The sequence below is a fragment of the Enterobacter sp. PTB genome, assembly GCF_051130085.1.
Classification (GTDB): domain Bacteria; phylum Pseudomonadota; class Gammaproteobacteria; order Enterobacterales; family Enterobacteriaceae; genus Enterobacter; species Enterobacter ludwigii.
On sequence record NZ_JBDKEE010000031.1, the window covers coordinates 1 to 43,157 of the forward strand.

The window sequence follows — 43,157 nt, forward strand, 5'->3', positions numbered from 1 at the left end:
GGCGCGGTGGCAACAGTAACGATCACCAGCACCATCCTTGAGCGCAGCAAACATAACCGCGTGGTCGACACCGTTCTGTTTCTGACGCCGGAAGTTATCAGTGAGTACCGGGGATGCATTTTTATGAAGACCGTTATTTCCGGCAAGACAAAGCACGTACTGAGCGCCTACAAAACAGCGCAGCGGGAGGAGAAGCGATGAGCACCGAAAAATGTCGTGTTGAAGGCAACAAAATTGTGACCCGCTGCGGGCTGCTGTTGCGCTCTCTTGAATATGGCAATCCTACGCCGCGCAGTAAAGGCTTGTTTATTCCCATGCGGGTCAATACTGAAACCGGCGACCCAGGAACCGATCTCGCACAGATGCACTCTGGGGCGTTTGTTGGTGGTGGCGTTGTACTGAATTTCTGCCCATTCTGCGGCGAGAGCCTGAATACATGGGAGGAAACGCTATGAGCCGTCGTTTCTGGTTTGCATTTCTCATGGTGTGTGGCGCAGGTGTCTTTACCTTTTTCGCCAGCGGCATGCAGTGGGGTACTGCTAACTGTGGTTTTTTAGCAGGACTGACTCTGTCTCTCGCGCTGTCCCTTGGATTTGCAGCTGCTCATGATGAAGGGGTGGCCAAATGAACACAGTAGCGCCGGTAGCAATACCGGCCTATACGGTAGAACCCCGCATGAGTCTCTCGGGCTCAGTCTACTATCGCCACTACCGGATCACCACCCACGCCATAGAGCGTTACATCGAGCGCATTGGTGGTGATGCGGGGAACCTGATTGCCGATCTGGGCAGCGCGGGTTTGTTCGATATCAACCGCAAGGGGTTATCGCGAAAAGTCTGTGCCTGTGTTGCCAAATGTGGTCGTGAAGGCGGATGGGCGCTGACGAATGGTAAGGCGGTCTTCCTCGTTAAGCCATCAGTACACCGTCAGGCCATCGTGACTACCATACCAATGGAAGAACACCCGCAGTCTGACGGTAAAGCTGCCAACAGAAAAACCAGAGTTCAGGGGTAGTGATGAAAAGAACACCAGTGCAGTTATCTTTCGAGAAATTTATGCGTCAGCAATACGGCGACCGCTACGATCTGACGATAGACGACTACGGGTATTATGCCCGTGAAGTGGTAAAACGCATGTTTGAAGTCTGGCGCCACTGTCATGGCCTGAGCGTGGTGTGAGGTGTTTATGAATACAATGTTCTTGTTAATGGCTGAGTTCGAGACTTCTGACATTCCTCTGGAGAAGATTGCAGAGAAATACCTCGGAATCTCAACCGAGCTCGCCAACAAGCGGGCCAACGCCGGTAAGCTGCCCATCCCAAGCTTTCGGGCGGCAGACTCTAACAAAGCCCCACGCCTGGTGCATGTGAAGGATTTGGCAGATTATCTTGATCAGCGTAGGGCGGCAGCAAGGAAGGAGCTCAAACAGGTGAATTCGTAAGTTGGTGCGAGGGGTTAGGTCACCAATAGCACCCCACAAAAACATATGTCATTGATTGTAATGATATATCAATCCCATCGAGCATCGGCGCAATGGAGAAACGGTGTGCAGGGAAAGCAGTCTGTAATTCTGACGACATGGCGAAGTTTTAAGCATCTGGTGAAAAGGGGGCGCTACTATAGCACAAAGAAAAGCCGGAGGCGCAGCGCCTCCGGTGCACTTTAGAAGGTCATGCTCAGCTGGGCGCCTGCGCCCCAGGTCTCGTCTTCACCGTACAGGCCCATCAGGTCGACATGGACCGTGTTAAACGGTGCAAAACCGACACCGCCAGTAAAGACATTGCTGTCGTTACCTTTCATGTCAGCACGGAAACCCGCACGCACCGCCAGCCAGTTCAGCGGCGTCACTTCGGCGCCTATGCCAACATACTGAGAAGTGTCTTCGCTTTTGAAGCCTTTGGTTTCCGTCAGATCGCCATCGGCGGTTAACGTCACCAGATCGTTATGCCAGGCGGCACCCGCGGTAACCAGAGGGCGGATCTGGTAGGTATCTTTATAGCTCACCACCTCCCCCGTGCGCCCGTTACGGATGCGAATGTCTTTGGTGTCGATATCGCGTGACATCAGGTTTTGCCCGCTCACGCCGACCGTCCAGTGCTCACCAAAATCGGCCGCGATACCGGCATCAACGTTAAAGCCGGTGTCGTCAGTACGGTAGCGACTGTCGTTCCACTTGTTGCTGTCATAATCGTAAATGGAGGTGGTGTAGTTATAAACCCAGGTCTTTTGCAGTTTTGGAGTCACGCCAACAGACACCGGAACACCGCCAAGCTCGAACTGACGCGCCACCGCGATACCATAGTCGGAGACAATTGCCGCCCGGCCAGACGCCGTTGAGTTGAGGTTTTTCGTGATTTGATCGGTGCCGTTCAGCGCAGCGTCCAGTGCAACGCCGGCAGCCACCGCATCGCTGCGTTGAATACCGCGCAGGTAATCAATATCTTGCTGATCAATAGAAGAACTGACGCGTCCGTGGGCATAGCCTTTAGCCATAAAGGCCACGGAAAGGACATCGTTAGGAATACTGACGGCTATCCCCGCACCCGCCGTGGCGCGTGCCGTTTTGCCCTTGAGATAATCCAGCTCATCGGCGAGATCTTTCGCCGCGCCCTGGAACTGGTTGATGGAACCTAACGGGTTGGTAATGATCTCAATCGGTGTAAGGTTATCAACCACGTCTTTGTAATGGTTGATTTTATCGTTGATGGTATCAATCTCATCCTGAAGATTGTCTTCATCGGTCACCTGCACGCCAGCGGATGGTAAAATGACCGTCACATCGTCGTCCGGTTTCGCCTTCGCCAGTAGCGCAGGGTTGATTAACGCCCCGCTGCCATAGTTTCCGGCCGCGACACCCGTGCCCCCCATGGCGTCGCTACGTGATTCTGTCCAGGTATTGGCTGCTCCCGCCTGATTTGCCATAAACATGGAGACAGCGATGCTAACCACCGAAAATTTAAAATGTTTTTTCACAGTATGCTCGTCTTATAGTCTGTTATTAAATAACCCCTGTCTGTTATCTCCCAAACAGGAACGAACTATTGCTGTGAATAAGTGCAAAAAGACCCGCTATTTCCTTAAGTTAAATTCCCGCCAGGCCTGTAGTTATTTGTGACGGCCCTCAATATTTATAGAAGAGGAAATTATTTTTTCCCAGGTTTTCCATCGTGCGGTCCGAAAAACTGAGGAGGGTGGTCTACCCAGCGATCGTCGCGCGTGGCGGCGTACTCCGGATTAAGCGGGTAATAGATACGGTTATGCTTCTTGTTGGCCTCACCCACCACCAGGAGCCGTACCTCTTCGTCGGTGTTGTTGATGAAGGTATGACAGACCCCGGTTCCGGCGGGAAAGCCCACGCTGTCGCCAGGTTCAAGTTTCCATAAATATCCGTTAATCCAGGCTTCAGGGTAGCCTTCAAGCACGTAGATAAACTCTTCTTCGTCGCTTTCAGCATGAGGATAAGAGGTCCGTCGGCCTGGCGGTAAGCGCTCATGGTGTATACCAATGCGTCCAAGGCCGAGCTTACGCGCCAGCGGTGCGCCAATGGAAAAACGTTCACTACTGTCGGGATAGGTTGAGTCATCTGCGCCTTCTACGTCGCGCCAGTGTCGAATACAGTCAGGTCTTTTCATCGTTTATTCCCCGGATTGCGTTGCGTCAGGTATAGCACAGCCTGGCGGATCTCGGTGTTTTTAGCAGAACATGATAAAGTGGGGGTTTTCCAGCCTATAACATCCGGGGTGCTAAATGGATAAGTCCACAAAAGAGCTGTTAGCGCAGGCAGAAAAGCTGTGCGTGCAACGCAATGTGCGCCTGACTCCGCAGCGCCTTGAAGTATTACGTTTGATGAGTCTGCAGCAGGGCGCGATCAGCGCGTACGATCTGCTTGATCTGCTGCGCGAAAGCGAGCCACAGGCTAAACCGCCAACGGTGTACCGCGCGCTGGATTTCCTGCTGGAACAGGGCTTTGTGCATAAAGTTGAATCGACAAACAGCTATGTGCTGTGCCATCTGTTCGATCAGCCAACCCATACGTCGGCCATGTTTATCTGCGATCGCTGCGGCAGCGTGAAGGAAGAAGGTGCGGAAGGCGTTGAAGATATTATGCATACGCTGGCAGCCAAAATGGGCTTTGCGTTGCGTCATAACGTGATTGAAGCGCACGGCCTGTGCTCAGCCTGCGTAGAGGTAGAAGCCTGTCGACACCAGGATGAGTGCCAGCACGACCATTCGGTACTGGTGAAGAAAAAGCCGCGTTAACGGCAAAAGAAAAGGCGGCCCGAAGCCGCCCTCAGGGGGAGTAAAGGATTACCAGCGATAATCGTTACGGGTTTCCCAGTCTTTCACTTCGTTTTCAGCACGATCTTTCTCGTAGCCGTAACGTTCCTGAATTTTACCCACCAGCTGATCGCGTTTACCTTCGATGATGGTCATATCATCATCCGTCAGCTTACCCCACTGTTCTTTCGCTTTACCTTTGAACTGCTTCCAGTTGCCGCCGATTTCGTCTTTATTCATAATCGTGTCCTCGTGTTAAGCGTCTGTAAGTTTCGTCCGCTTCGTTCTTTTCTGCTGGACGTGATTATTATTGTAGTTAAGGATTCGGCAGTTGTTTTTATATTCGGAATCTTTAACCGTCACGATATATCGTGGCGGGAAGGCAGCCAGGTGTTATTTCGCCAGTGACGATGCCAGATAAAGGCCAGCGACAGGCCACGTAACGCGAGGAAAACCGCCAGAGCCAGCCACAAACCGTGGTTGCCCAGACACGGCAGCGTCAGCAACGTCAGACCAAATCCCGCCGCAGCGACCGCCATGCTATTGCGCATCTCCGCACCTCGCGTCGCGCCAATAAACATGCCGTCCAGCAGATAACACCACACACCCACCACCGGTAAGATTGCCTGCCAGAAGAGATAGTGACTCGCCAGTTCGCGCAGCGATGGGAGGGAGGTGAGTAAAGCAACGATCTGTTCACCCAGACAGGCGTAAATGAGTGCAAACGCCAGCGCCACAAGGCCTGACTGACGACAGGCGGCCCGCCACACCTCGCGGAGCTGGCCGCTTTCGCGTGCGCCATACGCTTGCCCGGAATGGGCTTCAACGGCATAGGCAAAGCCATCCAGCGCATACGCGGTGAAGGTGAGCAGCGTCATCAGGACCGCATTAACCGCGACGATCTCCGGCCCAAGTCGCGCCCCAAAGACCGTCAGCGCGCCAAAGCAGAGCTGAAGCAGTAACGAGCGCAGCATAATGTCGCGGTTGAGCGCCAGCAGCGTGCGGATATTGCCGCGCCACGCGGTTTTGAGCATCGCAAGCGAGATACCGCGCAGGGCCAGCACGCGCCAGACCATCCACAGGCCGATGAAAAAGGTACCGTATTCTGCAATTGCCGTCGCCAGCGCGGCGCCCTGCACGTTCATATGCAGACCCATCACCAGCCAGACATCAAGCACGATGTTGAGAAGATTGCCTGCCACCAGCAGAATGACTGGCGCACGGGCATACTGCACGCCGAGTAACCAGCCAAGCAGAACCAGGTTCGCCAGTGATGCAGGCGCGCTGAGCCAGCGAATTTCAAGGAAGCGCCGCGCCTGCTCAAGTACCGCCTCGCTACCGCCAACGACATGCAGCGCCAGATCAATCAGTGGCGTGCGCAACACCACGATCAGCGCACCCGCGCCCAGGGCAAGGATCAAGGGTTGTACCAGCGCTCGCGCCAGACGCAACGGATCTTTTGCGCCGTACGCCTGAGCCGTAAGCCCGGTGGTACTCATACGCAAAAAGAGCAGCAGCATAAAAAGGAAGCTGGTTGCCGTCGCGCCGATCGCGACGCCGCCCAGATAAACGGGGGAATCCAGATGACCAATAACAGCCGTGTCTACCAGTCCCAGCAGAGGGACGGTGATATTGGAAAAAATCATTGGCAGTGCAAGACGCCACAATGCCTTATCTGATGTCGTCAGCAGTGACATGAAAAATACCGGCAGTGGAGATTGAATCAGGCTACGGCAGGTCCGTAGCCTGTTATGACATGATTACAGCCATTCACCGTTGCGGATAACCCCAACAGCCAGCCCTTCAATAGAGAAGTTATGTTCGCGGAGATCCACCACAATCGGGGAGAACTCGTTGTTTTCAGGCAGTAACTGGACGGTGTTACCCTGCTTTTTCAGACGCTTAACGGTAACTTCATCGTCAATACGCGCGACCACAACTTGCCCGTTGCGCACGTCCTGGGTTTTATGAACTGCGAGCAGATCGCCGTCCAGAATACCGATATCTTTCATCGACATGCCGCTGACGCGCAGCAGGAAATCTGCGCTCGGTTTAAACATGCCCGGGTCAACCTGGTAGTGACCTTCAATATGCTGTTGTGCCAGCAAAGGTTCACCTGCCGCGACACGGCCCACCAGCGGAATGCCTGTCTCTTCTTCCACCAGCAGACGGATGCCACGCGAAGCGCCCGATACAATCTCAATGACGCCTTTACGCGCCAGCGCTTTCAGGTGTTCTTCGGCAGCATTCGGAGAACGGAAACCCAGACGCTGAGCGATCTCCGCACGCGTGGGTGGCATACCCGTCTGGCCGATATGATCCCGGATGAGATCAAACACCTCTTGCTGCCTGGTCGTTAACGCTTTCATTCCGCCCCCTGGGTGTATATACAGTTATGCTGTGAGTATATACAGTCAAAGGCGATTTTGGAACCAAAAACTGCACAAAAAACCAGGGACTTAATTATTTCTCGAGGCTTATCGGAAATGTGACCAAAGCAGCGTGACCCAGGTGATGACCGCAGTGATAATCGCCAGCAATACGGCAGCAGACCCCATGTCTTTCGCCCGGCCGGAGAGCTCATGGAAATCAGAGCCGATACGGTCCACCACGGCCTCAATAGCGCTATTGAGAATTTCCACTATCATCACCAACAGCACGGAGCCGATCAACAAAACGCGGGTAATCGCATCAACATCAAGGAAACAGGCGATAATCACCGCGATGATAGCGGCGACGCCCTCCTGGCGAAACGCGGCTTCATTGACCCACGCTGCACGGAAACCTTTCCATGAATAGCCGGCGGCTTTGATGATTCGGGTTAACCCAGTGGTATTATTGGCCATTAAAAGAACCTTTTAATTAAAATAGCGTCAGTAACAGTAGGCGCAGCGTGTTTCGCTGCTGCCTGAAGTATGACGGGTAACAACAGAAATTTTGCGCGCTTTCTGTTATCCTTGCGCCGCAATTGCATTATTAACCAGAGGCTTTACATCGTTTATGTCCGGCTGGCCACGAATTTACTACAAATTACTTAATTTACCATTAAGCGTCCTGGTAAAAAGCAAGTCTATCCCAGCGGAACCCGCGCTGGAATTGGGGCTCGATACGTCACGCCCAATTATGTACGTTTTGCCTTATAACTCGAAGGCAGACCTACTGACGCTTCGCGCCCAGTGTCTGGCGCATGATTTACCTGACCCGCTTGAACCCCTCGAAGTCGACGGCACTCTGCTGCCGCGCTATGTGTTCATTCACGGCGGGCCGCGCGTGTTTACCTATTACACGCCAAAGGAAGAGTCCATCAAGCTTTTCCACGACTATCTCGACCTGCACCGCAGCAATCCGGGTCTGGATGTGCAGATGGTGCCGGTATCGGTGATGTTTGGTCGTCGCCCGGGCAGAGAGAAAGGTGAAGAGAACCCACCGCTGCGCATGCTTAACGGCATTCAGAAATTCTTCGCGGTCTCCTGGCTGGGACGTGACAGCTTCGTGCGTTTCTCCCCGTCCGTTTCGCTGCGCCGTATGGCGGACGAACACGGCACCGACAAGATTATCGCGCAGAAACTGGCGCGCGTGGCGCGTATGCACTTCGCCCGTCAGCGTCTGGCTGCCGTCGGCCCGCGTCTTCCTGCACGTCAGGACCTCTTCAACAAGCTGCTGGCCTCCAAAGCGATTGCCAGGGCCGTTGAAGACGAAGCGCGCAGCAAAAAGATTTCCCATGAGAAAGCACAGCAGAACGCTATTGCGCTGATGGAAGAGATTGCCGCGAACTTCTCTTACGAGATGATTCGTCTTTCCGATCGTATCCTGGGCTTTACGTGGAACCGCCTCTATCAGGGCATCAACGTTCATAACGCCGAGCGCGTACGCCAGCTGGCCCATGATGGCCATGAGATTGTCTATGTCCCCTGCCACCGCAGCCACATGGACTATCTGCTCCTCTCCTATGTGCTCTATCACCAGGGTCTGGTACCGCCGCACATCGCTGCCGGCATTAACCTGAACTTCTGGCCAGCCGGCCCGATTTTCCGTCGCCTGGGGGCGTTCTTTATCCGTCGTACCTTTAAGGGCAACAAGCTCTACTCCACCGTATTCCGTGAATATCTTGGCGAGCTGTTCAGCCGCGGTTATTCCGTTGAATACTTCGTGGAAGGGGGTCGCTCCCGTACCGGTCGTCTGCTCGATCCTAAAACCGGCACGCTGTCGATGACCATTCAGGCGATGCTGCGCGGGGGAACCCGCCCGATCACGCTGGTACCCATCTACATTGGCTACGAGCACGTGATGGAAGTGGGCACCTACGCCAAAGAGCTGCGCGGTGCGACCAAAGAGAAAGAGAGCCTGCCGCAGATGCTGCGCGGCTTGAGCAAGTTACGCAACCTTGGCCAGGGCTACGTCAACTTTGGCGAGCCGATGCCGCTGATGACCTACCTGAACAACCATGTTCCGGAGTGGCGCGAGTCTATCGATCCTATCGAAGCAATACGCCCGGCCTGGCTGACGCCTACGGTCAACAGCATCGCCTCTGAACTGATGGTGCGCATTAACAACGCCGGTGCGGCAAACGCCATGAACCTGTGCTGTACGGCACTTCTGGCCTCTCGTCAGCGTTCACTGACCCGTGAACAGCTTACGGAGCAGCTGGATTGCTATCTGGATATGATGCGCAACGTGCCGTACTCGGTGGATTCGACCGTACCGGTAAGCACGGCAAGCGAGCTTATCGAGCATGCCCTGCAGATGAACAAGTTTGAAGTCGAAAAGGACACCATCGGCGACATCATCATTCTCCCGCGCGAGCAGGCGGTGCTGATGACTTACTATCGTAACAACATCGCGCATATGCTGATGCTGCCCTCGCTCATGGCGGCCATCATCACCCAGCATCGTCGCATCTCGCGTCAGGAGCTGTTGCGTCATGTTGAAACGCTCTATCCAATGCTGAAAGCGGAGCTGTTCCTGCGCTGGGACAAGGACGAACTGGCGACTGAGCTGGATAAACTGACCGAAGAGCTGCGTCGTCAGGGGCTGATTACCGTCACGAACGACGAGCTGCATATCAATCCGTCACGGTCCCGTACCCTGCAACTGCTGGCGGCGGGCGCGCGTGAAACGCTGCAGCGCTACGCTATCACCTTCTGGTTGCTGAGCGCGAATCCGTCCATTAACCGCGGTACGCTCGAGAAAGAGAGCCGGACGCTGGCACAGCGCCTGTCTGTTCTGCACGGGATTAACGCCCCGGAATTCTTCGACAAAGCGGTCTTCAGCTCTCTGGTGCTGACGTTGCGTGATGAAGGGTTTATCAGTGATACGGGCGATGCCGAGCCGGAAGAGACGCTGAAGGTGTACCAGATGCTGGCCGAACTGATCACGTCTGATGTGCGTTTAACGATTGAAAGTGCGACGCAAGGCGAGTGAAGCGTGCAGCGGTCTGATGACCTGCGATGAAAACAAAAACGGCAGCCTTCTGGCTGCCGTTTTTTTACGAAAAGTAGCTCATCGCCAGCCCTAAAAACAGCACCAGACCGACATAGTTGTTATTCATAAACGCCTTGAAGCAAGCTTCACGCTCACGTTTCGCAATCAGCTTCTGCTGGTAGACAAACAGCATTCCCGCCACCAGCACGGCCCAGTAAAACGCCCAGTTGAGCCCGTTCAGGTAACCCATCGTCACCATTAACGCCAGCACCGCAACCTGCAGGATACCGATGATCAGCTTGTCATGACGTCCGAAGAGGATCGCCGTCGATTTAATGCCAATCTTCAGGTCATCGTCGCGGTCTACCATCGCGTATTGCGTGTCGTATGCCACGGCCCAGAGAATGTTCGCCAGGAACATCAGCCAGCAGCTTAACGGGACGGACTCACTCACCGCCGCAAACGCCATCGGGATCGACCAGCCAAACGCCGCGCCCAGCACCACCTGAGGCAGGTGGGTGTAGCGCTTCATGAACGGATAAACCCAGGCCAGAGCCAGGGCCGCAACTGAAAGCAGAATGGTCATGGTGTTCAGGGTTAACACCAGCAGGAAAGAGAGCAGCACCAGTACGATAAACAGCGTACGGGCCTCTTTCTCGGTCACTTGCCCGCTGGGCAACGGACGATGGGCCGTACGTTTTACGTGCCCGTCGAATTTACGATCCGCATAGTCATTGACCACGCAGCCCGCCGCACGCATCAGCCAGACGCCTGCAATGAACACCCCCAGGATCCACAGCGGCGGTACCCCTGGTGTTGCTACCCATAGCGCCCAAAGGGTCGGCCACAGCAGCAGCAGCGCGCCGATGGGTTTATCTGTACGCATCAAGCGGTGATAAGCCAACAGCTTATTCTGCGTCAGGCTCCACTCCATTTTTTCTTCCTCTTAGTACAACGGCGATGCCGGTAAAAAAAGCTCCGTCAGTATTAACGGCTTACCGCTCAGGCGAAGGCGGGAACGACGCCCCCACAGTTCGGCATCGCGACCAATCTCAATAAAATCCCGGGTAAGCTCGGACGACGTGAAAAGATAGCGCCCCAGCGGCGTATTCCCCAGCCGTTGTAGCGCCAGCTCTGGCCCGGAAAGGGTGGACTCGGGAACAACCGTTCGTCCGGCAAGCCATGGCTCACCGTCTGCACAGAGTAATATTTCGCGCAGCCAGTAGCGTTCTTCCTGCGGCAACAGGGGCAGCTCAGAGGCGATCTCAGCGCAAGAGACAAACCCTTCTTGAACCAGGGTCACCGTAACGGTTTTGCCCTGCTGCTCGAAACGTTTAGTCATGGAATCTTCCAGCAGCAGCCAGTCCAGTTGCTCCGGGTCAAGCGCAGGTATTTGGTCGAAATAGCGCAGCGCACGCAGTTGCGTTAGCGCGGGGTGTGACATGCCAGACTCTCCGATACATAACGTAATGGCATTGTATCGCAGAAAAGCGGATTGAGGGGGGCCAAACGTTATTTAACGATCACGATCGCAACAAGAGCGCAACAGCCCGTGTGACACCAAAAAAAGTGCGCCCACTCAGGCGCACTAAACTACTAACAAATCAGCACTGTGGGGAAACGGTTACCCCTTGCCTTTTACACTGCTGATAAAGGTGGAACGGGCAGTGGTTGAACCTAAACGTTCGGCTTCATCAAGCAGTTTCAGCGCTTTGTCGACATCGCCGCGCTTCACCGCCTGCTTAATGGCGTTATTGAAGTATTCTTCGGTGTCGTTCAGTACCGGCTCGGCTTTCTTCGCCGGAGCCGGGGCTGCGGTTGCAGCTGGAGCCGCCGCCGTAGCAACGGGTGCGGCATACACAGGCGCAGCAGTGTTCCCCACCGTGACCGGGCCTGTACCGGATGAACCAAACAGAGGGCCAACCAGTACGCTGGAAGCACTGTTTGTTGAGACTTTCAGCTTCAGCAACCCGTCGGTGACATGACGCGCTAACGGATCCGGGATATCCGGAACAGAGTTACCGGTTCCTTTGGCATAGGCTTTTGCCGGGTCGGTGAGCTTAGTGGTCTGCTGCAAATCTTTGTCCGTGGTGAAGACCAGGACATAAATCTTCTGCTGTCCCAGAGCAGGCGTCAGGCGCATTTTGCCTTCGAGGCGGTCAGCACTCATGACGCCAGGTTCCTGGTAGCCAAAATAGTCGCTCGGGAAGAAGGCAGATGGCGTCAGGTTTTGGTCCAGAATCAGTACGTTAGGCGCAAATACGCTGGTCTGCTTGCTTACTTCGCTGGTCAGCGTCAGGGTCAGCTCACCAATATTGGCCGGGACGCTGAAAGCGGCAACCGGACCGGCAATCCCCGGCACGTTAAGCTGTTGGCCTGCCGCAGAAAGTTGGGTTGACTGGGTTTTGGATTGGTCAACCGGCGTCCAGGTCAGTTGCTGGAGCGCCGCCGCCGGGATGGCAGGCGCAGCGCTGGTATTTTGTGGCACGAAATTGACATCTGCGAAGGTGATCGCCGGAACACAGGCCAGCAGCCCCGCAGAGAGGCACAGCGCGACGAGACTTTTCTTCATTTTCATTGTTATTACCTCTGATAGCGTGAGCACTGCGGTGGCCAGGCAATAGCGCGCAGCACCCTAAGGATAGAGGGGCTTACGCCCCTCTTTTTAGGTCATTACGTCAGGTCTACCGAATTACCACCAGATTTCCATCTGGGCACCGAAGGTCCACTCGTCGGAGTCGCCACGGCTGAAGGTTTTCGCGGAAGTGTCGCTATACGCTACGCCAGAGGTGTAACCTGCGCCTGAGTCGTTGTTCGCATAGCCCCATTTCTCATCCCACTTCGCGTAGGTTGCGAAGACACGGATAGCCGGGCGAGACCAGATGCTGTCGCCTGCCTGCCATTGCTGTGCCAGGGTGATTTTGTATTGGCTGTTTTTCTCGTCAGTTTTCTGAGACTTAACGTTGTCGTAGCCCACTTCAAGCAGGGTGCTCATGATTGGCGTCCATTTGAACATTGGACGAACGCCGACAGTCCACCACTCTGTACCATTGTTGTTGTCACGATCGATATTCTGGTACATACCGACGTACATCAGGTCCCAACGGTCTGCCAGGGTGATTGCACCGTGGTCCAGCACACGCCACATGGAACCGTCGTTATCAATGCTACCGCCCTGCGGAATACCTTTGCCGTTAGAGGTCATGGAGTCCGTACCGTACTGCAGCACGAACTTGTTGAAGCCTTTCAACATGCTCTGGGTGTGCTCAGCGGTGAACAGCCAGCCATCTTTAGAGGCGCCAGGCTGCAGATAGTAGTCGTCAGGAATGTTGGTGTGACCATAGTCAACACCCAGTTCCAGTGTACCACCCGGGTTGGTTTCCAGGCCGGCCAGACGGACGTCGAAGACATCGTTTGGTACTACGTTGTCATAAATACGGTCGCCGTTCGCATCACGATCGGCGAAGGTTGCAGAACCGCCGGACTCAGAAGAACGGGTCGCGGCCAAAGACAGTTTACCGAAGCCCAGATCGATGTTTTCGATACCCGCACCAGGACCAGAGATATCCCAGTAGTAGAAGTCGATCATGTGGACGTCATGACGCTGATAGAAACGCTTACCGGCCCAGATGGTGGAGCCTGGCAGCCATTCAATCAGGTTTTTACCCTGCACGTTTGCTTCACGGAAGGCCGGGCTGGTGGATTCCCAGTCATTCTGCTGAGAAACGGAATACGCAACGTTAGTGTCGAAATAGAAGCTCTTATCGCCCTCTTTCCACACTTCCTGACCCAGTTTCAGTTCGGCGTAGGTTTCACATTCGTTACCAAGACGGTATTTACTTTGTGCACCGGTTGCCTGGAAACATTGTTGTTCACCGCCACTCCCGGTCCAGCCAATGCCAGAACGAGCATAACCTTTAAAGTCCACGGCACCCGCGTGTGCAGACAAAATGCCTGCCGTCACGGCGATTGCCAGAGGAAGTTTGCGCAGAGTAATCATCATTCTATCTCCTGAGATCATTGCTTTTCTTTGTAATTGGAATGCTTAAACGCCTGGCTCTTTGTGCAACCGACGACATGCGGTGCCATCCTCACGGAACAGATGGCAACGCTCTGGCGGCAAACCGATAGCGAATGTGGCACCCTCTTCTACCAACACCACGTCATTCTGGCGGTAGACCAGGTTCTGACGGATGGCGGGGATCTGGATATGAATCTGTGTTTCGTGACCAAGTTGTTCGACGACCTGAACGTCACCTTCCAGCGTCACATCGGCGATGTGGCTCGGCAGTAAATGCTCAGGACGAATACCGAGGGACATATTGGCCCCCACCTGTACGTTGGCGCTGTCGACCGGCAGCCACACTTGCTGACGGTTTGGCAGCTCCACCTGTACCTGTTCAATGGCTGTCGCGGTCACTTTGACGGGCAGGAAGTTCATCTTTGGCGAGCCAATAAAGCCCGCAACAAAGCGGTCTGCCGGGTAGTGATAAAGCTCCAGCGGTTTACCCACCTGCGCCACGCGACCGGCGTCCAGCACCACAATTTTGTCGGCCAGCGTCATCGCTTCGACCTGATCGTGGGTGACGTAAATCATCGTGCGGCCAAGACGTTTGTGCAGACGGGAGATTTCGATACGCATCTGGACGCGCAGGGCGGCATCCAGGTTAGAAAGCGGTTCATCGAGCAGGAACACACGCGGTTCGGCGACCAGCGTACGGCCAATTGCCACACGCTGACGCTGACCACCGGAGAGGGCTTTTGGTTTACGCTCAAGCAGGTGTGCCAGCTGTAACACTTCCGCCACCTGCGTGACGCGCTGGTTAATCACCTCTTTTTTCGCGCCCGCCAGCTTCAGACCGAAGGACATGTTCTCGGCTACGGAAAGGTGGGGATAGAGTGCATAAGACTGGAAAACCATGCCGACGCCACGTTCGGCAGGCGGAATGTCATTCATTCGGGTATCACCAATCAGCAAATCGCCGCTGGTGATGGTTTCAAGACCGGCAATCATACGCAGCAGAGTTGATTTACCGCAGCCAGATGGGCCGACAAATACCACGAATTCACCTTCGTGGATGTCCAGATTGATGTCTTTCGACACCACAACGTCACCCCAGGCTTTCGTTACATTACGCAGCTGTACGCTCGCCATGCCCTTCTCCCTTCGTTACAACCTGTCACCGACAGAAACATTCAAGATAAGTTCACTATGGGGTATCCATTACTTTCGTGAATCCTCCACCCCCCGGCTTTTTTATGGGGGAGGAGGCGGGAGGATGAGAGAGCAGGCTCTGCGACCGCCGCTGGAGGGCTGAGGCGAAATTCGTGAAGCCACCTGCAAAATTCACTGTGTTTTTATGTGCGCCAGCACTCATAACTTAAATTTATGTAACGGAGATCACACAAACGGGGGGTGGGGCGTAGGGGTTGGGAGGATGGAAAGAGGATGTCAAATAAGGAGACTGAGTCACGTTGAACCACCTCAGTGTATCCACGAGCACATCACCAAAAAAGGATGGCAGATATGAAGATCAAGACTGGCGCACGCGTTTTCGCATTGTCCGCCCTTGCAGCAATGATGATTTCCGCACCGGCTCTCGCCAAAATTGAAGAAGGTAAGCTGGTTATCTGGATTAACGGCGATAAAGGCTATAACGGCCTGGCCGAAGTGGGCAAGAAATTCGAGAAAGACACCGGTATCAAAGTTACCATTGAACACCCGGACAAACTGGAAGAGAAATTCCCGCAGGTGGCTGCAACGGGTGACGGTCCGGACATCATCTTCTGGGCACATGACCGTTTCGGTGGCTACGCCCAGTCGGGTCTGCTGGCTGAAGTGACGCCGGACAAAGCTTTCCAGGACAAACTGTACCCGTTCACCTGGGATGCCGTTCGCTATAACGGCAAGATCATCGCTTACCCAATCGCGGTAGAAGCACTGTCTCTGATTTACAACAAAGACCTGGTACCCAACCCACCGAAAACCTGGGAAGAGATCCCGAAACTGGATAAAGAGCTGAAGGCGAAAGGTAAGAGCGCGCTGATGTTCAACCTGCAGGAACCGTACTTCACCTGGCCGCTGATTGCTGCCGACGGCGGTTACGCGTTCAAATTTGAAAACGGCAAATATGACGTGAAAGACGTGGGCGTGGACAACGCTGGCGCGAAAGCAGGCCTGACCTTCCTGGTTGACCTCATTAAGAACAAACACATGAACGCGGATACCGACTACTCCATCGCAGAAGCGGCGTTCAACAAAGGCGAAACCGCGATGACCATCAACGGTCCGTGGGCCTGGACCAACATCGACAAGAGCAAAATCAACTACGGCGTAACCCTGCTGCCAACCTTTAAAGGCAAGCCGTCTAAACCGTTTGTTGGCGTGCTGAGCGCAGGTATTAACGCTGCCAGCCCGAACAAAGAGCTGGCGAAAGAGTTCCTGGAAAACTACCTGCTGACCGATCAGGGTCTGGATGAAGTGAACAAGGACAAACCGCTGGGCGCGGTTGCGCTGAAATCCTTCCAGGATCAGCTGGCGAAAGACCCACGTATCGCGGCAACCATGGATAACGCCCAGAAAGGCGAAATCATGCCGAACATCCCACAAATGGCAGCGTTCTGGTACGCCACCCGTACCGCCGTCATCAACGCAGCAAGCGGTCGTCAGACGGTTGATGCTGCGCTGAAAGATGCTCAGGGTCGTATCACGAAGTAAGGCTTTTATCCCCTCTCTCCCCTGCGGAGAGAGGGAGAACAAAATGTGTTGTAGAGGAAGAACCCCATGGATGTCATTAAAAAGAAACACTGGTGGCAAAGCTCTGCCCTGAAGTGGTCTGTAATGGGTCTGCTGTGTCTGCTGGTGGGTTACCTTGTTGTTTTAATGTACGTACAAGGGGAATATCTGTTCGCCATCATGACGCTGATTTTAAGCTCTGCTGGCCTGTATATTTTCGCCAACCGTAAAGCCTATGCCTGGCGATATGTTTACCCGGGCGTGGCCGGGATGGGCCTGTTTGTCCTGTTCCCGCTGATTTGTACCATTGCTATCGCGTTCACCAACTACAGCAGCACCAACCAGCTTGCGCAGGAACGCGCCCAACAGGTGCTGATGGACCGCTCTTATCAGGCGGGCAAAACCTTTAACTTCGGCCTGTATCCTGCGGGCAGCGAGTGGAAGTTAGCACTCACTGACGAAGAAACCGGCAAAAATTATGTCTCCGACGCTTTCAAATTTGGCGGCGAGCAGAAGCTGGCCTTAAAAGAGGCTGCGGCCCTGCCGGAAGGCGAACGCGCTAACCTGCGCATCATTACGCAGAACCGTCAGGCACTGACGCAGCTTACCGCCCAACTGCCGGACGAAAGCAAAGTGACCATGAGTTCACTGCGCCAGTTCTCCGGAACACAACCGCTTTATACGCTGGCGGACGACGGCACGCTGACCAACAACCAGAGCGGCGTAAAGTACCGTCCAAACAACGACATTGGTTTCTACCAGTCCATTACGGCTGATGGCAAATGGGGTGATGACAAGCTCAGCCCGGGCTACACCGTGACGATAGGCTGGGACAACTTCACCCGCGTCTTCACCGATGAAGGGATCCAGAAACCGTTCTTCGCCATCTTTGTCTGGACCGTAGTGTTCTCCATACTGACGGTGATCCTGACCGTTGCCGTGGGCATGGTGCTGGCGTGTCTGGTGCAGTGGGAATCTCTGAAAGGGAAAGCCATTTACCGCGTGCTGCTTATTCTGCCGTATGCCGTCCCGTCGTTTATCTCGATTCTGATTTTCAAAGGGCTGTTTAACCAGAGCTTCGGTGAAATCAACATGATGCTGAGCGCGCTGTTCGGCATCAAACCGGCCTGGTTCAGCGACCCAATCACCGCCCGCTCGATGATTATCATCGTGAACACCTGGCTCGGTTATCCGTACATGATGATCCTGTGCATGGGCCTGCTGAAGGCGATTCCGGACGATTTGTACGAAGCCTCGGCAATGGATGGCGCGGGTCCGTTCCAGAATTTCTTTAAGATTACGCTGCCGCTGCTCATTAAGCCGTTGACGCCGCTGATGATTGCCAGCTTTGCCTTCAACTTTAACAACTTCGTGCTGATTCAGCTGTTGACCAACGGTGGGCCTGACCGTCTTGGCACCACCACGCCGGCAGGCTATACCGACCTGCTCGTCAGCTACACCTACCGTATCGCCTTCGAAGGCGGCGGCGGTCAGGACTTCGGTCTGGCGGCAGCGATTGCCACCCTGATCTTCCTGCTGGTTGGCGCTCTGGCGATTGTGAACCTGAAAGCAACACGCATGAAATTCGACTAAGGAGGGCACAGAATATGTCTATGGTCCAACCCAAATCTCAGAAACTGCGCCTCTTCGCGACGCATTTAGGGCTGCTGATTTTTATCGCGGCAATCATGTTCCCGCTGCTGATGGTCATCGCCATCTCCCTGCGTGCCGGTAACTTCGCGACCGGGAGCCTGATCCCGGATGAAATCTCCTGGGAGCACTGGAAGTTAGCGCTGGGCTTCAGCGTTGAACACGCGGATGGCCGCGTCACGCCACCGCCGTTCCCGGTGCTGTTATGGCTGTGGAACTCGGTGAAAATTGCCGGGATTACCGCGATTGGTATTGTCGCACTCTCCACGACCTGTGCTTACGCCTTTGCCCGTATGCGTTTCCCGGGTAAAGCCACGCTGCTGAAAGGGATGCTGATTTTCCAGATGTTCCCGGCGGTACTGTCACTGGTGGCGTTGTATGCCTTGTTTGACCGACTGGGCCAGTATGTGCCGTTTATCGGCCTGAACACCCACGGTGGCGTCATCTTCGCCTATCTTGGCGGTATCGCGCTGCATGTGTGGACCATCAAAGGGTATTTCGAAACCATTGACGGCTCGCTGGAAGAAGCGGCGGCGCTGGATGGCGCGACCCCGTGGCAGGCATTCCGTCTGGTGCTTCTGCCGCTGTCGGTGCCGATCCTGGCGGTGGTCTTTATCCTGTCGTTTATCGCAGCCATCACCGAAGTGCCGGTCGCTTCCCTGTTACTGCGTGATGTCAACAGCTATACGCTGGCCGTCGGTATGCAGCAATACCTCAATCCGCAGAACTATTTGTGGGGCGACTTTGCTGCGGCGGCTGTACTCTCCGCCATCCCTATCACCGTCGTGTTCCTGCTGGCGCAGCGCTGGCTGGTGAATGGCCTGACGGCGGGCGGTGTGAAAGGTTAAGTTTCATTTGTTATGCCACTGCAACCCTCAACTTTAGACGTATTGTATTGACCCAACTTGTGACTGTTGTTAGGCGGCCTCCGGGCCGCCATTTTTTTATTCCCGTTTCAGCCGTTTCGAATTGCACAGCCAGAGCGTGATCACCAGCAGCAGGATCGCCGCCGAATAGATCAGTACGTCGAGCGGGGAGGTATGATCCACGATGATCAGCCGCACAATCGCGGTGATCCCGATGTAAACAAAATAGCGTAGCGGGAAGTGAAAGCCTGACTGGAAATACTTCACAATCAGCGCGATAAATTCAAAGTAGAGAAAGTAGACCACCAGGCCTTCCACCAGCTCATATTTGCTGGTTTGTTCAGGGGCGAACAGCACATCCGCCAGATGCACCGTCTCTTTTCCCAAAAAGACGACCAGTATCAGGCCAAGGCTCAGCAGACCGAGGTTCAGCACGGTCTGGAGGATTGTTGAGATAAACTCAACGCGCGGGCGAGTCAGGGATGTCATAGAGCACCTCATTCTCCAGGGCGAGGTTCCTGTATAACGCAAAAATGTGACGGTGATCTATATTTTTTGTTTATATTATGTTCAGCGCTGTGGCATGTTGCACTGTGACACACTTATTTCGACGAAGGGATGATGAAAGTAACCATTCAACGCGCCACCGTGGATGATGCAAAACAGCTGAGTGAAATGGGGTATGCCAGCTACCGGCATCACTTTGGGCATCTATGGGAAAGCCAGACGGAGCTTGCCGCCTTTCTTGAGCAGGAATACGCGCCGCAGGCGATAGCAGACAGCCTGATGCAGCCGGGCACTTACTGGCTCATTGCCAGCGCACAGACACCAGTCGGTTTCGCAAAATTCTCAACCCAGCAGACCATCGAGCCCGAGGGGCTGACGGGTACGCTCCTGCATAAACTCTATTTATTGCCGGATGCCACGGGACACCGCTACGGCGAGCAACTCCTTGCGGAAGTGATTCGCCAGGCAAAAGCCTGTTCGGAAAATCTGCTGTGGCTGGAAGTCCTCGAAAAGAACCCTCGCGCACGCCGGTTTTACGAAGCGCAGGGGCTGAAACATGTCAAAGACACCCTCTTCGTCACTGCGGCGCAAACCAGCACCCTCCATATTATGTCGATGCCAGTCTAAGGAGATGTATGCCAGAGCAACGCCAGGTGGCTATTCGTCATGTTGTCTGCGGCGAAAACGTCGTCATTTACGAACCCGCGAATCTTTATGAATGTTCGCTGGGCGATAACGTCTTTATCGGCCCGTTTGTTGAAATCCAGGCTAACTCGCACATCGGTGCTGACAGCAAAATTCAGTCCCATACCTTCATCTGCGAGTACGTCACCGTCGGCGAGCGCTGTTTCATTGGCCATGGGGTGATGTTCGCCAACGATATGTTCCGCGACGGTAAACCCAATGCCGACCGGCGCAGCTGGGGACACATTCGTGTGGGCAACGACGTTTCAATCGGCAGCGGGGCCACCATTCTGGCTGTCTCAATTTGCGATGGGGCGGTGATTGGGGCGGGAAGCGTGGTGACAAAGTCCATCACCGAGAAAGGGGTTTACGCCGGGAACCCGGCGAGACTGTTGCGGCGTTTGTAAGGTGCCCGGCAGGCGTAACGCTACCGGTCACTCACGCATCATCTGAAGTTGATGTTCTTATCGCTGGTCATGTCGTACAGCTGGAATTTACGCCCCAGCTGCTGACCACCGTCACGCGTCAGCGGCGTCCAGCCAATTGCCGCACGGCTGCGGGTTGGGCCTGACGAGAACAGATCCAGCGGAATGGAGACGTACACGCCTTTGGTGAAGTCCCCTTCCCCGTACTCGTCCGGCGAGACGTTAGTGATCGTGGCATAGCCACCGACCACCACACCGCTGTCGAAGTGTTTAGAGATATCCAGCGTGCCGCCTTTATCCCCCGCCAGATACTGACCAACGCTGGCTTTCACCAGTACGTCGGGGGCAAACGACGGCGTCCAGTAGGCCGTCAGATGGCCGGTTTTAACGCTGTAGTCGGTGAACTTCATCATGTCCTGCGCGCTGCGCCAGTCACGCTGTTTCACGTAGTTGGCATCAAGACCAAACGCCCAGTTGCTGTCTACCGGACGGTAGAGCACTTCAGCCCCCGCGCCGCCAAACATCGTTTCCAGATAACCGCCGTAAACCTGGCCGTAGAAACCGTTACCAAAGTACTGGAAGTAGTTGGCCTGCAGGTTGTTTACGTAAGCGTCGTTCTGCACATATTCACGTACGCGAGTACGCACGCGCGGCAGCTTCGAGTCGTTCGGCGGGTTGGTATAGTTGAACTTGTCGTAGTTGTTGGCAAGGTTACCGAACAGGCTGCCGGTGGTCAGCAGGTGGTCGGTGACCCACAGATCCGCCGTCGCCATGACGCCCAACTGATACATGTAGAAGTTTTCTGGCCCACCAACAGACTGGTTCAGTACCGGATCGATATGGAAATCAAAGCGCGACTTATCGATATACCAGCCCTGCTCGGTGGTGTCTGGCACCACTGGCTCAACGCGTTTTTGCACCAGCTCGGTTTCATGCCCAAGCGGTTCGCCTTCCAGATGGCGCTTAAGGCTGGCGACATCCGTTTCCGTCGTGACCTGCGGCATGTTCAGACGGTTTTCGGTCACGCGGATCGTGCTGATCCCGTCCGGCAGATCGTTCATGATAATCCGGTTGGCGCGCTCGATCCCTTCCCGCGAGTCGCGGTATTTCACCTGCTCGCCGGTCACGTACAGCGTATCGCCTTTCACCTGAATCTTCGGATCCGCCAGGCCGGCGTTGTATTTCAGCAGGGTCAGTTGGTTCGCCACGACGGAGTGCTGCAGAATGGCATCCTGCGGCTCCGGCTGGTAGGCAGGCCGCGCGTTGTCGTTGTAGTGTGGCCGCATATCGTTAAAGTTGGTACGCAGCGTCACGCCAAACATCACGGTATTGCCACGCTCATAGCTGAGGTTAACGTCAGCCCAGTCAGCCACACGGTAAATGGCACCGACGTTAAATTTGCTCTTCTGCTCAATCTTGCCGGCGAAATCCTGTGAATAGTCATTCCCTTCGTATTCCAGCTTCAGGCGCAGCGGCTGCCAGGGCGTCTGGTACTCTACGCCACCAAACAGCGAGGCCGGGCCGTGGAACATCTGGTCGCCGTTGATGGAGCCCGCTTTCTGATAGCTGTTATCGCGATAGCAATATTTGTCGCTGTAGGAGCAGAACGGGTTTTTCACGTTGCCGCTGGTACCCAGATACCCCCAGCCGAGACCGAGTGAGAAATCAAACGGTCCCCAGGCTTTGCTGGCCACCACGTATTCCGCATCAAACAGACCGGTACCGCCGATATCCCGCGCGCCAACGGAGACCTGCGGCATCCAGTAACTCTCTTCCCACAGACGCAGCTTCACGTCGAACGCTTTATCTTTGTAGGTCTGATCGCCGGAGAAGGACTCGACGCTGCTGTACCGTTTGGTGCGCACGTCAGTGTAGCGCAGCGTGGTTTCGAGCCACGGAAACAGCTGTACAGCGGCGGAGTAGTAGCGGTACTGATCGTTATCACGGTAGTTGAGGCTGATTTCCCCTTCCCGCGCCATGCGCGCGGTAGGCGTTTGCAGTAAACCGACGCCGCCGAAATCTGACTGAGACGGGCCAATGGGTGCCGGATACGTTTCTGCATGGCAGGCGGCACTCACGCATAACGCCAGCATGCTATAGAGATAGGTTCTTTTCATTATTCCGGTATCCGCTGTTTCAGGGAGTGAAGGATATCGGCGTTCAGCCCGTCATATGCCTTCGTCCAGAAATGGTCGGCAAAACCGACAAAAATGACGCTGCCTGGCATCGGTTCGATATGGCGTTTATTCCAGTAGGCTACCGGTGCTTTTTGCGTTTGGCCGTCCGGGTACACCACCCATGCGTAGCTCTTATCCGCACCGCTCAACAGATGTTGTTCATCGAGATAGCTCGCCACATCGCGACCCGGCATAAACGGCTTGTCACCCGGACTGCTGACAAGCCCGAACACGGTAATGGTAGAAGGCTGAACAGGTAGCCAGAGCGTATACTCGCCTTCCAGTGACGGGTTAGCCGTTTCCGCGACGCGAACGTGGTCCGGATCGAGATTGACCGGCAACCGTCCGGTGACCTTCAGCGCCTTAAGCTGCTGGCGAAGGCTGTTAATGGCCGCCGCGTCGTCACCCTCTTCCTGCTCCGCCAGCCCTGTTAGCCTGGCGAGCAGCGCGTTATGTTGTTGCTCCGCCACCACCGTCGCCTGTCGTTCACTGATGACCGCACCCGGCCACCAGCTGTTCGCCAGCCTTGGCTGGCCGACGAGATCGATCAAGTGTCCGGCGTTGGTCAATGTTTTAGGCTTCGTATTGTCCTGCGTATAGACTTTCACCGTCCCGGCAGACCATGCGAGCGGCGTAGCAAAGCTTGCGATCAGCGCAACGCGAATAAGTGTTTTCATGATTTCGCGGCCTTGATCAGCGTGGTTTTGACCGGGAAGAATCCGGCACCCAGATACTGTAACGACTGGCGTATCTGGCCGTCATCGTCCACCCAGAAGCGGTTATGCCAGGTTGCCTGATCGGTAGTGACCTCTTCATCCAGCACGCGAACCCGGGTTTCGTCGCTGCCCACATTGACGCTGTCCGTGCCATCCCAGCGGAAGGTGGAGCGGGCGGTGGCATAGCGAACCTGCTTGTGTTCGGTCCAGCCCATCGTGCGGGTCCAGCTTGCCCCGTCGGTTATCTGGTTCGGCTTGTTCAGCGGATCGGCGGCGAGATTGTTGACTTCAAGCAGGTTGTCGCCCCCGAGCAGGGTTTTCACGATACGGCTATGCTGCGTTACGATGGTGGCCTGATCCTGCGTCACCCATTTCTGCTGCCCGTTTTCATCGAAAGCGAGCACCACAAACAGCTGCGGGCCATCGTTGAGCTGCATGTACTGACTGGCATAGGGCATGTTCTGAAGTTCGTCATCGGTCAGATGCACGCCCGGCGTACCGAACATGCTTTCCCACAGTGAATGGCCCAGCCCTTTGGTGGTGGCCGAGCACGCCTGCAAAAGCAGACAAATCAGGATGATCCCAGGTCGCTTCACGACTCTTCTCCGCATTATTGCCGGGTGATGCTGCGCTTACCCGGTCTACAGGTCCCGAAGGCTACTGAAAAGCCAGAATAACCACACCGAAGTGTGGTTATGATTAAAACACCCGTTATTACTGGGTGCTGGTGGTCGTGGTGGTCGTGGTTCCGGTATTGGAGCCATCACCGCCACCGGTTGCCGCCAGGGCGACACCCACGGCTGAACTTACGGTGCTGGCGCTGGACGCGGTAGAAATCCCCGCAGACGCAGACGTCGCAGCCGAACCTGCCGCTTCTCCGACCTGAACCGGAGCCGCATTAACAGATGTCGCCGCAAGCGCAGATATGGCGAAAATGCCATACAGTACTTTCTTCATAAGAATTTCCCTTCATTTAATGAATGGAGATTTGCCCAAAAAGAATTTCAGGCGGATTCGAGTATACACAACTAAAGGTGAGGGTTTGCCGTAGGGATAAATAGAAGAAGGGTTTTCGGACAATTGGATAAAATGGAAACAAAAGGACGATTAGATAATAATATAACTTATATAAATCAATGAAATAGAATTAGATCCCGTGACGGTAATTATCCGTATTTTCCTAAAATAAACCGCAGCAATTAACAGGTTAAAGACTATTTTCAGATTAAACTCACTACAGGAATTTGAGTTTAATAACAGACATCAGGGATTATCCGATAAAAAAATGCCGGCATTTCGCCGGCACTTTTTCATGACACTTTAATTACGCGCGCCATGCTTTATAACGGTTGATCAGACCATTTGTGGAGCTGTCGTGGCTGTTAATCGCGTTATCGTCACCCAGTTCAGGCAGGATACGGTTTGCCAGCTGTTTACCCAGCTCAACGCCCCACTGGTCAAAGGTGAAGATGTTCAGGATAGCGCCCTGAGTGAAGATCTTATGCTCGTACAGGGCAATCAGCGCACCCAGGCTGAACGGCGTAATTTCGCGCAGCAGGATGGAGTTGGTTGGACGGTTGCCTTCGAACACTTTGAACGGCACAACGTGGTCCAGCGTGGCCGGATCTTTACCCTGGTCGCGGTATTCCTGCTCAACCACGTCACGAGACTTACCGAACGCCAGCGCTTCAGTCTGTGCGAAGAAGTTAGACAGCAGCTTCGGATGGTGGTCTGAGAGCGGGTTATGGGTAATGGCCGGGGCGATGAAATCACACGGGACCATTTTGGTGCCCTGGTGGATCAGCTGATAGAACGCATGCTGGCCGTTAGTGCCTGGCTCGCCCCAGATGATTGGGCCAGTCTGGTAATCCACAGCGTTACCGTTACGGTCAACGTATTTACCGTTGGATTCCATGTTGCCCTGCTGGAAGTAGGCCGCAAAACGGTGCATGTACTGGTCGTATGGCAGAATCGCTTCGGTTTCAGCCCCGAAGAAGTTGTTGTACCAGATACCAATCAGCGCCAGCAGCACAGGCAGATTTTTCTCAGGTGCGGTGGTGGAGAAGTGTTTATCCATCGCATGCGCGCCGGAGAGCAGCTCAACGAAATTGTCGAAGCCGACGGAGAGGATGATCGACAGGCCGATAGCGGACCACAGAGAGTAACGACCCCCCACCCAGTCCCAGAACTCGAACATGTTCGCAGTGTCGATACCGAACTCGCTAACGGCTTTCCCGTTGGTCGACAGCGCGGCGAAGTGTTTCGCCACGTGCTTGTTGTCGCCTGCGGTTTTCAGGAACCAGTCGCGCGCGCTGTGGGCGTTGGTCATGGTTTCCTGAGTGGTGAAGGTTTTAGACGCGACCAGGAACAGGGTCGTTTCCGGATTCACGTTCTTCAGCACCTCGGCGATGTGGGTACCATCGACGTTAGAAACAAAGTGCATGTTGAGGTGGTTTTTGTATGGGCGCAGCGCTTCGGTGACCATGAATGGGCCAAGGTCAGACCCGCCGATACCGATGTTAACCACATCTGTAATCGGTTTGCCGGTGTAGCCTTTCCAGCTTCCGGAGATGATCGCTTCAGAGAAAGCTTTCATCTTTTCCAGCACTGCGTTCACTTCCGGCATCACATCTTTGCCGTCAACGACAATCGGAGTATTGCTACGGTTACGCAGCGCCACGTGCAGCACGGCACGGTCTTCGGTGCGGTTGATCTTCTCACCGGAGAACATGGATTTGATGGCGTCGGCCAGCTCAGTCTCTTTCGCCAGATCCTGCAGCTTCGCCAGCGTTTCTTCGGTAATGCGGTTTTTGGAGAAATCCACCAGCATCAGGTCATCGAAGGTCGCGGAGAACTTATTGAAACGATCGGCATCTTTCGCGAACAGGTCCGCGATGGTGACGTCTTTCATTTCATCATAATGTTTCTGTAGTGCCTGCCAGGCAGCGGTCTGCGTTGGGTTGATGTTTTTCATTAGCAATACTCTTCTGATTTGAGAATTGTGACTGCGGTCGATTGTAGCGCCTGCAAATAAAAATTGTGATGGTTTTTATGCCATTGCCCTGGCCTGCATCAAACACAGGTGAAAAGACCCGAAAAGTATAGCTGCTGAAACGCCCTTCAGGGGCGGCGAAATGTCGGTCAAAAGGCGGTAAAAAGGAGCATAAAATATGGCCCTGTTATAAGTCCTGTTACTGAGGGGTACCCCCCCATAAAAAATCCGCATAATCCCAGCATTGACAGGACCTCCCCCACATTTTATTTATAGGGCCGTATTTTGCGCCTGCACCTGTTCTCGTTTCATTCTTGTGCCAAGGTCGCTTTATTCATTCCCTGACACGAGGTTGTTATGACGAGTTTTGTGGTCGCCAAATTTGGCGGCACCAGTGTGGCCGATTACGATGCCATGAACCGCAGCGCCGATGTGGTGCTGGCCGATCCGAATACCCGCCTGGTGGTGCTTTCCGCCTCTGCTGGCGTGACGAACCTGCTGGTTTCTCTGTCTGAAGGACTGGAAGCAACCGAACGTTTCGTTAAGCTGGACGCACTGCGCAAAATTCAGTTCAACATCCTTGAACGTCTGCAGAATCCGAACGTGATCCGTGAGGAAGTGGAACGCCTGCTGGAAAATATCACTACCCTGGCTGAAGCCGCCTCTCTGGCGACCTCCACCGCGCTGACCGATGAACTGGTCAGCCACGGCGAGCTGATGTCCACGCTGCTGTTCGTGGAGATCCTCCGCGAGCGTAACGTCCATGCCCAATGGTTTGACGTGCGTAAAGTCATGCGCACCAGCGATCGCTTTGGCCGTGCCGAGCCGGATGTTGAAATGCTGGCCGAGCTGACCCAGCAGCAGCTGGCTCCGCGCCTGGCAGAAGGGATGGTGATCACTCAGGGCTTTATCGGTAGCGAAGCCAAAGGCCGTACAACAACGCTTGGCCGCGGCGGCAGTGACTATACGGCAGCCCTGCTCGGCGAAGCGCTGCATGCCACCCGTGTGGATATCTGGACTGACGTGCCGGGTATTTACACCACCGACCCGCGCGTGGTCTCTGCGGCGAAACGCATTGATGTGATCGCGTTTGAAGAGGCGGCAGAAATGGCCACCTTCGGCGCGAAAGTATTGCACCCGGCGACGCTGTTGCCGGCCGTGCGCAGCGATATCCCGGTCTTCGTTGGCTCCAGTAAGGATCCCAAAGCAGGCGGTACGCTGGTGTGCAAGAAAACCGAAAACCCGCCATTGTTCCGAGCGCTGGCCCTGCGCCGCCGCCAGACGCTGGTGACGCTGCACAGCCACAATATGCTGCATTCTCGCGGTTTCCTGGCGGAAGTGTTTGGCATCCTCGCGCGCCATAATATCTCCGTGGATTTGATCACCACATCCGAAGTGAGCATCGCGCTGACGCTGGACACCACTGGCTCCACGTCAACCGGCGACACCCTGCTGACGCAGTCGTTGCTGATCGAACTCTCTGAGTTGTGCCGCGTGGAAGTGGAAGAAGATCTGGCGCTGGTTGCCATCATCGGCAACAAGCTGTCGCGTGCCTGCGGCGTGGGCAAAGAGGTCTTCGGCGTACTCGACCCGTTCAGCATTCGTATGATTTGCTACGGCGCCTCCAGCTACAACCTCTGCTTCCTGGTGCCAGCCGATCAGGCCGAGCAGGTCGTGCAAAAACTTCATCAGAATTTGTTTGAATAAAATTCGTTAGCACGATAAACAATACCTATAAGCCGGGCACAGACCCGGCTTTTTTATAACTAAACAACACGACAATACTGCAAGGACTATCTATGTTATCCGCCATCACCCGGCTGTTCCCGTTGTGGGCACTGCTGCTTTCCGTACTCGCGTATTACACTCCCACCCACTTTACGGGCATTGGCCCGTGGGTCACGACGCTGCTGATGCTGATTATGCTCGGCATGGGCGTACACCTGAAAATTGACGACTTCAAACGCGTCCTGTCGCGCCCGGCCCCCGTAGCGGCAGGGATTTTCCTGCACTATCTGGTCATGCCGCTTGCGGCCTGGCTGCTGGCCATGGCCTTTAAAATGCCGCCAGATTTATCCGCCGGTATGGTGCTGGTTGGCAGCGTGGCCAGCGGCACGGCATCCAATGTGATGATTTACCTGGCAAAAGGTGATGTGGCGCTCTCGGTGACCATCTCTTCCGTTTCAACGCTGGTGGGCGTGATTGCCACGCCGCTGTTAACGCGTCTGTATGTGGATGCGCAGATTCAGGTAGACGTCATGGGGATGCTGCTCAGTATTCTGCAGATTGTGGTGATCCCGATTGCGCTGGGCCTGGTGATTCACCATCTGTTCCCGCGCGTGGTCAAAGCCGTTGAACCGTACCTGCCTGCCTTCTCGATGGTCTGCATTCTGGCTATCATCAGCGCTGTGGTTGCCGGCTCTGCATCGCACATTGCCTCAGTGGGCTTTGTGGTGATCATCGCGGTGGTGTTGCATAACACCCTTGGTCTTTTGGGCGGTTACTGGGGCGGGAAGCTGTTTGGTTTCGACGAATCTACCTGTCGTACGCTGGCAATCGAAGTGGGGATGCAAAACTCGGGGCTGGCCGCAGCACTGGGCAAGATCTACTTCTCGCCGCTGGCGGCCCTGCCGGGTGCGCTGTTCTCCGTCTGGCATAATCTGTCCGGCTCGCTGCTGGCAGGCTACTGGTCAGGCAAACCCATTAATGAGCCCGCGAAAAAAGATGCAGTGAAACAGGGTTAATTTCCTTCGCTTGCTTTACACTGGAGCCTCCCCTTCAGGAGGCTTCAGCAATGGCTACACCACGTTTGACCCAGAAAGACATGACGGAAGCTGAGCAGCGCGAACTGAAAACGCTCCTCGACCGCGCTCGTATCGCCCATGGCCGCACGCTGACTAACGCCGAAACCAATCAGGTTAAAAAAGAGTACATCGATAAATTGATGGCTCAGCGTGAAACTGAGGCGAAACAAGCCCGCAAGCTGAAAAAAGAGCAGGCTTATAAACCCGATAAAGAAGCGACCTTTTCCTGGTCAGCCAATACCTCACCCCGTGGAAGGCGCTAATTAGCGCCCTTTCTTTTTACGGCCCGGCTGGACGAAGCGTTTGCCCGCAGGCTTGCCGCGGCTTTTCTCTTCTGATGGCGGCGCTTTCACCACCGGGCGCTTAATGGCTTGGGTTTTCGGTTTGGCTTTCGTTTTTGGCTTCGCTTCAGACGATGAATTCTCGATGAGCCTGAACAGCTCGATCAGTTCGTCATCCGTTAAATCACGCCACTCGCCCAGTGGAATACCGGACAGACTCACGTTCATAATGCGCGTACGTTCGAGCTTCACCACGTCATAACCGAAGTGCTCGCACATCCGGCGGATCTGACGGTTTAAGCCCTGCACAAGGGTAATGCGGAAAGCAAATGGCGCCTCTTTCTTCACCTTGCACTTCTTCGTGACGGTCCCCAGAATCGGCACACCTGCGCCCATACCGCGGATAAAGTCGTCCGTGACCGGCTTATTGACCGTGACGATGTACTCTTTCTCGTGGTCGTTACCGGCACGCAGAATTTTGTTCACCAAATCGCCGTGGTTGGTCAGGAAAATCAGCCCCTGTGAGTCTTTATCAAGGCGGCCAATCGGGAAGATACGGCTGCTGTGATTAACGAAATCAACAATGTTGTCCCGCTCGCCGTCTTCCGTGGTACTGACGATGCCAACCGGCTTATTCAACGCGATAAATACCAGGTCTTCCGCATCACGCGGTTCAATGAGCTGACCATTCACTTTGACCACGTCACCGGGGACGACCTGATCACCGATGGTGGCGCGTTTGCCGTTGAGGAACACGTTACCCTGTTCAATGTAACGGTCCGCCTCGCGACGTGAGCAGATCCCGCTCTCGCTAATGTATTTGTTTAATCGTGTTGATTGAGTTGGCAGCATAGTTTCTCCTGTAAAGGCGAAATATACCTTAGGTTTGGGCTGGTAAAAAGATTAGCCGACGGTTACCGGGCATCATGCCCGGCGTAAACCTGCTGGTTTTGAGGTTAACCACCTTATCAAGGCGCTTTCAGAGATTAATATTCATCTCGATCGTCGTCTTCATCCGGCTGCTCCATGACGCTATAAGCGACCGCGCAGAATAACGAGTTGAGACGCTTCATGTCCCCCAGCAACCCCAGGTGCAGGGAGCTGGTTTCAATGCTCTGGACGTTCTGCTGGTGCAGTCGTTCAACGTGGGCGTGCGAGTAGCGCCGGTTGAGGATACGGAATCGATGTTTGTTACGACGCAAGCGGCGTGCGCTCGGTACGTCGCTGGAGAAGAAGACCAGCATCGCCAGCTTCAGGTTGCTCAGCAACTGCTCGTGCAGCGCCTCCAGCTCCTTCAGGCCTTCAACCGAGAAGGCGCGGCGCGCGGCAAGGGATTTGTCAGCAATTTCACTTCCCATACGCTCCACGATATCCGAGGCCTGTTCGAGGTTAAGCGACATTTCGATGATTTCCGCCCATCGGCGGGACTCTTCCTCTGCCAGTTCATCCTGCGGAATACGCGCCAGGTAGAGCTTGATGGCGGTATAGAGCACGTTGATATCGTCCGCCAGCCTGCGCAGCTCTTTCTCTTCTCGCGGCTCTCCGTGCATGACCTTTTGCAGCCCTTCAAGCATCGTTTCCATGGCATCGCCCATGCGCAGCGTCTCGCGCGCGGCATTAGCCAGCGCCAGTGCCGGGGTATCCAGCGCGGAGGTGTCCAGATGCTTAGGTTTCAGACGCGCATCCAGCTCCGGTTCATCCCGGATAAGCCGTTCGCAGAAGCGGGCCATGGGTTCAGCAAAAGGCACCATCGCCAGGCAACGCACCAGGTTGTAAAACACGTGGAAATAGATAACCAGCTCAGCCTTCGGTAACGGGAGATTGTCCATCAGGTTAGCCAGCGGATAGACAAACGGCAGAATAATCAGGCTGCCCACCAGCTTAAACAGCAGGCTTCCAAGCGCCACGCGCCGGGCTGCAGCGTTTGCGGCGCTGTTATTGAGCATCGCCAGCAGGCCAGAGCCAAGGTTGGCCCCGATCACCAGACACAGCGCGACCGGGAAAGAGATCGCCCCCGCGGCGGTTAACGTCGCCGTCAGCAGCACGGCGGCCAGGCTGGAGTAACTGACGATGGCAAATACCGCGCCGATCAACGCATCCAGCATGATGTCCCCGGTCAGCGAGGCAAAGATGACCTGAACGCCGTTGGCCTCGGTGATGGGGGTCACCGCCTGCACAATCAGCTCCAGCGCCAGCAGGATCAACCCAAGGCCAATCCCCACGCGGCCAAGCTGTCCGGCACGCGTCTGCTTACGGCCAAGGAAGAAGATGACACCGATAAAAATCAGCAGCGGCGACAGCCAGGAGAGATCGAAGGTCAGGATACGCGCCATCAGCGCGGTCCCCACGTCAGCGCCCAGCACAATGACCAGCGCGGGTGCCAGCGCCACCAGATCCTGCGCCACAAACGAGGTCACGAGCAGGGTCGTCGCATTACTGCTCTGCACCAGTGCCGTCACGCCGATGCCCGCGCAGAAGGCGAGCGGCTTCTTCTCAACGCTGCTGCTGAGAACGGTGCGTAAGCGCGCGCCAAAGACGCGCATAACGCCGGTACGGACAATATGCGTGCCCCATACCAGCAGTGCTACTGCGGAAAGCAAGTGTAACAGGGTCAGCACGGAAGGTTCTCCTCCTTATCGTTCTACGTTTTTATGATTCAGTATAAGGGTTTAAACGTAAGAAAGAGACAGGGCGCCCAATGAGCGCCCTGTTTGTTGTAAGGAAAAGTGACGTTAGTCAGCGTCGTAGCCTAAATTGGGAGCCAGCCAGCGTTCAACCTCTGAGACACTCATGCCTTTGCGCAGGGCGTAATCTTCAATCTGATCGCGCTGCAGCTGCGCGACGGCGAAGTATTTGCTGTCGGGATGGCTGAAATACCAGCCGGACACCGATGCCCCAGGCCACATGGCGAAAGACTCGGTGAGCTTCATGCCGGTATGGGCTTCTACATCCAGCAATGTCCAGATAGTGCCCTTTTCGGTGTGTTCCGGGCAGGCTGGATAGCCCGGAGCCGGACGAATCCCCTGGTAGTTTTCGCGGATCAGCTCCTCGTTGCTGAGGTTCTCATTGGCCGCGTAGCCCCAGTGTACCTTGCGCACGCGCTCGTGGAGATACTCAGCGAAGGCTTCAGCCAGACGATCGGCAATCGCTTTCACCATGATTTTATTGTAATCATCGTGCTGCGCGTCGAACGCCTCCGCCAGCGCATCTTCCTCAAGACCCCCGGTCACGGCAAACGCCCCGATATAATCCGCTTTCCCGGAAAGCTTCGGTGCAACGAAATCGGCCAGGCAGTAGTTAGCAAAGCCCACTTTCTCGGTTTGCTGGCGCAGATGGCGACTTACTGCCAGCACGTGCGTGCGGGTCTCGTCGCGATAAATTTCGATGTCGTCGCCCACACGGTTCGCCGGGAACAGGCCCACCACGCCGCGCGGGTTGAGGCTTTTTTGCGCACTCAACTGGTCAAGCATTTCGTTGGCGTCGTTGAACAGGCGTTTGGCTTCTTCCCCGACCACCTCATCTTCAAGGATGCGGGGATATTTACCCGCCAGTGACCAGGTCATGAAGAACGGTGTCCAGTCGATGTAGTTACGCAGCGTCTCGATGCTGGCAGTGACGTCCTGAACGCCCAGACGATGCGCCACAGGGGGCGTATAGCTGGCCCAGTCAAACGCCAGATCGTTATCGCGTGCGGCCTGGAGTGTCACCGGCGGCGTCCGCGGTTTCTTACGGCCATGCTGAATACGCACGGTCTCGTACTCTTTGCGGGTGCGCGCGACAAAATCATCACGCTGGGTGGCAGACAACAATGCCGACACGACGCCCACGGTACGCGAGGCGTTTTGCACATAAACCGTCGGACCACTGTAGTTCTGCTCGATTTTCACCGCCGTGTGCGCTTTGGACGTTGTCGCCCCGCCAATCAGCAGTGGAATGGTAAAGCCCTGACGCTCCATCTCTTTCGCCACGTTGACCATCTCGTCCAGCGACGGGGTAATCAGCCCGGAAAGTCCAATCAGGTCAGCATTCACTTCGCGCGCAGTTTTGAGGATTTTATCCGCCGGCACCATCACGCCAAGATCGATAATCTCGTAGTTATTACACTGCAGTACGACGCCCACAATGTTCTTACCGATGTCATGCACGTCGCCCTTCACGGTGGCGATCACCATTTTACCGTTGCTGGAGCCTTTCTCTTTGCTGGCTTCGATAAAGGGTTCGAGATAGGCCACCGCCTGCTTCATGACGCGTGCGGATTTCACCACCTGCGGCAGGAACATTTTGCCTTCGCCAAACAGATCGCCGACCACGTTCATGCCGTCCATCAGCGGCCCTTCGATCACTTCAATCGGGCGCGTCGATTGCTGTCGTGCTTCTTCGGTGTCCTGTTCAATAAACTCGGTAATTCCCTTAACGAGTGAGTATTCCAGACGTTTTTTCACGTCCCAGGCACGCCACTCCGCCTGCTGAATGTTTACCGATGCATCGGATTTACTGCCGCGGTATTTCTCGGCCAGATCCAGCATGCGCTCGGTGGCGTCATCACGCCGGTTGAGGATCACGTCTTCTACGGCGTCGCGCAGTTCCGCTGGCAGGTCGTCGTAAATGGCCAGCTGTCCGGCGTTAACGATCCCCATGTCCATACCGTTACGGATAGCGTAATAGAGGAACACGGCGTGGATAGCTTCACGCACCGGATCGTTACCGCGGAAGGAGAATGACACGTTCGATACGCCGCCGGAGATCAGCGCATGCGGCAGCTCGCGTTTGATGTCTTCACACGCGCCAATAAAGTCCTGCGCGTAGTTATTGTGCTCTTCAATACCGGTGGCAACCGCGAAGATGTTGGGGTCGAAGATGATGTCTTCCGGCGGGAAGCCCACCTCTTCGGTCAGAATTTTGTATGCGCGGCGGCAAATCTCGATTTTGCGCGCACGGGTATCGGCCTGGCCCATTTCATCGAAGGCCATCACCACCACGGCGGCACCATAACGGCGCACCATCTTCGCGTGGTGGATAAAGGTATCAATGCCTTCTTTCATCGAGATGGAGTTAACAATGCCTTTACCCTGAATACACTTCAGCCCTTTCTCGATGACTTCCCACTTAGAGGAGTCAATCATGATCGGCACCCGGGCAATGTCCGGCTCACCGGCTATCAGGTTGAGGAAGCGCACCATCGCCGCTTCGGCGTCGAGCATCCCCTCATCCATATTGATGTCGATGATCTGGGCGCCGCTCTCAACCTGCTGGCGGGCCACGTCCAGCGCTTCACTGTACTTCTCTTCTTTAATCAGCCGTTTGAATTTCGCCGAACCGGTCACGTTAGTCCGCTCCCCGACGTTCACAAACAGGCTGTCGTCACCGATGGTCAACGGCTCAAGGCCGGCCAAACGGCAGGCAACCGGCAGCGTAGGCAGTTGACGCGGCGGCAGACCCGCCACCGCATTGCTCATCGCGGCAATATGCTCTGGCGTGGTACCGCAGCAACCACCGACGATATTCAGAAAACCGGATTCGGCCCACTCGCGGATTTGCGCCGCCATGGTGTCTGCATCCAGATCGTATTCACCAAAGGCGTTCGGCAGGCCGGCGTTCGGGTGTGCGGTGACATAGCATTCAGCGATGCGCGAAAGTTCCTGCACATACTGGCGCAGCTCATCGGGACCCAGCGCGCAGTTCAGGCCGAAGGAGAGCGCTTCAGCGTGACGCAGGGAGTTGTAAAAAGCTTCTGTGGTCTGGCCGGAGAGGGTACGACCAGAGGCGTCGGTGATGGTACCGGAAATCATGATCGGCAGGTCGACGCCCAGCGCCTCGAACTCCTCTTTCACCGCGTAAATCGCGGCTTTGGCATTGAGGGTGTCGAATACCGTTTCAATCAGGATCAGATCGGAACCGCCTTCCACCAGCGCTTTGGTCGATTCACGATACGCCGCCACCAGCTGATCAAAGCTGATGTTACGAAAGGCCGGGTCGTTCACATCGGGTGAAATCGACGCGGTGCGGTTGGTTGGGCCAAGCACCCCGGCCACGTAGCGCGGTTTGTCCGGCGTACGGGCTGTCCATTCATCAGCGCAGGCGCGGGCCAGCTTTGCCGCGGCAAGGTTTATCTCCGCCGACAGGGATTCCATCTGGTAATCCGCCATGGCGATGGTTGTCGAGTTAAAGGTGTTGGTTTCGACGATATCCGCACCCGCCTCGAAATACGCGTTGTGGATCGCCGAAATGACCTGCGGTTTGCTGAGCACCAGAAGGTCGTTGTTACCTTTGAGGTCGCATGGCCAGTCGGCGAAACGCTCGCCGCGGAAATCGTCTTCACTCAGACGATAGCTCTGGATCATGGTACCCATGCCGCCGTCCAGCACCAGAATTCGTTTATTTAACTGCGCACGCAGTTGCTCTACTTTGCTGCTCACACTTGCTCCCGACAACGCTCAACCAGGCCAAAAGGCCAGCAGTCCATACTGGCACAATCTCGCAGGGTGTAAAAGTCACACAGCGGTAACATGAGACATGTTCACTATCACTCATCCGATCAGTCAGGATAACGGTTGCAAAATCACCAAATAAAACGAAAATGATTTCCACGATACAGAAAAAGGAGTTCGTCATGGTCACGACCGTTCCCGCTAAACGCGGCAGAAAACCTGCTGCCACCACCGCCGCCTCTCAGGGCGGACAGGTTCAATCGCTCACGCGCGGTTTGAAGCTGCTGGAATGGATAGCCGAGTCACACAGCAGCGTGGCCCTGACAGAGCTGGCACAGCAGGCTGGCCTGCCGAACTCAACGACCCATCGACTGTTGACCACGATGCAGCAGCTGGGCTTTGTGCGCCAGGTGGGCGAGCTGGGACACTGGGCGGTGGGCGCACATGCGTTTATCGTCGGCAGCAGCTTCCTGCAGAGCCGCAACCTGCTGGCGATTGTGCACCCTATTCTGCGTAAGCTGATGGAAGATTCCGGCGAGACGGTAAACCTGGCCGTGCTCGACCAGAGCGACCATCAGGCCATTATCATCGACCAGGTACAGTGCACGCAGCTAATGCGTATGTCGGCACCGATTGGCGGCAAGCTGCCGATGCATGCCTCCGGGGCGGGGAAAGCGTTTCTGTCGCAGCTCAGCGAAGAGCAGGTCACCGGACTGCTGCACCGGAAAGGGCTGCACGCCTACACCCACGCCACGCTGGTCTCACCGGTACATCTGAAAGAAGATCTGGCCCTGACCCGCAAGCGCGGCTATTCGTTTGATGACGAAGAGCATGCGTTAGGACTGCGCTGTATTGCAGCCTGCATCTTTGACGAGCACCGCGAGCCGTTTGCCGCCATTTCGATCTCCGGACCGATTTCCCGTATGACCGATGACCGCGTCACGGAGTTAGGTGCGCTGGTGATTAAGGCGGCGAAAGAGGTCACGCTGGCATATGGCGGGATTCGATAACATCGGGTGCACCTGAATCCCTCTCCCGTCGGGAGAGGGGGCATTACACCGCATACCGGATACAAAACCGTTGTTTGCGGCGATAGGCATACACATCTTCCACATGCCCATTCTTGATGCGCGTCTGCAGGCCCCGCCAGTAGCTGGCGCGGAACAGGTCATCATGCATCTCTTCAAACAGTGGCCTGATGCGCGGGTCAGCGCACAGCCAGTGGCGAAACTCCTCAGGAAAGACATCTCCCGGTGAGATGCTGTACCACGGCTCGCCGGACAGTTCATCTTCCGGATAGCGGGGCTGCGGTATATCGCGAAAATTCACCTCAGTCATATAGCAAATTTCATCGTAATCGTAGAACACCACCCGCCCGTGACGGGTGACCCCGAAGTTTTTAAACAGCATGTCGCCCGGGAAGATATTCGCGGCGGCAAGCTGACGGATAGCGTTGCCGTATTCTTCTATGGCATCCCGTAATGCCTGACCTTCGGACTGCTCCAGCCAGATATTAAGTGGGATCATGCGGCGTTCGATATAGAGATGGCTGATGGCAATTTTGTCGCCCAGGTCGGTGATTTTCGCCGGCGCTTCCTGCAGTAATAATGCCATTAATGCCGGATCGATCTGCTGCTTATCCAGCACAAAGTTCTCGAACTCCTGGGTGTCCGCCATTCGCCCGACGCGATCGTGCTCTTTAACCAGCTGGTAGCAGGCGCGGACGTGAGCAGCGGTCATCTCCTTCTGCGGCGCGAACGTATCTTTGATGACCTTAAACACCCGATCAAAACCCGGCAGGGTAAAGACCAGCATCACCATGCCGCGAATACCGGGGGCTTCGATAAATTGCTCATCTGCCGTGGTGACATAGCGCAGATATTCCCGATAGCTTTCCGTCTTGGCGTGTTTCTGACAGCCAATGGCCATGTACAGCTCGGCGGTGGTTTTCCCCGGGAGGATCTCGCGCAACCACTCCACCAGAGCAGCAGGCAGCGGGGCATACACCATAAAGTAGGAGCGGGCGAAACCAAAGACAATGCTGGCCTCGGCGCTGGTCGTCAGGCAGGTATCAACAAACAGTTCACCGTCATCGGTACGATGGATGGGTAACAGAAACGGCACAATGGCCGACGGTGTCATCAGTTTACCGACCAGCCAGGCGGCCTTATTACGGTAAAAAAGCTCATTGGCAACCTGCAAATGGCTTTGCCCGAGCACCTCTTCGCCGAAGGTCTCCTTGAGATGCGCAGAGATATAGCCGATATCACGGGTTTTATTCTCCCAGGGCAAACGCAGCGGCAAATCCGTTAATACGCGATGCAGGAGCTTTTCCCAGCCGCGATCGGGAAAGAAATCCTTCGCCAGCGGACGCGGAATAGTGCGAAAGCGGCGCTCCGGCTGGGAGCTGAAGATAAATAACCGCTCAGGAGATAATGAGCGGTGGTCAAATAACCGGCAATAGACGGAGTTGAAAAAGCTCTCCGCAATCTCGAAGCGCGGGTAATCAGGTAACAGATGGGTGTAATGCTCCTTCACGCGCAGTAAAAACTCCGCGTCAGGGATTTTGCCGTCGGTAATGCAGCGCAACTGCTCCACCACCAGACCCACATGGTGATCGTAAAGGTGGATTCGCTGCTTCATGGCCTGCTGAACCGCATGCCAGTCGGCGTGCTCAAAACGCTGCTGCGCGCCGGATGTGACTTCCAGGAAACGTCCGTACTGGGCATCGAAGCCCTGCAGAATAGTTTGGGCAATCAGTAATTCCAGACCACGCGACATTGTTCATGCTCCCTCACCCCGGCCCCCTCCCGACGGGAGAGGGAGTATGTTCACAGGCCCGGTAGCGTGCCACCGGGCGTTACACGGCTCAGAACTGGGCTTCTTCCGTCGATCCCGTTAAGGCGGTGACGGAGGAGGTGCCCCCCTGGATGATAGTGGTCACGTTATCGAAGTAACCGGTCCCGACCTCCTGCTGATGCGAAACGAAGGTATAGCCCTCTTTACCGGCAGCAAATTCCGGCTGCTGCACCTTCTCAACGTAATGCTTCATGCCTTCACCCTGCGCGTAGGCATGCGCCAGGTCGAACATGTTGAACCACATGCTGTGAATGCCAGCCAGCGTGATGAACTGATATTTGTAGCCCATGTCGGACAGCTGCTGCTGGAAGCTGGCGATGGTTTTATCGTCCAGTTTCTTCTGCCAGTTGAAGGACGGCGAGCAGTTATAGGCCAGCAGTTTGCCTGGATATTTGGCGTGGATAGCATCGGCAAAGCGTTTTGCCAGCGCCAGGTCCGGCGTGGAGGTTTCGCACCAGACCAGGTCCGCATACGGTGCATATGCCAGCCCACGGCTGATCGCCTGTTCAATGCCAGCATGGGTACGATAGAACCCTTCGCTGGTGCGTTCACCGGTAATGAACTCGCTGTCGTAAGGATCGCAGTCGGAAGTGATCAGGTCAGCCGCATCCGCATCGGTACGGGCAATCACCAGCGTGGGTACGCCGAGCACGTCAGCCGCCAGACGCGCCGCAACCAGCTTCTGAATCGCTTCCTGGGTTGGGACAAGGACTTTCCCGCCCATGTGTCCGCATTTCTTCACTGACGCCAGCTGGTCTTCGAAGTGAACGGCCGCTGCACCGGCCTCAATCATCGATTTCATCAGCTCAAAGGCGTTCAGCACGCCGCCGAATCCCGCTTCCGCATCCGCGACGATTGGCAGGAAATAGTCAATAAAACGCGGATCGTTTGGCTCAATGCCTGCCGCCCACTGGATCTGATCCGCACGGCGGAAGGTGTTGTTGATCCGATCCACCACGGTTGGTACCGAGTTTGCCGGATAGAGCGACTGATCCGGATACATGCTGGAGGCCAGGTTGGCGTCCGCCGCAACCTGCCAGCCGGAAAGATAGATGGCTTCGATGCCGGCTTTCGCCTGCTGCAGGGCCTGGCCGCCAGTCAGCGCGCCGAGGCTATTGATGTAACCTTTTTTGGCACCGCCGTGCAGCAGATCCCACATTTTCGCCGCGCCGCGCTGCGCCAGGGTACATTCCGGGTTGACCGAGCCACGCAATTTCACCACCTCTTCCGCGCTATACGGGCGGCGGATGCCTTCCCAGCGAGGTTGGGTCCACTCTTTCTTCAATTCTTCGATTTGTTGGGTACGGGTTTTCATGTGCAGATGCTCCATATTGTTGTGGGGTGAATTACGCCAGGAAGCGGTAGCCCGGCAGGGTCAGGAAGTCGATTAAGTCATCGGATGTGGTGATTTGCTCCATCAGGCGTGCGGCGTCATCAAAACGTCCGCTGCTGAAGCGGTGTTCACCCAGTTCGTCCTGGATCACCCGCATCTCTTCGGCCAGCATCTGACGGAACAGGGATTTGGTCACCGGCTTGCCGTTACTGAGTGTTTTTTGATGGTGGATCCACTGCCAAATTGAAGTGCGAGAGATTTCGGCGGTAGCGGCATCTTCCATCAGGCCGTAGATCGGCACGCAGCCGTTACCGGAGATCCACGCTTCAATGTACTGGACGGCTACGCGGATATTGGCGCGCATGCCCTCTTCCGTACGCTCGCCCGCACACGGTGCCAGCAGGTGTTCTTCAGCCGTTGGGGCATCCTCATCACGCGTCACAAACAGCTGGTTTTTGTTCTCACCGAGTACGCGGTTGAAGACGTCCATTGCCGTATCCGCCAGACCCGGATGCGCGATCCACGTTCCGTCATGGCCATTTCGTGCTTCAAGCTCTTTATCGGCTTTCACCTTGTTGAGCACCTGATTGTTACGTTCAGCATCTTTGCTTGGGATAAATGCCGCCATTCCACCCATCGCAAAGGCCCCACGCTTGTGGCAGGTCTTAATCAACAGGCGTGAGTAGGCACTCAGGAACGGTTTATCCATGGTGACCACCTGGCGATCCGGCAGCACACGATCGGGATGATTTTTCAGGGTTTTGATGTAGCTGAAGATGTAATCCCAGCGTCCACAGTTCAGCCCAACAATATGGTCGCGCAGCGCATGCAGAATTTCGTTCATCTGGAACACGGCAGGCAGCGTTTCAATCAGCAGGGTGGCTTTAATGGTGCCGCGCGGCAGGTTGAAACGATCTTCCGTGAAGCTAAACACTTCACTCCACCAGGCCGCTTCCTGCCAGGCCTGTGTTTTCGGCAGATAGAAATAGGGGCCGCTGCCTTTTGCCAGCAGATTCTTGTGGTTGTGGAAGAAATAGAGGGCGAAGTCAAACAGACTGCCCGGAATGGCTTCGCCACGCCAGGTGACATGCTTTTCAGGCAGATGCAGTCCACGTACGCGACAGATCAGAACCGCCGGATTGGGTTTCAGTTGATAGATTTTGCCGGCTTCGTTGGTATAGCTGATGGTGCCATTCACGGCATCGCGCAGATTGATTTGCCCGTCGATGACCTTATGCCAGTCCGGCGCCAGTGAGTCCTCAAAATCCGCCATAAAGACTTTTACGTTCGCGTTCATGGCGTTGATCACCATTTTGCGCTCCACCGGGCCGGTGATTTCGACGCGCCGATCCTGTAAATCATCCGGAATGCCGCGGATTTTCCACTCACCACGGCGAATGGAAGCTGTTTCCGAAATAAACCCAGGCAACTTGCCATCATCAATTTCCTGCTGCTGATGAATGCGTGCCGCCAGCAGCTTATTGCGCGTTGGCGTAAAGCGGGTCACCAGTTCGGTCAGGAATTCGACAGCGTCTGCTGTCAAAATTTGCTGTTCTTGTTCGCCATGCGGCTGGGTAAAGGCCAGTTCATCGACCGTCGTTGCCTGTTGAGTCATTACTCTGCTCCTCATCAAAGATCCAAAATCACGCCCCCGATGCGAACGAAAGATCGTTGTGTAGTTTTCGCTCAGCAGAATTAAGACTATCTATATTTTTTCCAAAATCAAAAACAATTTCCATTTTAATTATTAAATACCTTTAACACATTGATTAATATGAAATTAAAGTTTTATTGTTTGTTGAGTGGTATTTCGGAAATGAAAAAGGCACCCGAAGGTGCCTGATGTGAATAGCTGAAACGCTTTAGGATCGTTTAGTACAGAAGATTACTCCAGCGTTGGATTCATGTGGCGCAGATCGTATGGTGTGATCTGGTAGACGTAATAGTTGAGCCAGTTCGTAAACAGCAAATTCCCGTGGCTACGCCAGGTGGCTCTCGGTTTGTTCTGTGGATCGTTTTTGGGGAAATAGTTGTACGGAACGTCCGGATTCAGACCGGCTTCAACGTCACGGAAATACTCCGACGCGAGGGTGTTCGGATCGTACTCAGGATGCCCGGTAACAAAGGCAATGCGCTTGTCTTTACTGGCAAACAGGTAAGCATCCCCGTCTTCGGTTTCGGCCAGGATATCGAGATCGGTGTAATCACGAATCAGCTGTGCCGGGAAATCGGCGTAGCGCGAGTGTGGGGCCAGGAAGGAGTCATCGAACCCGCGCGTCAACAGGGCGTGAGGTTGGACAAGGTGGTGCTCGTAAACACCTGAAAGCTTCTCAGTGCGGGTTTGTTTGGGGATCCCATAGAGGATATTCAGGGCGGCTTGCACCGCCCAACAAACAAACAGCGTGGACGTGACGTGATCTTTAGCCCACTCCAGTACCTGTTTGATCTGCGGCCAGTAGGCAACATCATTAAATTCGACCAGGCCCAGCGGTGCACCGGTCACAATCAGCCCGTCGAAGTTTTCGTCGCGAATGTCGTCGAAGTTACAGTAAAAATTATTCAGATGCTCAGAAGGCGTATTTCGCGACTCACGGGCATCGATTCGCAGCAGCTGGATATCAACCTGCAGCGGCGAGTTCGAAAGCAAACGCAGGAACTGGTTCTCTGTTTCGATCTTTTTCGGCATCAGATTGAGAATAAGCACCTTCAGCGGGCGAATTTCCTGACCTGTAGCGCGTGAAGTCGTCATCACAAAGACGTTTTCATCACGTAAGAAATTGACGGCTGGTAGCTCGTCCTGCACCCGAATCGGCATAACCTCATATCCTCACAGCATACGTATAAACGTTTAGACATCCAGACAGCTAACGATACCCAGAAACAGGCTGAATGTCGAGTCTGCAAGCGGAAGGTGAGAAAGTTTCAAGGAGGAAGTAAGAAGCCCAAAAAGCAAAAAACCCCGCACCATACGGTACGGGGTTCTTTTAATTGATGCCTGGCA

General features: G+C 55.1%; 41 protein-coding genes. 17 read left to right on the forward strand and 24 right to left on the reverse strand.

The features are described from left to right. The 6 genes from AAIR21_RS24015 to AAIR21_RS24040 form a co-directional block, all read left to right on the forward strand. On the forward strand, nucleotides 1-201 hold a 201-nt coding region (locus tag AAIR21_RS24015), incomplete at its 5' end, for a hypothetical protein (RefSeq protein ID WP_434682406.1). Beyond that, nucleotides 198-455: a hypothetical protein gene (locus tag AAIR21_RS24020; protein ID WP_047356116.1), complete on the forward strand. Its 258-nt coding sequence runs from the start codon at nucleotides 198-200 to the stop codon at nucleotides 453-455. The genes AAIR21_RS24015 and AAIR21_RS24020, both read left to right, overlap by 4 nt. After that, nucleotides 452-628 carry a hypothetical protein gene (locus tag AAIR21_RS24025; protein ID WP_155404615.1) on the forward strand — a complete coding sequence of 59 codons (177 nt, stop codon included), beginning with the start codon at nucleotides 452-454 and terminating at the stop codon, nucleotides 626-628. Before AAIR21_RS24020 ends, AAIR21_RS24025 begins: the two co-directional genes overlap by 4 nt. Continuing rightward, nucleotides 625-1,014, forward strand: a complete 390-nt coding sequence (locus tag AAIR21_RS24030) for a hypothetical protein (RefSeq protein WP_422701751.1) — start codon at nucleotides 625-627, stop codon at nucleotides 1,012-1,014. Before AAIR21_RS24025 ends, AAIR21_RS24030 begins: the two co-directional genes overlap by 4 nt. A 41-nt stretch (nucleotides 1,015-1,055) precedes the next feature. Then, the gene (locus AAIR21_RS24035; RefSeq protein WP_422701755.1) at nucleotides 1,056-1,178 is read left to right on the forward strand and encodes a hypothetical protein; all 123 of its coding nucleotides are present in this window, start codon (nucleotides 1,056-1,058) and stop codon (nucleotides 1,176-1,178) included. 7 nt (nucleotides 1,179-1,185) lie between these two features. After that, nucleotides 1,186-1,440, forward strand: coding sequence for a pyocin activator PrtN family protein (locus tag AAIR21_RS24040; RefSeq protein ID WP_422701752.1), 255 nt, complete (start codon nucleotides 1,186-1,188; stop codon nucleotides 1,438-1,440). A gap of 221 nt (nucleotides 1,441-1,661) precedes the next feature. Here the strand turns inward: AAIR21_RS24040 and traF are convergent, their stop codons facing one another. Further along, nucleotides 1,662-2,927 (reverse strand): conjugal transfer protein TraF, encoded by a 1,266-nt coding sequence (gene traF, locus AAIR21_RS24045; RefSeq protein WP_194373075.1) that lies wholly within the window; start codon nucleotides 2,925-2,927, stop codon nucleotides 1,662-1,664. A 215-nt stretch (nucleotides 2,928-3,142) separates the two neighbouring features. Next, nucleotides 3,143-3,631 (reverse strand): cupin domain-containing protein, encoded by a 489-nt coding sequence (locus tag AAIR21_RS24050; RefSeq protein ID WP_032679386.1) that lies wholly within the window; start codon nucleotides 3,629-3,631, stop codon nucleotides 3,143-3,145. 115 nt (nucleotides 3,632-3,746) lie between these two features. Here AAIR21_RS24050 and zur point away from each other — a divergent pair, with 115 nt between their 5' ends. Then, entirely contained in the window at nucleotides 3,747-4,259 is a 513-nt protein-coding gene (zur, locus tag AAIR21_RS24055; RefSeq protein ID WP_014168206.1) for a zinc uptake transcriptional repressor Zur, read from the forward strand. A 48-nt stretch (nucleotides 4,260-4,307) separates the two neighbouring features. Here zur and AAIR21_RS24060 read toward each other — a convergent pair whose 3' ends face one another. The 4 genes from AAIR21_RS24060 to AAIR21_RS24075 all read right to left on the reverse strand — a co-directional run bounded on the left by AAIR21_RS24060 (nucleotide 4,308) and on the right by AAIR21_RS24075 (nucleotide 7,123). Further along, on the reverse strand, nucleotides 4,308-4,517 hold the full coding sequence (locus tag AAIR21_RS24060) for a CsbD family protein (RefSeq protein WP_014168205.1): 210 nt from the start codon (nucleotides 4,515-4,517) through the stop codon (nucleotides 4,308-4,310). A gap of 119 nt (nucleotides 4,518-4,636) precedes the next feature. After that, nucleotides 4,637-5,974, reverse strand: a complete 1,338-nt coding sequence (dinF, locus tag AAIR21_RS24065; protein ID WP_126488538.1) for an MATE family efflux transporter DinF — start codon at nucleotides 5,972-5,974, stop codon at nucleotides 4,637-4,639. 63 nt (nucleotides 5,975-6,037) lie between these two features. Further along, entirely contained in the window at nucleotides 6,038-6,646 is a 609-nt protein-coding gene (lexA, locus tag AAIR21_RS24070) for a transcriptional repressor LexA (RefSeq protein ID WP_014168203.1), read from the reverse strand. A 108-nt stretch (nucleotides 6,647-6,754) separates the two neighbouring features. Continuing rightward, complete coding sequence (locus AAIR21_RS24075) at nucleotides 6,755-7,123, reverse strand: diacylglycerol kinase (RefSeq protein WP_014168202.1); 369 nt, start codon at nucleotides 7,121-7,123, stop codon at nucleotides 6,755-6,757. Nucleotides 7,124-7,277: 154 nt separating this feature from the next. Here AAIR21_RS24075 and plsB point away from each other — a divergent pair, with 154 nt between their 5' ends. Further along, nucleotides 7,278-9,698 carry a glycerol-3-phosphate 1-O-acyltransferase PlsB gene (gene plsB, locus AAIR21_RS24080; RefSeq protein WP_020882845.1) on the forward strand — a complete coding sequence of 807 codons (2,421 nt, stop codon included), beginning with the start codon at nucleotides 7,278-7,280 and terminating at the stop codon, nucleotides 9,696-9,698. 64 nt (nucleotides 9,699-9,762) lie between these two features. Here the strand turns inward: plsB and ubiA are convergent, their stop codons facing one another. The 5 genes from ubiA to malK all read right to left on the reverse strand — a co-directional run bounded on the left by ubiA (nucleotide 9,763) and on the right by malK (nucleotide 14,853). Next, nucleotides 9,763-10,632 carry a 4-hydroxybenzoate octaprenyltransferase gene (ubiA, locus tag AAIR21_RS24085; RefSeq protein ID WP_025206398.1) on the reverse strand — a complete coding sequence of 290 codons (870 nt, stop codon included), beginning with the start codon at nucleotides 10,630-10,632 and terminating at the stop codon, nucleotides 9,763-9,765. A gap of 12 nt (nucleotides 10,633-10,644) precedes the next feature. After that, nucleotides 10,645-11,142: a chorismate lyase gene (gene ubiC, locus AAIR21_RS24090; RefSeq protein ID WP_014168199.1), complete on the reverse strand. Its 498-nt coding sequence runs from the start codon at nucleotides 11,140-11,142 to the stop codon at nucleotides 10,645-10,647. A 180-nt stretch (nucleotides 11,143-11,322) separates the two neighbouring features. Next, nucleotides 11,323-12,276: a maltose operon protein MalM gene (gene malM, locus AAIR21_RS24095; RefSeq protein ID WP_032681924.1), complete on the reverse strand. Its 954-nt coding sequence runs from the start codon at nucleotides 12,274-12,276 to the stop codon at nucleotides 11,323-11,325. A gap of 114 nt (nucleotides 12,277-12,390) precedes the next feature. Then, the gene (locus tag AAIR21_RS24100) at nucleotides 12,391-13,701 is read right to left on the reverse strand and encodes a maltoporin (RefSeq protein WP_020882848.1); all 1,311 of its coding nucleotides are present in this window, start codon (nucleotides 13,699-13,701) and stop codon (nucleotides 12,391-12,393) included. A 42-nt stretch (nucleotides 13,702-13,743) separates the two neighbouring features. Next, nucleotides 13,744-14,853, reverse strand: a complete 1,110-nt coding sequence (gene malK, locus AAIR21_RS24105; RefSeq protein ID WP_014168196.1) for a maltose/maltodextrin ABC transporter ATP-binding protein MalK — start codon at nucleotides 14,851-14,853, stop codon at nucleotides 13,744-13,746. Nucleotides 14,854-15,225: 372 nt separating this feature from the next. On the opposite strand from malK, the gene malE reads away from it, so the two are divergent. The 3 genes from malE to malG all read left to right on the forward strand — a co-directional run bounded on the left by malE (nucleotide 15,226) and on the right by malG (nucleotide 18,932). After that, on the forward strand, nucleotides 15,226-16,416 hold the full coding sequence (gene malE / locus AAIR21_RS24110; RefSeq protein WP_020882849.1) for a maltose/maltodextrin ABC transporter substrate-binding protein MalE: 1,191 nt from the start codon (nucleotides 15,226-15,228) through the stop codon (nucleotides 16,414-16,416). Nucleotides 16,417-16,482: 66 nt separating this feature from the next. Next, nucleotides 16,483-18,027, forward strand: a complete 1,545-nt coding sequence (gene malF / locus AAIR21_RS24115) for a maltose ABC transporter permease MalF (protein ID WP_020882850.1) — start codon at nucleotides 16,483-16,485, stop codon at nucleotides 18,025-18,027. A 14-nt stretch (nucleotides 18,028-18,041) separates the two neighbouring features. Beyond that, on the forward strand, nucleotides 18,042-18,932 hold the full coding sequence (gene malG / locus AAIR21_RS24120; RefSeq protein WP_014168193.1) for a maltose ABC transporter permease MalG: 891 nt from the start codon (nucleotides 18,042-18,044) through the stop codon (nucleotides 18,930-18,932). A gap of 96 nt (nucleotides 18,933-19,028) precedes the next feature. On the opposite strand, the gene psiE is transcribed toward malG, so the two are convergent. Continuing rightward, a complete protein-coding gene (gene psiE, locus AAIR21_RS24125) occupies nucleotides 19,029-19,439 on the reverse strand; it encodes a phosphate-starvation-inducible protein PsiE (protein WP_020882851.1) in 411 nt (136 codons plus the stop codon). Nucleotides 19,440-19,568: 129 nt separating this feature from the next. Here psiE and AAIR21_RS24130 point away from each other — a divergent pair, with 129 nt between their 5' ends. After that, nucleotides 19,569-20,084, forward strand: a complete 516-nt coding sequence (locus tag AAIR21_RS24130) for a GNAT family N-acetyltransferase (RefSeq protein ID WP_032669599.1) — start codon at nucleotides 19,569-19,571, stop codon at nucleotides 20,082-20,084. A gap of 8 nt (nucleotides 20,085-20,092) precedes the next feature. Further along, on the forward strand, nucleotides 20,093-20,548 hold the full coding sequence (locus AAIR21_RS24135; protein ID WP_079231505.1) for an acyltransferase: 456 nt from the start codon (nucleotides 20,093-20,095) through the stop codon (nucleotides 20,546-20,548). Nucleotides 20,549-20,586: 38 nt separating this feature from the next. Here AAIR21_RS24135 and AAIR21_RS24140 read toward each other — a convergent pair whose 3' ends face one another. The 5 genes from AAIR21_RS24140 to pgi form a co-directional block, all read right to left on the reverse strand. Then, on the reverse strand, nucleotides 20,587-22,683 hold the full coding sequence (locus AAIR21_RS24140; protein WP_014168189.1) for a YjbH domain-containing protein: 2,097 nt from the start codon (nucleotides 22,681-22,683) through the stop codon (nucleotides 20,587-20,589). Beyond that, nucleotides 22,683-23,420, reverse strand: coding sequence for a capsule biosynthesis GfcC D2 domain-containing protein (locus tag AAIR21_RS24145; protein ID WP_047954910.1), 738 nt, complete (start codon nucleotides 23,418-23,420; stop codon nucleotides 22,683-22,685). The genes AAIR21_RS24140 and AAIR21_RS24145 overlap by 1 nt, the downstream gene beginning before the upstream one ends. Next, on the reverse strand, nucleotides 23,417-24,055 hold the full coding sequence (locus AAIR21_RS24150) for a YjbF family lipoprotein (RefSeq protein ID WP_025206403.1): 639 nt from the start codon (nucleotides 24,053-24,055) through the stop codon (nucleotides 23,417-23,419). Before AAIR21_RS24150 ends, AAIR21_RS24145 begins: the two co-directional genes overlap by 4 nt. A 118-nt stretch (nucleotides 24,056-24,173) precedes the next feature. Further along, on the reverse strand, nucleotides 24,174-24,416 hold the full coding sequence (gene yjbE / locus AAIR21_RS24155) for an exopolysaccharide production protein YjbE (protein WP_014168186.1): 243 nt from the start codon (nucleotides 24,414-24,416) through the stop codon (nucleotides 24,174-24,176). Between the two features lie 367 nt (nucleotides 24,417-24,783). Beyond that, a complete protein-coding gene (gene pgi / locus AAIR21_RS24160) occupies nucleotides 24,784-26,433 on the reverse strand; it encodes a glucose-6-phosphate isomerase (RefSeq protein ID WP_025206404.1) in 1,650 nt (549 codons plus the stop codon). A gap of 375 nt (nucleotides 26,434-26,808) precedes the next feature. Here pgi and lysC point away from each other — a divergent pair, with 375 nt between their 5' ends. The 3 genes from lysC to AAIR21_RS24175 all read left to right on the forward strand — a co-directional run bounded on the left by lysC (nucleotide 26,809) and on the right by AAIR21_RS24175 (nucleotide 29,518). After that, the gene (gene lysC / locus AAIR21_RS24165) at nucleotides 26,809-28,158 is read left to right on the forward strand and encodes a lysine-sensitive aspartokinase 3 (RefSeq protein ID WP_014168184.1); all 1,350 of its coding nucleotides are present in this window, start codon (nucleotides 26,809-26,811) and stop codon (nucleotides 28,156-28,158) included. Between the two features lie 92 nt (nucleotides 28,159-28,250). Next, complete coding sequence (panS, locus tag AAIR21_RS24170) at nucleotides 28,251-29,195, forward strand: ketopantoate/pantoate/pantothenate transporter PanS (RefSeq protein WP_014168183.1); 945 nt, start codon at nucleotides 28,251-28,253, stop codon at nucleotides 29,193-29,195. A 50-nt stretch (nucleotides 29,196-29,245) separates the two neighbouring features. Next, on the forward strand, nucleotides 29,246-29,518 hold the full coding sequence (locus tag AAIR21_RS24175) for a DUF3811 domain-containing protein (protein WP_014168182.1): 273 nt from the start codon (nucleotides 29,246-29,248) through the stop codon (nucleotides 29,516-29,518). Here the strand turns inward: AAIR21_RS24175 and rluF are convergent, their stop codons facing one another. The 3 genes from rluF to metH all read right to left on the reverse strand — a co-directional run bounded on the left by rluF (nucleotide 29,519) and on the right by metH (nucleotide 35,952). Beyond that, on the reverse strand, nucleotides 29,519-30,388 hold the full coding sequence (gene rluF / locus AAIR21_RS24180; protein ID WP_025206405.1) for a 23S rRNA pseudouridine(2604) synthase RluF: 870 nt from the start codon (nucleotides 30,386-30,388) through the stop codon (nucleotides 29,519-29,521). 134 nt (nucleotides 30,389-30,522) lie between these two features. Next, a complete protein-coding gene (locus tag AAIR21_RS24185; protein ID WP_020882860.1) occupies nucleotides 30,523-32,154 on the reverse strand; it encodes a Na/Pi cotransporter family protein in 1,632 nt (543 codons plus the stop codon). 114 nt (nucleotides 32,155-32,268) lie between these two features. Then, complete coding sequence (gene metH / locus AAIR21_RS24190; protein WP_126488532.1) at nucleotides 32,269-35,952, reverse strand: methionine synthase; 3,684 nt, start codon at nucleotides 35,950-35,952, stop codon at nucleotides 32,269-32,271. 194 nt (nucleotides 35,953-36,146) lie between these two features. Between metH and iclR the strand changes: the two genes are divergently transcribed. Further along, a complete protein-coding gene (iclR, locus tag AAIR21_RS24195; protein WP_020882862.1) occupies nucleotides 36,147-36,974 on the forward strand; it encodes a glyoxylate bypass operon transcriptional repressor IclR in 828 nt (275 codons plus the stop codon). A gap of 43 nt (nucleotides 36,975-37,017) precedes the next feature. Here the strand turns inward: iclR and aceK are convergent, their stop codons facing one another. The 4 genes from aceK to metA all read right to left on the reverse strand — a co-directional run bounded on the left by aceK (nucleotide 37,018) and on the right by metA (nucleotide 42,971). Then, entirely contained in the window at nucleotides 37,018-38,745 is a 1,728-nt protein-coding gene (gene aceK, locus AAIR21_RS24200) for a bifunctional isocitrate dehydrogenase kinase/phosphatase (RefSeq protein ID WP_020882863.1), read from the reverse strand. Nucleotides 38,746-38,833: 88 nt separating this feature from the next. Next, the gene (gene aceA / locus AAIR21_RS24205; protein ID WP_020882864.1) at nucleotides 38,834-40,138 is read right to left on the reverse strand and encodes an isocitrate lyase; all 1,305 of its coding nucleotides are present in this window, start codon (nucleotides 40,136-40,138) and stop codon (nucleotides 38,834-38,836) included. Between the two features lie 31 nt (nucleotides 40,139-40,169). Beyond that, a complete protein-coding gene (aceB, locus tag AAIR21_RS24210) occupies nucleotides 40,170-41,771 on the reverse strand; it encodes a malate synthase A (RefSeq protein ID WP_032681929.1) in 1,602 nt (533 codons plus the stop codon). Nucleotides 41,772-42,041: 270 nt separating this feature from the next. Continuing rightward, on the reverse strand, nucleotides 42,042-42,971 hold the full coding sequence (metA, locus tag AAIR21_RS24215; RefSeq protein ID WP_014168174.1) for a homoserine O-acetyltransferase MetA: 930 nt from the start codon (nucleotides 42,969-42,971) through the stop codon (nucleotides 42,042-42,044). Nucleotides 42,972-43,157 lie beyond the last annotated feature (186 nt).

Bases quoted from the DNA above. Each gene is read 5' to 3' on its own strand.
- AAIR21_RS24035 (WP_422701755.1), top strand. From the start codon at position 1,056: ATGCGTCAGCAATACGGCGACCGCTACGATCTGACGATAGACGACTAC.
- zur (WP_014168206.1), top strand. From the start codon at position 3,747: ATGGATAAGTCCACAAAAGAGCTGTTAGCGCAGGCAGAAAAGCTGTGC.
- lysC (WP_014168184.1), top strand. From the start codon at position 26,809: ATGACGAGTTTTGTGGTCGCCAAATTTGGCGGCACCAGTGTGGCCGAT.
- lexA (WP_014168203.1), bottom strand. From the start codon at position 6,646: ATGAAAGCGTTAACGACCAGGCAGCAAGAGGTGTTTGATCTCATCCGG.
- malF (WP_020882850.1), top strand. From the start codon at position 16,483: ATGGATGTCATTAAAAAGAAACACTGGTGGCAAAGCTCTGCCCTGAAG.
- psiE (WP_020882851.1), bottom strand. From the start codon at position 19,439: ATGACATCCCTGACTCGCCCGCGCGTTGAGTTTATCTCAACAATCCTC.
- pgi (WP_025206404.1), bottom strand. From the start codon at position 26,433: ATGAAAAACATCAACCCAACGCAGACCGCTGCCTGGCAGGCACTACAG.
- malK (WP_014168196.1), bottom strand. From the start codon at position 14,853: ATGGCGAGCGTACAGCTGCGTAATGTAACGAAAGCCTGGGGTGACGTT.
- AAIR21_RS24040 (WP_422701752.1), top strand. From the start codon at position 1,186: ATGAATACAATGTTCTTGTTAATGGCTGAGTTCGAGACTTCTGACATT.
- AAIR21_RS24175 (WP_014168182.1), top strand. From the start codon at position 29,246: ATGGCTACACCACGTTTGACCCAGAAAGACATGACGGAAGCTGAGCAG.
- plsB (WP_020882845.1), top strand. From the start codon at position 7,278: ATGTCCGGCTGGCCACGAATTTACTACAAATTACTTAATTTACCATTA.
- AAIR21_RS24030 (WP_422701751.1), top strand. From the start codon at position 625: ATGAACACAGTAGCGCCGGTAGCAATACCGGCCTATACGGTAGAACCC.
- malM (WP_032681924.1), bottom strand. From the start codon at position 12,276: ATGAAAATGAAGAAAAGTCTCGTCGCGCTGTGCCTCTCTGCGGGGCTG.
- panS (WP_014168183.1), top strand. From the start codon at position 28,251: ATGTTATCCGCCATCACCCGGCTGTTCCCGTTGTGGGCACTGCTGCTT.
- yjbE (WP_014168186.1), bottom strand. From the start codon at position 24,416: ATGAAGAAAGTACTGTATGGCATTTTCGCCATATCTGCGCTTGCGGCG.
- AAIR21_RS24135 (WP_079231505.1), top strand. From the start codon at position 20,093: ATGCCAGAGCAACGCCAGGTGGCTATTCGTCATGTTGTCTGCGGCGAA.
- AAIR21_RS24050 (WP_032679386.1), bottom strand. From the start codon at position 3,631: ATGAAAAGACCTGACTGTATTCGACACTGGCGCGACGTAGAAGGCGCA.
- AAIR21_RS24060 (WP_014168205.1), bottom strand. From the start codon at position 4,517: ATGAATAAAGACGAAATCGGCGGCAACTGGAAGCAGTTCAAAGGTAAA.
- AAIR21_RS24130 (WP_032669599.1), top strand. From the start codon at position 19,569: ATGATGAAAGTAACCATTCAACGCGCCACCGTGGATGATGCAAAACAG.
- ubiA (WP_025206398.1), bottom strand. From the start codon at position 10,632: ATGGAGTGGAGCCTGACGCAGAATAAGCTGTTGGCTTATCACCGCTTG.
- AAIR21_RS24020 (WP_047356116.1), top strand. From the start codon at position 198: ATGAGCACCGAAAAATGTCGTGTTGAAGGCAACAAAATTGTGACCCGC.
- AAIR21_RS24100 (WP_020882848.1), bottom strand. From the start codon at position 13,701: ATGATGATTACTCTGCGCAAACTTCCTCTGGCAATCGCCGTGACGGCA.
- AAIR21_RS24145 (WP_047954910.1), bottom strand. From the start codon at position 23,420: ATGAAAACACTTATTCGCGTTGCGCTGATCGCAAGCTTTGCTACGCCG.
- aceK (WP_020882863.1), bottom strand. From the start codon at position 38,745: ATGTCGCGTGGTCTGGAATTACTGATTGCCCAAACTATTCTGCAGGGC.
- AAIR21_RS24025 (WP_155404615.1), top strand. From the start codon at position 452: ATGAGCCGTCGTTTCTGGTTTGCATTTCTCATGGTGTGTGGCGCAGGT.
- aceB (WP_032681929.1), bottom strand. From the start codon at position 41,771: ATGACTCAACAGGCAACGACGGTCGATGAACTGGCCTTTACCCAGCCG.
- aceA (WP_020882864.1), bottom strand. From the start codon at position 40,138: ATGAAAACCCGTACCCAACAAATCGAAGAATTGAAGAAAGAGTGGACC.
- ubiC (WP_014168199.1), bottom strand. From the start codon at position 11,142: ATGTCACACCCCGCGCTAACGCAACTGCGTGCGCTGCGCTATTTCGAC.
- traF (WP_194373075.1), bottom strand. From the start codon at position 2,927: ATGTTTATGGCAAATCAGGCGGGAGCAGCCAATACCTGGACAGAATCA.
- metA (WP_014168174.1), bottom strand. From the start codon at position 42,971: ATGCCGATTCGGGTGCAGGACGAGCTACCAGCCGTCAATTTCTTACGT.
- malE (WP_020882849.1), top strand. From the start codon at position 15,226: ATGAAGATCAAGACTGGCGCACGCGTTTTCGCATTGTCCGCCCTTGCA.
- dinF (WP_126488538.1), bottom strand. From the start codon at position 5,974: ATGTCACTGCTGACGACATCAGATAAGGCATTGTGGCGTCTTGCACTG.
- AAIR21_RS24075 (WP_014168202.1), bottom strand. From the start codon at position 7,123: ATGGCCAATAATACCACTGGGTTAACCCGAATCATCAAAGCCGCCGGC.
- AAIR21_RS24140 (WP_014168189.1), bottom strand. From the start codon at position 22,683: ATGAAAAGAACCTATCTCTATAGCATGCTGGCGTTATGCGTGAGTGCC.
- rluF (WP_025206405.1), bottom strand. From the start codon at position 30,388: ATGCTGCCAACTCAATCAACACGATTAAACAAATACATTAGCGAGAGC.
- malG (WP_014168193.1), top strand. From the start codon at position 18,042: ATGTCTATGGTCCAACCCAAATCTCAGAAACTGCGCCTCTTCGCGACG.
- iclR (WP_020882862.1), top strand. From the start codon at position 36,147: ATGGTCACGACCGTTCCCGCTAAACGCGGCAGAAAACCTGCTGCCACC.